We start from the raw sequence: 57,671 nt of genomic DNA, 5'->3' as shown, positions 1-57,671 counted from the left end.
GAAAATGCGGAGACGTAAGGAAGTTTTAAAACCGAAAATTAATGGGTAAATTAAAAAAATATTTTTCGAATAAGCAGGATTCTTTGTAAGATTGTCGAACTAAGTATTATAGCCGTAATGAAGGAGGAGTTTACATGCTAAAGTTTAACATTCGTGGCGAAAACATTGAGGTAACTCCAGCGATTCGCGAGTATGTAGAGACGAAAGTGGATAAAGTTGAACGCTATTTTAATGAGGACGTCAATGCAACAGCAAACGTTAACCTCAAAGTGTACAATGACAAACAAACGAAAGTAGAAGTAACGATTCCGATGAAAAATGTGACGCTTCGTGCTGAAGAACGTCATAACGATATGTACGCAGCTGTCGACTTAATTGTGGATAAGTTAGAGCGTCAAATCCGTAAGCATAAAACAAAAGTAAACCGTAAATTCCGTGAGCGTGAGGGTGCTGGTTTACACTTTGCGAATATTGTGCAACCTGGGGCAGAAGTGGAGCAGGAAGAAGAATACGCAATTGTTCGTACAAAGCAATTTGACCTAAAACCAATGGATCAAGAAGAGGCGATTCTTCAAATGAACATGCTTGGTCATGATTTCTACATTTACACAGATGCAGAATCAGACAGCACGAACATTGTGTACAAACGAAAAGATGGAAAATACGGCTTAATTGAAACAACTTAACGAAACACTAAGTCCTCGTGTAACGCGAGGGCTTTTTACTTATTTACGGCTGTCAGTTTGCACCACCTCATACCTAAATGCTAAAATGAAATGTGATACTAAACGGGAAGTGACAATTCATGCTAAACATCTTAAATAAAATGTTTGATTTCAATAAAAAAGAAGTAAAACGCTTAGAAAAGATTGCGGATCAGGTAGAGGCGTTAGCGGGTCAAATGGCTAGTCTTTCAGATGAGCAACTACAAGCGAAAACACCAGATTTTAAACAACGTTATGAAAATGGGGAATCGTTAGATGCGCTATTACCAGAAGCATTTGCGGTAGCGCGTGAAGCAGCGAAGCGTGTATTAGGCATGTTCCCATACCGTGTACAAGTCATGGGGGCTGCATCGTTACATGACGGCAATATCTCGGAAATGAAAACCGGGGAAGGGAAAACGTTAACGGCCACAATGGCCGTTTACTTAAATGCTTTAACAGGTAAAGGTGTCCATGTTGTGACAGTCAATGAATACTTAGCAACACGTGACGCAACAGAGATGGGCGAGCTATATAACTGGCTTGGTTTAACAGTTGGTTTGAACTTAAATAGTTTAGATAAAAATGCTAAACGCGACGCTTATGCAGCGGATATTACGTATTCAACGAACAACGAGCTCGGGTTTGATTATTTACGTGATAATATGGTGTTGTACAAGGAAGATAAAGTACAGCGCCCGCTTCACTATGCCGTAATTGATGAGGTCGACTCGATTTTAATCGATGAGGCACGTACGCCGTTAATCATTTCTGGACAGGCTGGCAAAATGGCGCAGCTGTATGTACAATCGAATGCATTTGTGCGTATGTTAAAAGCCGAAGAGGACTACAATTACGATGAATCTTCCAAAGGTGTAACATTAACGGAAGCAGGAATTGAGAAGGCAGAGCGTGCATTTGGCATCGATAATTTATTTGATTTATCACATGTTCGCTTGAATCATGCGATTAACCAGTCATTAAAAGCGCATGTATCTATGCATCGTGATGTCGATTACGTTGTGCAAGACGGCGAAGTAATCATCGTTGATGGCTTTACGGGGCGTTTAATGAAGGGGCGTCGCTATTCAGACGGTTTACACCAAGCAATCGAGGCAAAAGAAGCGTTAGATATCCAAAATGAATCGATGACAATGGCGACGATTACGTTCCAAAACTACTTCCGTATGTACGAAAAGCTTTCTGGCATGACTGGTACAGCGAAGACAGAGGAAGAGGAATTCCGCAATATTTATAACATGCAAGTCATCGTGATTCCAACGAATAAGCCGATTGCACGTGATGATAAGCCAGATTTAATTTATGCATCGATGCAAGGGAAATTTGAAGCAGTTGCGAAAGATATTGCAGAACGTCATCAAGCAGGGCAGCCAATCTTAGTCGGTACAGTCGCCATTGAAACGTCTGAAATTATTTCGAAATTACTAACGAAATATAAAATTCCACATAATGTATTAAATGCGAAAAACCATGAGCGTGAAGCGGAAATTATCGCCAATGCGGGGAACAAAGGGGCCGTAACGATTGCGACGAATATGGCCGGTCGTGGTACGGATATTAAACCAGGTGAAGGCGTACTAGAGGTTGGTGGCTTAGCTGTTATTGGTACAGAACGCCATGAATCTCGCCGTATCGACAATCAGTTGCGCGGTCGTTCAGGTCGTCAAGGGAACGTCGGTGTGACACAGTTTTACTTGTCTTTAGAAGATGATTTAATGCGCCGTTTCGGTTCTGACAATATGAAAAATATGATGACAAAGCTCGGGATGGATGATTCACAGCCAATTCAATCGAGAATGGTGTCAAAAGCAGTTGAATCCGCCCAAAAACGTGTAGAGGGTAACAACTTTGATGCGCGTAAACGTTTATTACAATACGATGATGTATTACGCCAGCAACGTGAAGTAATTTATAAAGAACGTGAAGAAGTGCTGGAAACAGATAACATGCGCGGCCTTGTGGAGAATATGATTCATGAGTCCATTGAAAATGCAGTGGCGATTCATACACAAGGTGAACAAAAAGAGTGGAACTTACAGGCGCTTGTCGATTACATTTCGGGGAACTTACTGGATGAAGGGGAGTTAACTGTCACTGATTTTGAAGGCTTAACAGCTGAGCAAATCGTGAATGTAATTAAAGAAGTTGTCACAGTTCGTTATAATGAGAAGGAAGAAGTATTAACGCCTGAACGGATGCGCGAGTTCGAAAAAGTCATTTTACTTCGTGCCATTGATACGAAATGGATTGACCATATCGATGCGATGGATCAACTGCGTCAAGGGATTCATTTACGTGCATACGGTCAAAATGATCCGCTGCGTGAATACCAGCAAGAAGGTTTTGCGATGTTCGAGGACATGGTTGCTTCCATTCGAGAAGATGTGACGAAGTATGCGATGAAAGCTGAAATTCGCAACAACTTACAACGCGAAGAAGTAGCGAAAGGGCAAGCGGTGAATCCGAAAGAAGAGGGCGCTGCAAAGCCGAAAAAAATGCCGGTTCGTAAAGCTGCAGAAATCGGCCGTAACGATTTATGTCCATGTGGTAGTGGCAAAAAGTATAAAAACTGTCACGGGGTAGCAGAATAAAAAAATTCTGTTGCTGTTTAAGGAGTTATATTTAAGTGGTTATGCTCGTTCGGCTGAATTATGCCTGTATAGAGTGAGATTTTGCTCGTTCAGCGTGAGTGTATACTAGAGCGTGCATGATACACTAAAACACCATCTCGACCAAAAAGCGGTCGAGATGTGTTTTTCTAATTTGTACTTGGAGGATTTTGAATGATGATTGAATTAGCAGAAGCAAGAAATATCCTTGAAACTACAGCTACTAAGTTAGCGGACTTCAGGGGGTCTCTTTGACTTAGAAAACAAAGAGGCACGTATTCAAGAATTGGATGAAATGATGTTAATGCCTGATTTCTGGAATGATCAGCAAGCAGCGCAAACGGTTATTAATGAAGCGAATGGCATTAAAGCCATCGTGAATGAATATAACGATTTATTATCAACGCAAGAAAATCTTGAAATGACGTTAGAGCTATTAAAAGAAGAGCCAGATGACGATTTACAAGCAGAACTAGGATCAGAATTAGACCAATTTGAAGTGAAAATGGCAGATTTCGAACTGCAAATGCTATTATCGGAGCCCTACGATAAAAATAATGCGATTTTAGAGCTTCACCCGGGTGCTGGAGGTACAGAGTCTCAAGACTGGGGTTCGATGCTACTGCGTATGTATACACGTTGGGCAGACAAGCGCGGCTTCAAAGTAGAAACACTGGATTATTTACCTGGTGATGAAGCGGGGATTAAATCGGTTACGTTGAAAATCTCTGGTCATAATGCTTATGGCTATTTAAAAGCAGAAAAAGGTGTACACCGTCTTGTACGGATTTCGCCGTTTGATTCATCCGGACGCCGCCATACATCGTTCGTATCATGTGACGTGATGCCAGAGTTTAACGATGAAATCGAAATCGAAGTTCGTACAGAAGATTTAAAAATTGATACGTATCGTGCGACAGGTGCTGGTGGTCAGCATATTAATACAACAGATTCAGCTGTTCGTATTACGCATACACCAACAGGGGTTGTTGTACAGTGTCAATCGGAGCGTTCACAAATTAAAAACCGTGAGCATGCAATGAAAATGTTAAAAGCGAAACTGTATCAATTAGAAATTGAAAAGCAAGAGCAACAATTAGCTGAAATTCGCGGTGAGCAAAAGGAAATCGGTTGGGGCTCGCAAATTCGTTCATATGTTTTCCATCCGTACTCCATGGTAAAAGATCACCGTACAAATGAAGAAACAGGGAATACTGGCGCTGTAATGGATGGTGATTTAGATGCCTTCATTAACGCATATCTTCGTTCGAGAATCGCTAAATAATCCATTAAGAATCGTCTAGTCACTTAAGGCTAGGCGTTTTTATTTTGTACTAGAACGTGCTTGGGTTTGATTTAAAATACATGGGCAACCATCTAAAAAATGCAAAGGCGTATGTACAGGGGGAATAATATGTATACGTCATGGTGGCAGTAATGGAATATCTTGTTCTGTATGTAAATGCTATAGTATGTATCGATATTCAAATATACGCCCTCGCAATGAAAAGCGAATATGTCAGGTTACATAGGTGGGTTAAAACGGTGCCAATCTTTATAAACAGCTTTAAATAACATCGCTGCCGTGACATATTGATTGTTGAAAGAGGAAATTAAGACTGGCAAATTGATATCGATCTTATCTTTAAAGGTCACTGTGACATGTGTTTTATGATTCATAATATTTGTGACCGCGTTATAGGCAATCCAAATATTATGCTCAGATCTAGGTGAATAGAGAGGAAACATGATGTACGGTTGGTAGCCGCTATCTACACCAATGACAATAGGGAGCTTATGTTTATTGTCTGCAAGGAGTTGTTTAGCTCTTTCGGTAGCTGTGCGATAGCTGCTGCCCATACTTTTGCAAGCGTTGTCTACGAGTTTAAGAGATTTTTTGGGTACATGAAAAATGCCTCTTTTTTCATAAACAAGTGTATGATTTTTTTGGCCGTGGCGAATAGATTGTAGTAGATACGTATCACGATTGATTGTGTAATCTGGTGTGAAGTCGTGTGGTCTAGTCAATTATACCCCTCCTTTGTTAGCATGGTTATTTACAATAATACTCATTCGTAAATAAAAAGCAATATAAAATTAGAAAATTCTGAAATTTAAATTTAATTATTCAGAAAATATTGCAAATTGGACCTTATTTTTTGTATAATAGCAAAAAGGGTATCGGGGTGATATCGATGGATAAATATTATTCGTATACAGATTTTTTACGAGCGGTCGGGCAATACCCAAAGGAAATGGAAAGTGAAAAGCTGTTGAACGACATTTATTTGGATTTATTTTTAGGCAGGTTACAGCGACTACAACGCATTGACCAGCTAAAGCAACTCATCGATATATCATTAGATGAACGAAATGAACAAGCATTCCAGCAATATTGTGAAGAATTACAATGTTTACAGGAAGAAATTAAAAAAGAATAGATAAAAATCGCTGCGGATATTTCGTAGCGATTTTTTTGTGCCTATTTAATGTGAATTGCTTTTCTAGTAATATTTAATAGAATATACGTTCGTTTATTTGTCGATTATTGTAATAGGGTATGTTAAAATATGTTTACGGATATAGAGAAAGGACGATAGACAATGAGGGAAACATTTGATATACAGTCCAGCTACCGACCGAGTGGCGATCAACCTACAGCGATTGCGGAACTCGTGAAGGGAGTAAAAGACGGCAAGCGCCATCAAACATTACTCGGTGCAACCGGAACAGGAAAAACATTTACAATTTCGAATGTGATTAAAGAAGTGAATAAGCCAACTCTTGTGATGGCGCATAATAAAACACTTGCAGGTCAATTATATAGCGAGTTTAAAGAGTTTTTCCCGAATAATGCGGTTGAATATTTTGTGAGCTATTACGATTACTATCAACCAGAAGCGTATGTGCCACAAACCGATACGTATATCGAGAAAGATTCGAGTGTGAATGACGAAATTGATAAACTGCGACATTCTGCTACATCAGCATTATTTGAGCGACGAGATGTCATTATTATCGCATCGGTATCTTGTATTTATGGTTTAGGGTCACCAGAAGAATACCGTGAGATGGTCGTATCGATTCGGACAGGGATGGAGATAGAGCGTAATCAATTGCTACGAAGGCTTGTCGATGTGCAATATGAGCGCAATGATGTCAATTTTACACGTGGAACATTTCGGGTGCGCGGGGATGTCGTTGAGATTTTCCCTGCCTCTCGTGATGAGCATTGTATTCGCGTTGAATTTTTCGGGGATGAAGTAGACCGTATTCGCGAGGTTGATGCCCTTACTGGTGAAGTGCTGGGTGAGCGTGAGCATGTAGCGATTTTCCCTGCTTCTCACTTCGTCACACGCGAGGAAAAAATGAAAAAAGCGATTGACAATATTGAAGTAGAGCTAGAGTGGCAGCTTGAAAAATTCCGCGCAGAAGACAAGTTATTAGAAGCACAGCGTCTCGAGCAACGGACTAATTACGATTTAGAAATGATGCGTGAAATGGGCTTTTGTTCGGGCATTGAAAACTATTCGCGCCATTTAACGTTGCGTGAAGCAGGCGCAACACCGTATACATTACTCGATTACTTCCCAGAAGATTTCTTACTCGTTATCGATGAAAGTCACGTCACATTACCACAAGTGCGCGGGATGTATAACGGAGACCAAGCGCGAAAGCAAGTGTTAGTCGACCACGGTTTCCGTTTGCCGTCTGCACTCGATAACCGTCCACTGAAGTTTGATGAGTTTTTGTCTAAAGTGTCGCAAGCGATTTATGTATCGGCTACACCTGGACCGTATGAGCTAGAGCATACACCTGAGATGGTAGAGCAAATTATTCGCCCGACTGGATTACTTGATCCAACGATTGACGTTCGCCCAATCGAAGGACAAATTGATGATTTAATTGATGAAATTCATGAACGGATTCGTCAAAATGAGCGCGTGTTAGTGACGACATTAACGAAAAAAATGTCCGAAGATTTAACGGATTATTTAAAAGAAATGGGCTTAAAAGTAGAATATTTGCACTCGGAAATTAAGACGCTCGAACGGATTGAAATTATTCGTGAATTGCGTAAAGGCACGTACGATGTCCTTATCGGTATTAACTTACTACGAGAGGGACTAGATATTCCGGAAGTATCGTTAGTCGCGATTTTAGATGCAGATAAGGAAGGTTTCTTGCGTTCGGAGCGTTCGTTAATTCAAACAATCGGTCGTGCCGCACGTAATGCGAATGGGCATGTCCTCATGTATGCAAATAATATGACAGATTCTATGAAAAAAGCGATTGATGAAACGAAGCGTCGTCGCTCGATGCAAGAAGCATACAATCAAGAACACGGCATTGTGCCGCAAACGATTATTAAGAAAATTCCTGATATTATTCGTGCGACACAAGCGGCGGAAGCGGAAGAAACGTATGTCACAAAAGTGACGAAAGGGAAGAAGCTGACGAAAGCAGAGTTAGACAAGCTCATTGCAACACTTGAAATCGAAATGAAAGATGCGGCAAAGGCGCTTGATTTCGAGCGTGCGGCAGAACTACGTGATACGATTTTTGAACTGAAAGCAGAAAGGTGACAAAACGTGAAAAATACCGAAATTGTTGTACAAGGTGCACGGGCACATAATTTAAAAAATATTAATGTAACGATTCCACGTGATCAACTTGTTGTATTAACAGGTTTATCGGGATCAGGTAAATCGTCACTCGCTTTCGATACGATTTATGCAGAAGGGCAGCGTCGCTACGTAGAAAGTTTATCGGCCTATGCACGGCAGTTCCTTGGACAAATGGATAAACCAGATGTGGACACAATTGAAGGATTATCACCCGCGATTTCCATTGATCAAAAAACAACGAGTCGTAACCCGCGTTCGACAGTAGGTACGGTAACGGAAATTTATGATTACTTACGTCTGCTATTTGCACGTGTGGGTAAGCCGGTTTGTCCCAATCATGGCATTGAAATTACGTCGCAAACAATTGAGCAAATGGTGGACCGTTTACTTGAATATCCAGAACGTACAAAAATGCAGCTCTTAGCACCGATTGTAGAAGGGAAAAAAGGGACGCATGTGAAGCTATTAGAAGATTTAAAAAAGCAAGGCTATGTACGTGTTCGCGTAAATGGTGAGTTACGAGATTTAGATGACAATATTGAACTCGATAAAAATAAAAAGCATACGATTGAAGTAGTCGTGGACCGGATTGTGATAAAAGAAGGAATTGCCACGCGGTTAAGTGATTCACTAGAAGCAGCTCTTCGTTTAGCAGAAGGGCGTGTATTAGTCGATGTGATGGAGCAGGAGGAGCTATTATTTAGCGAGCATCATGCCTGTCCACATTGTGGCTTCTCGATTGGAGAATTAGAGCCGCGCATGTTCTCGTTTAACAGTCCGTTTGGGGCATGTACATCCTGTGACGGGCTCGGCATGAAAATGGAGGTTGATCCGGATTTAGTCATTCCAGATTGGGACCGTACACTACTTGAGCATGCCATTGCCCCGTGGGAACCGACAAGTTCGCAGTATTATCCGCAGTTACTAAAGGCGGTATGTGCACATTATCAAATCCCTATGGATGTGCCTGTAAAAGAGCTACCTAAAGAGCAATTAAACAAAATTTTAAACGGCTCTGGTAAAGACAAAATCGAATTTACGTATACGAATGATTATGGGCGTACCCATTCACAAATGGTTGAATTTGAAGGGGTATTAAAAAATATTGAACGCCGCTTTAAAGAGACAACATCTGATTATGTACGGGAGCAGATGGAAAAGTATATGGCAGAGCAGGCTTGCCCGAGCTGTAAAGGCTATCGTTTAAAGCCAGAGTCCCTTGCTGTTAAAGTGGGTGACAAGCACATTGCGGAAGTAACGCAATATGCCATTCAAGAAGCACAATACTTTTTCGAGTCGCTAGTATTATCAGAAAAAGATCGGCAAATTGCGCGTTTAATTTTACGTGAAATTAATGAACGGTTAGGCTTCCTAATGAATGTAGGGCTTGATTATTTAACATTAAGTCGTGCAGCAGGAACGCTTTCTGGCGGGGAAGCGCAGCGGATTCGCCTTGCCACGCAAATTGGCTCTCGTTTAACAGGGGTGCTCTATATTTTGGACGAGCCGTCCATTGGTCTCCATCAGCGTGATAATGATCGTCTCATTTCAACGCTTCAAAATATGCGTGATTTGGGCAATACATTGATTGTTGTCGAGCATGATGAAGATACGATGATGGCAGCTGATTATTTAATCGATGTAGGTCCTGGTGCAGGGGTACATGGTGGCACCATTGTGGCACAAGGCACACCGCAAGAGGTCATGAATAATGATGCATCAATAACAGGGCAATATTTAAGCGGGAAAAAGTTTATTCCACTACCGATTGAACGTCGCCCATTAGACGGCCGTAAGCTCACGATTAAAGGCGCATCTGAAAACAATTTGAAAAAAGTACATGTGGATGTGCCACTTGGATTGTTTGTTGCGGTAACAGGTGTATCGGGCTCTGGGAAGTCCACATTGATTAATGAAATTTTATATAAGTCGCTGGCACAAAAATTAAATCGTGCAAAAGTGAAACCCGGTGCACATAAAGAAGTGAAAGGGATCGAACAGCTTGAAAAAGTCATCGATATTGACCAATCACCAATCGGTCGTACACCACGTTCCAATCCGGCAACGTATACAGGTGTGTTTGATGATATTCGGGATGTCTTTGCAGCAACGAATGAAGCGAAGGTGCGGGGCTATAAAAAAGGGCGGTTCTCCTTTAATGTCAAAGGGGGACGCTGTGAAGCTTGTCGTGGTGACGGGATTATTAAAATTGAAATGCACTTTTTACCGGATGTGTATGTACCATGTGAAGTATGTCACGGGAAGCGTTATAATCGTGAAACACTCGAAGTACGATACAAAGAAAAAAATATTGCCGATGTACTCGATATGACGATTGAAGATGCAGTCGTCTTCTTTGAAAATATCCCGAAAATCCATCGTAAATTGCAAACAATTGTGGATGTCGGGCTTGGTTATATGAAGCTTGGTCAGCCGGCAACGACTTTATCGGGCGGTGAGGCGCAACGTGTGAAGTTAGCATCAGAATTGCATCGTCGTTCCACAGGGAAGTCATTTTATATTTTAGATGAGCCAACAACAGGTCTCCATGCCGAGGATATTGCTCGCCTCTTAAAAGTATTGCAGCGCCTTGTGGACAATGGGGAGACGGTGCTTGTTATTGAGCATAATTTAGATGTTATTAAAACAGCGGATTATATTATCGACCTTGGTCCTGAGGGTGGCGATAAAGGTGGAACGATTGTCGCTATCGGTACACCAGAAGAAATTTGTGAAGTCGAAGCAAGCTATACAGGCCGCTATTTAAAGCCGATTTTACAGCGTGATCGCCAGCGAATGGCGGCTATCATTGAACAAGCGAAAGTAAAATAAGTAGCGCTAAGTAAAGTGAATGAGCAATCCACTTCTATTTTAGCTAATAATTAATTAGAGTCCGAATGAAACTTTTTATCCTCCCGCATCGTATAATGATGTAAATGACGAAAGGGAGGATTTTTTTGATGGATGAACGTAAACGGATTTTAAAATTAGTGGAAGACGGAACGATTTCAGCAGATGAGGCTATTCAATTGCTTGAGGCATTATCAAAACAAAAAGACTCCACGCCATCTTCATCACCTTCTACATATGTAGAGCCGATGCAAGAAAAAAATGAATGGCAGCAATCAACATTTGAACAAGAAAAGAAACGTAAAACGACAGGCTTTGAAGATTTATTTAGTAAATTAGGTAACAAAGATTTAAATAAAAAGATGGACGAGCTCATGCATGAGTTACGCCATGATTTATCGGAGTTTAGCGGCCGTATGATGACGCTCATGAATACGACGCTGTCAAAAGTAAAGGACTTGGATGTTGAATTCCCGTTCGGTGAAAAGATGGAATTTGATAAAACGTACGCCTTTAATGCAGAAGAAGTAAGAGGCTTCGAAATTGATATTCCGAACGGTCGTGTAACGATTGAAAAAGGGACAGCATCAACGATTCAAATTGAAGCACATGTCAAAACATCCAAAAATGGGACAGAGCAAGAAGCAATGGATCGTTTTACAGATCGTTTTGTGGAATTAAAAGACGGCAAAATTGAAGTGACAACACAGGCAAAAATGGCACATGTGGCACTGCGTGTAGTACTTCCGGAGAAGCATTATGATGTGCTCATTGTTCGTTTACTAAACGGTGGGATTACATTAAACGATATTGATGCCAAAATTGTGAAAGCAAAAACGTACAACGGTAATGTCATCGTAGAGCATGCAACATTTGAGCATGCAGATTTACAATCAGCGAATGGGGCGATTGAAGCGCGTCACGTTGCAGGGCAAGACTTAGAAGCGGAAACAGCGAATGGCCGTGTGTACATTGATGGCGATGTGAAAGAAGTAGAGGCAGAATCTGTTAATGGTCATGTAGTAGTGACAACAACTTCTACCAACGCACATAAAGTGAAAGCACGAACAGTGGCGGGCTCTGTAGAAATATATGTACCCAAAAATGTGTCACTAGCTGGGCAAGTTACTTCGAATTTTGGTCGAACAGACGTAGGATTAGCCGATGTGACAACGCGTGTCGAAGAAGACCAATTTTTACTCAAAACATTACATTTCGATAAAATCATTACCGATGCACCATTACTCAAATTAGTTGGTGAGTCACGTACAGGTTCCATTATCGTTCGTTACACAACACAGGGTGAATAATTTGGGGGGCAAGTCGCTTAGGCGGCTTGCTTTTTTCGTTGTGTTGTTTTGAACGAGCAAAGATATTTTACGAATTCACGAAGTTTTCAAAACTATTACAAGAAATTTACATTGAAAGAAGGGGTTATGCTATTTTTATCGAATGTAAGAGGATAGAGTGTCGTATTTTATCGTATTAGAATGAAATAAAACTGTAATAAAATTAGCTATTCAAAATGCTATAATGATAGAGAAAACAAATTTCGATTTAGTAATTATTAGGTGGTTTCGTTAAATGATCCAAATGAAGAATGTTGTAAAAAAGTACCCGAATGGTGTCGTTGCAACAAACGGCATTTCTATAAATATTAGCCAAGGTGAATTTGTCTATGTAGTTGGTCCGAGTGGTGCCGGGAAATCAACTTTTATTAAGTTAATGTATCGAGAAGAAAAGCCAACAGCGGGCGAAGTCATTGTAGCTGGGATTAATTTAACGACATTAAAAAATGCACGTGTACCACATTTACGTCGTCAATTAGGTGTTGTGTTTCAAGATTTTAAGCTTTTACCACGTCTAAGTGTGTATGAAAATGTCGCATTTGCGATGGAAGTAATTGAAGAACATCCAAAGGTGATTCGACAGCGTGTCATGGAAGTGTTAGACCTAGTTGGTTTAAAACATAAGGTGCGCATGTTACCGAGCGAGCTTTCGGGCGGTGAACAACAGCGTGTATCGATTGCGCGCTCCATTGTTAATAAGCCGAAAGTGTTAATCGCAGACGAACCGACTGGAAATCTAGACCCTGAAACGTCGTGGGAAATAATGGATATATTTGAAGAAATTAATCGCCAAGGCACAACAATTGTCATGGCGACACATAACCGTGAAATCGTGAACACAATGCGCAAGCGTGTCATTGCGATTGAGGGCGGGTTAATTGTGCGTGATGAATACGGAGGTGACTACGGCTATGAAGGGTAGAACGTTACGTCGTCATTTTCGTGAAAGCTTTAAATCATTAGGTCGTAATAGTTGGATGACCATTGCGTCAGTTAGTGCAGTCACGGTCACTTTACTGCTCGTTGGTGTGTTTGCCATTATTATGATGAATTTAAATAAAGTCGCAACGGATTTAGAAAATGATGTGGAAATTCGTGTGTTAATCGACATTATGAATGATGAAGAACAAAAGAAGACAGCTGAGGCAGAGCTGATGGCGCAAATTAAAAACTTGCCAGATGTAGCTGAGGTCGTCTATTCACCAAAGGAACAAGAGTTATCAGACTTAATTAAAGATTTTGGTGAGGAACTAAGTTTATTTGAGCAAAATAACCCATTGCACAATGTATTGTATGTAAAGGCGGTGGACCCGCAGCAAACAGCAAATGTCGCTGCGCAAATTGAAAAGTTGGATCATACATATGAGGTATTGTACGGTGAAGGAAAAGTAGAGAAGTTATTTGGCTTTTTAAATATCAGCCGAAATATCGGATTAGTATTAATTTTAGGTTTATTGTTTACGGCAATGTTCTTAATTTCCAATACGATTCGCATTACGATTATTGCGCGTAAAGACGAAATTGAGATTATGAAATTAGTAGGGGCTACCAATTCATTTGTACGTATTCCGTTTGTATTTGAAGGTATGTGGATTGGTCTACTCGGTTCCGTTATCCCAATGGTTGTCGTTTCAATCCTATATTACAACTTATACCATACACTTGCCCCACGTATTCAAGGGAATCTATTAGAGCTCCTTGAAGTGACACCACTTTTATATCAAGTAAATGCATTGCTGATGGGCATTGGTTTACTCATTGGGATTTGGGGAAGCTTTATGTCTGTTCGTAAATTTTTAAAAATTTAGGCCTATGAGAAAGGGGTATTCCCAATTGAAGAATGGAAGTAAAAAGCCTTGGAAATGGCTAGCTGTTTTCATGGCGCTACTATTAATCGTACAAGTCCCTGCTGCATATGCGACATCGCTTTCCGATTTAAAGCAGGAACAGAAAAAATTACAACAAGAAAAAGATGCATTAAATAGTTCCATTAACGAAAAAAGTACAGAAATTAAAACGAACCAAACAAAGCAAGAACAATTATTAGAACAAATTCAAACATTAAATGCGGAAATTAATAAAACAAATAAATCGATTGAACAAGTTGTTGCCGACATTAATCAAGCGAATCAAGAAATTGCAGAATTAGAGAAAGACATTGCAGAATTGCAACGAAAAATTGATGAGCGTAATGCATTATTAGAAGAGCGTGCGCGTGCGATTCAAGTAGGTGGTACAGTGAGCTATTTAGACGTACTATTAGGCGCGAATAGTTTCGTAGATTTCATTGATCGTTTTTCAGCGGTGAGTACGCTAATCGATGCGGATCGTCAAATTATGCGCGATCAAAAAAATGACCAAGAAGCGTTAGAAGAGCAAAAAGTAGCGCTCGAAAATAAGAAAAAGCAACTTGAAGAAAATCAAGCAAAATTAGAATCATTAAAAGCTTCGTTAAATTCTCAAAAAGCAGAGAAAAATAAATTGGTCGATGCGCTGGAAGCAGAACAAGCCAAATTGAAAAATGAAAAGGCATTATTAGAAGAAGAGTATTCTGAGGCATTAGAATTAAGTAAAGACGTTGAAGCGCAAATTCGAAAAGAACAAGCCCGTTTAGCGGAAATTGCGCGCCAACAAGAGGCGAATAAAAACAATGGTGGCGGTGTGTCAGGCAATACACCAGCTGTATCAGCAGGTACTTGGACAACACCAACGACTGGTCGCTTAACATCACCGTTTGGCTGGCGTAATATTGGCTATGGTAACGAGTTCCATTACGGAGTAGATATTGCGAATTCAACAGGTACACCAATTGTTGCAGCCGCTGATGGTGTTGTGTCGTACGCATCGAAATTATCTAGTTATGGTAATGTCATTATGATTACACACTCGATTGATGGCCAAATTTGGACAACGGTGTATGCCCATTTAAATAGCTTTAGTGTAAGTGTTGGCGATTCGGTTTCAAAAGGACAAGTTATCGCTGGCATGGGTAGTACGGGACGTTCGACAGGGCCACATCTACACTTTGAAATGCATACAGGTACATGGGCTGGGGCACGTAAAAACGCTGTTAACCCATTACGCTATATTTCACTGTAATATAGGACCTTTGCGACGAGGATGGTGGCATGTGGATGCGACCACCGCAGGAGCAATATTTCTTAATGGATCATTATTAAGGAGTGAAGGGGGTGTTCTGAAAGTTTCTACTTTCTGGACACCTTCTTTTTTTGCTATGCTAGAAAAGAATTTATAAGGAAATCATCTATTGATATTCGATATAGTGGAGGCAAACGATGAAGAAAAATATAGGGTTAGCTGTCGTGTTAGTCTTAATAGTCATTGCAATTAGTACGTTTATAAAGCAACAAACGGATAAAAATCACAAGATTGCACAAGTGGGCTATGAGGTCAATTTAACACAAGAGGAAGGTTTGCAAAAAGGGCAAATTGCACCAAATTTTACGCTTCAAACATTAACGGGAGAATCGGTGACACTGAGTGATTTAAAAGGAAAAAAAGTCATTTTAAACTTTTGGGCATCTTGGTGTCCGCCGTGTCGTGCAGAAATGCCGCATTTACAAGAATACTACGAAAAAGATGCAGAAGCAGATAATACGATCATTATTGCAGCGAATACGACATACAATGATCAAGGCGCAGACAATGTTCAAAAATTTGTCAATAGCTATGACATCACATTTCCCGTTTTGTTAATGCCAGAAGATAATATTATTAAATTATATGAGGTGCTCACAATCCCCTCGACGCTCATGATTGATACAGACGGACGTATTCAATATTATATTCAAGGGCCACTGGATGAAGAGGCGATTCGGGCGTATATTGCAAAATTAGATTAAACTGACGAATTTCGGCTTTTTGTGTATGTTCTTATCAATCTCTTCATATTTTAAGAGTAGAGGTGAGAAGGATACGAAAAAGTCGACTTTTTTTCTTTTTAGCATTTATTGTGCTGGCTGCTGTCATTTATACATTCGTTCGACAGCAGGTTGTAACAGTGGAAGGTGCTAGTGACTTAGACGTTGTGGAGGAATTGTACACGCTTATTGAAGAGCAGTCCGTGTATGATTTGGACAGCGGAACGATTGTAGAAGGCGCATTACGTGGGATGGCTTCTGCAATTAAAGACCCGTACAGTTCGTATTATTCGAAAGAGGAGGCAGCGATTCAGAAAGCGTCACTTGCTGGTGAAAAAGTCGGAATAGGCGTTGAAATTGCTGAGAAAAACGGAAAGTTTATCGTTATATCACCCGTTAAGTCGTCTCCAGCTGAGAAAGCAGGCATACGACCATATGATGAAATTGTACAAATTAACGATGTGCGGTTAGATGGTAAAACGATTGGGGAAGTAATCAAACTGATGCAAGGAAAAGCAGGAGAAGAAGTAACACTTGTCTTATATCGCCCTAGTATCGAACGTCATATTAAAGTAGCTGTTGAACGAGCAAAAATGGAAAATGATACAGTCGATGCAAAAGTGGTGACAGTAGAGAATGTGCCCATCGGCTATGTAACGATTAGTTTATTTGCAGAGAACACGCTTGAACAATGGTTGCAAGAGGTGTCAAAGCTAATCGAACAAGATGTCCAAGCACTTATTGTAGATGTGCGTGATAATCCAGGTGGCTATTTACATAGTGTGGCGGGCATTATTAGCACAATTGGAGAAGAAGGAAAAGTATTTGCATATATGCAAGATGGAAAAGGGAAGCTAGAGCCTTTAAAAACGGTTAAGCTGGATGAGATTGAAGGCTTAAAGAAGGAAATTCGTAAATTACCGATTGTCATTTTGCAAAATGAAGGTTCTGCATCTGCAAGTGAAGTATTTAGTGCAGCGATGCAAAGTTGGGGGAAAGGGACGCTTGTCGGTGGGAAAAGCTTCGGGAAAGGCACAGTCCAAGAGACGTGGGATTTAGCAAATGGTGGTTCCGTCAAGCTTTCTACAAATAAATGGCTAACACCGAAGGAAACATGGATTAACGGAAAAGGAATAAAGCCCGATGTCGAGGTAGATCAGCATCCTTTATATATGATTGAATTTATACCCGTGCGTGGGAGCTTTGAAGTGGGCGATTTTTCAGAAGAAGTAGCGTACGCGCAAAAAGTATTGCATGCATTTGGCTTCCAAATTGTGCGGCAAGATGGATATTTTGATGAAACCACTCGGGAAGCAGTTGTAGCATTCCGTGAAAAATATGATTTACATGACGGCGATAAATTAGATGAATTATTTTTCGAAAAAATGCAAGAGCAAGTAGCTCTCTATAAGAGCAAAGCAGAAAACGATTTACAACTACAGATGGCGGTTAGCTATGTCATGCATAAGCTAGGTCATTAAATTTCTATACGCAATAAACGATGCATTTGATACAATGACAGTAATGATAGAAATGGTAGGTGGAGTTATGCACATAGACATTTTATTAGAAATACTTCGAGCCATCGGACGATTTTTCATCAACCCAATCGTGTATATGACAATTTTCTTAACAATTTTTTTAGGCTATCGGCGTGTAAAAAAAGAGCGGAAATCATTTAATATACGTATTTTAAGCGGTTGGTCAGAATTGAAAAATAGCATACTTGCTAGTTTGCTTGTATCGTTTATTGTCTCTATAGTGATTATCGCAGTCGGCTTAACGATGACACCGCAATTTTTACTGATTTTAATGGCTGTTACGATGATTGGATTAGTACTCTACACTTTTCACTTATTATCACCGATTGTATTATTTGCGCTCAGTGCAGTAGCGTTAGTGATACTTGGGGTAATAGGTAAGGCATATACAATTGTAGGAGTAGAAATTTCTGGCGTCATTTGGCAAGATGGGACGATTGTGCCGATTTGTATTGTAGCTGGATTATTAGTCATTGCAGAAGGGGTCCTAATCCGAAGATACGGTGCGAGTTTAGCATCGCCTATACTAGAAAAAACGAAACGTGGTTTACAGGCAGTTTCCTATTTCTCAAAACAAGTATGGGTTCTGCCGCTCTTTGTGTTAATTCCTGGGGAAGTTATTCCTTCATACATCCCATATTGGCCACAGTTTACAATTGGTGAGCAAGCATTCGGACTCATGTTATTTCCATTTGTGATCGGGTTCCAGCAACTGACACGTAAAACATTGCCTGTTTATTTTTATCCAAAGCTAGCGAAATCAATCATTTGGCTAGGGAGCATAGTTGTACTCGGCGGCATCGGTGCTTACTTTGTACCAGAAGTGGCGTTTGTTGTGCTTATGCTAGGTGCGCTAATGCGTTTGTTCATTGCGCTACGCTACAAATTACAAGATCGTGATGATGTGTATGCGGTAGCACCTAGTCCAATAGGGGCAACTATTGCGGCGGTTTTACCGAACTCACCTGCTGAGAAAATGGGGTTATTAACTGGTGAAGTAATCAAAAAAGTAAACGGTCGCGAAGTACAAACAGAACGTGAATTGTATGAGGCGCTTCAAGTAAATGCCGCTCATTGTAAACTGGAAGTGCTTGACCATAAAAAAGAGCTTCGCTTAACACAACACGTCGTCCATAGTGATGACCACTATCGAATCGGGTTACTGTTAGCGAGGTAAGCAGAAAGCATCTCTTTATGAGGAGAGGTGCTTTTTTCTGTTTGAATAGTTGTAAGTAGTCAAAATGGGCGTGTATGCGAGCAAAACAACCCCGTATCCGATCAAAACGCAATCGTATCCAGTCAAAATGATAACCGAAACAAAAAACGGCGCGAGAATACGCACCGTTTCGAGTCGTTAAACAAATTGTTTTTTCGTACGCCAACCATTATAAATGATCTCTACTAGTATCGCAGAAGCAAGGGCCGAGACAATGATGGCCCAACCTGTTGAAAGCCATTCTGTCCAATAAAACATACAATTTAAACTAGCTGCAATCAGAGCAAGCATCAATACTTTTCGATTACCACGCATGGATGGTACCAGAAGCCCGATAAACATCGCATATAGGGCGACTGACATCGCGGCTTGTAAAAACATCGGTAAGTTTGCCCCGATCAAATGCCCAACAGCAGTAAAGACAACCCAGCTACTATAAGCAGCTAAATTGACACCAAAGCCAAATGCCATAGGAAGACGTTCTTCCTTTCGCGTAGCGAGAACAGAAAAGGTTTCATCTGTTACCCAAAAAGCGAAAAGTCCCTTCATCCATTTTGGGGCATGCACCATTTTTTCATTGAGCGCGGCAGACATTAAAAAGTGGCGGATATTGACGATCAACGTATTGAGTACGATAACAAGCGGGTCTACCCCTTTAGAAATCAATGTTAAGCTAATATACTGAGAAGCACCTGCATACACAAATATGCTCATGGCAGTTGCTTCTAAAATAGAAAGTCCGGTCGTTTTTGCGAGTAAGCCAAATGTTAAGGCAACAGGAAAATACCCGATAGCAATAGGCATACCAGCTTTTAGACCGGAGAAAAAATGAAGGTCTTTCAATGAATCCATCTCCTTAGATTACACTAGTACTAAACTGTAAATGGCTAATGCTGCGATCGCACCGAGTACGACAAAAATCACATTAGCTCCTGCATAAGCAATGCCAAATGCGGCAACAGCTCCTAATATCCCGAAGAAATAATCGCCTTCTTGGATATAAAAAATAGCTGGAAATATGAGTGCGCCTAAAATGGCAAAAGGAATATTTCGTAAAATGCCAGATAAAAAGGGCGGCAACTCAATCCCCTGTAAAAAGGTTAACGGAATGGCCCTTGGTATATATGTAACAAGTGTCATACCTAAAATCATCCACCAATATGAAATCCCCATGTATTACTCCCCCTTTAGTTGCTTTTTCTTGTTGAAAAGGTTACAAATGAATACAAAAAAGAAACGTGCGAAAACGAAGTGCTGTTATTGTGAATAAAATATAGCGCCTCTGTGCAATGATATTAACAGTGAAACCAAATGTTATGAAAAGGCGTTCTTGTTAATGAATTACACAAGGCGATTTTGTTGTTCGTTTACTAACAAACGATAGAAAAAAGATATTTCAACTATTAACAATGCTTTTGCACGTATTATAATAATATTTAGAAATTTAAGATAGTACAAGAGGGAATTAGATTTGAGGTGGTTTGCATGTTCGATTGGCTGACAATTGAAAACATAGAAGAAGTAGAAAAGTATTATCGAACATTGGGACCGCTTGTCGGAGTGTTGTTACCATTTATTGAATCATTTTTACCGTTTTTACCGCTCGTTGTCATTGTTGTAGCAAATGCCAATGCATTCGGTTTATTTTTTGGATTTATTTTATCATGGCTTGGGACAGTGCTAGGGTCATATGTCGTATTTTTAATTGTTCGGAAATTCGGTAGACATCCGAAGCTACATTTCTTTACGCAAAGTAAACGTGTACAGAAATTGATTACATGGGTCGATATGAACGGATTGAGTCCGCTTTTTGTCCTGTTATGCTTCCCATTTACTCCATCTGTTTTAGTGAATATCGTAGCGGGGCTGTCAAATATTCGGAAGCATTTTTATTTAGTAGCGGTTATATTAGGGAAAATGGTGATGATTTTTGTTATGAGCTTTGTGGGACATGATCTTACCGCGTTAATCCGCAGTCCAATCAAACTAGTGCTAGCAGTTGTGGTCATTTTCCTTTTATGGCTGTTTGGTAAAGCAGTGGAAGTTCGGTTAAATAAAAGAGTAGAAAGAGATTTACGAAATGCAGAGAGGAAAGAGCACGGCGGTGAAGTGTAACCGCCGTGTTTATTTTGGGGAGAAATGGCAAGTAAATTTAAAAACATCGCAGGACTGTTCCATTGTGTGCGAGGTTTTTGTAAGGAAGATAAGAAAGTATAAGTTTTTCTAGTATGAACTTTTTTAATCCACACACGAACATGCATTCTAAGGTACAATAGAAGCAACTATATTTAAGGGGGGATTGCCTTGTCATTACGCATCATTTCGGGGCGTGCAGGTGTAGGAAAAACAACTGCTATCCATCAAGAAATTATTGATGATTTAAAACAGCATCCGTTAGGGCATCCGATTTTTATCATCGTACCAGATCAGATGTCTTTTACAACGGAGCATGATTTAACAAATAAATACGATGTGCGTGGGATTATGCGTGCGCAAGTATTAACATTTAAGCGACTAGCTTGGTTTATTTTGCAGGAGACAGGCGGGATTGCGAAGGAACGGATTGATAGTTTCGGTTATCGCATGTTATTACGCCGTATTTTAGAGGAGCACAAAGAAGAGTTTCAGTTATTCCGACAAGCAGCAGGGAAGCGAGGGTTTACTCAGGAAGTCGAAATGCTACTTCGAGAGTTTAGCCAATACGATATTACGAGTGAATCGATCGTGCTGCTCATTGCGGAATTAGAGCAAGTGAAAGCCTCGCATACATTGATTGCGAAACTGAAAGACTTTCACATTATTTTACGCGAATTAGAAGAACAGATTGGCGATAGTTATGTAGATGGGGAAGGGTTTTATCCTATTTTAGTGGAGCAACTTCAACATTCATCAAAAATAAAAGAAGCGCATATTTACATTGATGGCTTTGTTATGTTTACAAAACGTGAATTGGCGATTGTTCAACAGCTGCTTGCATTAGCAAAGCGTGTCACAATTGTACTGCCATTTGATGATGTAACTGCGGCGACACAACCGGAAGCATTATTCCATCGTGCTGCGTTTTCGTATGACAAATTGATTCAAGAAGCGATGCAACTAGGGGTTGAGGTAGAACCACGTGTGCATTTAGAACATCCATTTCGTTTTACAAATGACGATTTACTGCATATTGAAAAACAGTTTCATGCACCTGTTCCTGTACAAAAACAGGCAACGGGCTACGTGCAAATTATGGAAGGGGCCAATCGCCGCGCGGAGGTGCAAGGGATTGCTCGGGAAATACTTCGCCTCGTGCACGAGGAAGGGATTCGTTATCGTGATATAGGGATTATGTATCGACAAGCGGATGTGTATGATCCGATTATTCAGACGACATTTGCACAGTACGGCATTCCATTTTTCTCGAATGAAAAGCGACCGATGCTCCATCATCCGTTAATTGAGCTTACTCGTTCTGCCCTTGAAGTGATTCAATCGAATTGGCAATATGAACCGATTTTCCGCGGGGTAAAGACTGATTTATTTTTCCCGTTAAATAGCCATATGGATACGATGCGAGAGCATGTAGATCAACTAGAGAATTTTGTTATTGCAAAAGGGATTCAACACAATCGTTGGAAAGAAGATAAGTTCTGGGTGTACAAGCGTTTCCGAACATTAGAAAAATTAGGGACGGTACAAACGTCAGCAGAGGCAGAGATGGAGCAGTTACTTCATCATGCCCGTGATATGATTCGCACCCCACTGCTTGTATTAGAGAAAAAAATAAAAGCGGCCGAAAATGGCTTAGAGCTGGCAAAAGCCATTTATGAATTGATCGATGACTTACAAGTATATGAAAAGCTCCAAGCATTAAAAGAGCAGGAATTAGAAGAGGCTGTATTTGAGTTCGCCAGTGAACATGACCAAGTATGGAACGGTTGGGTCAATGTGTTAGATCAATTTACGCTCATGTTTGGTGATCAACAAATTGCGCTAGAAGATGCGATGCAAGTGTTAGAAGAAGGATTCGATGCGTTAGAGTTTTCAAATATTCCGCCGAGTCTGGATGAAGTAACGGTGGCCACTGTGGAGTTCTCCCGTTTTGATAATATGAACGTCGTATTTGTTATTGGTGTGAATGATGGTGTGTATCCAATGCGTATCGATAAAGAAGGGTTGATTAGTGATGCTGAGCGTGAATACTTTGATGCAATTGACTATGAGCTAGCACCGAACTCTCGCAGTAAATTGCTACAGGAGGCATTTTTAATGTATCGTGCCATGTCTTCACCGACGAATCGACTGTATCTCACATTCCCAAGTGCAGATGAGGAAAGCAAGGGGTTATTGCCATCGCTGTATATTAACCGATTACACAAACTGTTTGAGGTGGATGGTAAGCGGACATTGCCGCATGCGCGTATTTATATTGATCCCATTGAAGAGTTAGAGAAAGAACAGGTTTTGCATTATTTACGCCATCCAAGTCCTGCGGTTGCATACTTAACAATGCAATTAAAACATGCGGAAGTGAACGGGGAATTGGCAGAAGAGTGGGTTGCGCTCCAGGCATTTTATGAGCGTCATCCGACATGGCAGGAAGTATTTTACGATGTCACGAAGCCGCTTTATAAGAAAAATGTGGCGGAAACATTAGTAGATGAAAATACAGCGGCTCTGTACGGGGAGGAATTATCAGCGAGTGTTTCACGTATTGAGCAATTTTTCCGTTGTCCATTTGCTCATTTTACATCGTACGGTCTTCGCTTAGAAGAACGAAATGAATATAAGCTGGAAACCTTTGCAATGGGGGATTTATTCCATGAAGCGCTTCGAATGATTTTAACGAGTCAGGATGAGCCTCCAAAAACATATAGCGAATGTTTACAACAAGCACGTGCGACGGTAGAGCCTTTAGTAGGGGTGTTTTCCTATAGTATTTTAGAAAGTAGTTCGCGTTATATATACATTAAAGAAAAGTTGATTCGTGTTGTGGCGCGTACATTATTTGCCTTAACAGAGCATGCAAAGGTGTCTAAGTTTAAGCCAATTGTACATGAAAAGCCTTTTGGAAAGCGGGATGATAAAGGGGTACAAGAGGAAGAACAAGCATTACCAGCGCTTGAAATTGAACTAGACAACCGACGCAAAATGATTTTACGTGGTCAAATCGACCGGATTGATGCGTATGAAGAAAAAGACGCGGTGTATTTACGCGTTGTCGATTATAAATCATCAAGCCGCGATATTGATTTAAATGAGGTATATCACGGGCTTTCTTTACAATTATTAACGTATTTAGATGTCGCATTAAAAAATGCCTCGTTGTTATTACCAAAAGCAGAGAAAGAGATTATTGTCGCCCCGGCCGGTATGTTATATGTCCATGTGCATGATCCGCTGATTCGTTTAGAGGAAGTGGTGGATGAGCAAATTCGTGAATTAAGCCGTCTGGAAAAGTATCGGATGAACGGACTTGTCACGAGTGATATCGATATTTTAGAGGCGATGGATAGCGACTTGCCGGAAATAAAAAAATCAAATGTTATCCCGGTTTCATTAACATCCAAAGGACTAGGAGCGCACTCAAAAGTCGTCGATGACACAGCGATGCCAGCGTTGCAGCAGTTTGTTATTGAAAAACATAAGGAAGCGGGCAATGAAATCTTTGCTGGGAAGACATCGATTTCCCCATTCCGCTTAAAGAAAAAAGCGGCCTGTGACTATTGTAGTTATAAAGCCGTTTGCCAGTTTGACCCGAGCGATGGTACGCAGGCTTATGAAGATTTGAGCGCGCAAAAGCCAAATCAGATTATTGAAAAAATAAAGAAGGAGTGTGGATTACATGATTCCAACGAAGCCGAGTGAAGCGATGTGGACGGATGAGCAGTGGAAAGCAATATACGCTGAAGGTCAAGATATATTAGTCGCAGCAGCTGCCGGTTCAGGGAAAACAGCGGTGTTAATTGAGCGTCTTATTCAAAAAGTACTTGCCCCAGTAGAGAAACGAATTGATGTAGATCAATTGCTCGTTGTTACATTTACAAACGCTTCCGCAGCTGAAATGCGAAATCGAATGGCAGAAGCACTGGAAAAGGCGATTGCTAACGATCCGCATAATCAGTTTTTACGCCGTCAATTAAGCTTGATCGGTAAAGCACAAATTTCAACACTTCACTCATTCTGTTTAGCCATTTGTCGCCAGTATGCTTATATGATTGACCTTGATCCTGGGTTTCGTATTGCCAGTCAGGATGAGGTAGCGTTACTTCGTGATGACGTATTAGCGCAAGTGTTAGAACGTGCTTACGGAGAAAAAGAAGAAACGTTAACGCAAGAAGAAGTATACCGGTTAGTGGATAGCTTTACGTCTGACCGAAGCGATCAGCAAATTGAAAAACTCATTGAGCAATTGTATGAAATGTCACGTGTACAGCCTGATCAGTATGCATGGCTTCGTACATTGCCAGATGCGTATCATTTAGCAGAAGATGTAACGGTAGATGATTTACCGTTTGTACGAGAACTAAAAAAATCAATTGAGCATACACTCATTGCTGCACATAAAAGTTTGCAAGAGATGCAAAAGTTTGCGACTCCTGCATTTGGCTTAACCGCGTATGCAACGGTGGCAACGGAAGAAGAAGCGTTTGTACGCGTAGCGCTAGAGAAAATGCAATACGGAACATGGCAAGACCTTTACGACCATATGCAAAAAGCCAATTGGGTGCGTATGCCGACGGTGAAAAAAGCGGATAATGCCGACGAATATGCCAAAAAGGTAGCAAAAGATAACCGTGATCGTGCCAAAGACTTAGTTAAAACGATAAAGGAGACATTCTTTGTTCGCAGTCCTGAACATTTAGTCAAAGAAATTTGTGATATGAAACCGATTATCGAAACGCTCGTGGCCTTAACGATTGCTTATAGTGAAGCGTTTAAACAGGCAAAGCTCGAGCGTGGGTTAGTCGACTTCTCCGATTTAGAGCATTATGCGCTCGAAATTTTAACGGAAAAACAGGAAGATGGGCTGACGGCTTCTGCAGTAGCACTTGATTTCCAAGCCCGTTTTAAAGAGGTGCTTGTCGATGAGTACCAGGACGTCAACATGCTACAGGAAACGATTTTACAGCTGGTCAAATCGGGCGGGGAATCGGATGGGAACCTATTTATGGTAGGCGATGTAAAGCAATCGATCTACGCCTTCCGTCTAGCAGAACCGCGTCTATTCCTGCGTAAATATAAAGAGTTCATGCCAAATCCGAATGGGACAGGAATGAAGATTGACTTAAATGCTAACTTCCGAAGCCGTCAAGAAGTATTAAATAGTACGAACTATGTATTTTCGCAAGTGATGGATGAGAAGGTCGGCGAAATTAATTACGATGATAAGGCGGCGTTAAAATTCAGCGCAAGCTATACGCCTGAAAATGTGCCAGTAGAACTAGTCATTTTAGATGAATCGAATACGAATGATACCTCTTATCAAGAGGATGCAACAGAAGAAGAGCAAGAAATAGAAGAGATTGGTCGTGCACAGCAAGAAGCGCGTTATATTATTAAGCGCATTCAGCATATGATTGATTCGGAGTATCCCGTGTATAATCCGAAAACGAAAGAGTCACGCCCGATTCGTTATAGCGATATTGTCATTTTGATGCGCTCGATGAAATGGTCGGCGGATTTAGCAGAGGAATTTAAAGCAGCAGGGATCCCGTTATATGCAGAATCTGCAAAAGGTTATTTTGATGCACTCGAAGTAATGATCATGCTGAATTTATTAAAGGTCATCGATAATCCGTATCAAGATATTCCGTTAGCATCTGTGCTCCGTGCGCCATTTATTGGGCTAAATGAAAATGAATTAGCAGAAATTCGTTTAGCTAAACGCAACGTACCGTATTATGAAGCGTTAAAAAACTATTTAGCTGACGGAGCACAGTCCATGCGTGTGGAGACCCGAAAGAAGCTAGAGCAATTTATGCACCAGCTAAGCGATTGGCGTAGTGCGGCTCGTCGGGGGGCGCTTGCAGATTTAATTTGGGATATTTATTTAAAGACACATTACTACGAAATGGTCGGTGCGATGGCAAATGGGAAGCAACGTCAAGCAAATTTACGTGCGTTACATGACCGTGCCCTTGCCTATGAAAAGACATCGTTCCGCGGGCTGTTTCGTTTCCTTCGTTTTATTGACCGCATGAAATCGCGTGGAGATGATTTAGGCATTGCCAAATCGATTGGTGAAGCGGATGACGTGGTCCGTTTAGTGACGATTCACTCATCGAAAGGGCTGGAGTTCCCAGTTGTTTTTGTCGCAGGGATGTCAAGTAAGTTCAATATGCAAGATTTTAACGGCTCGTATTTGTTCGACCAAGACTTTGGAATGGCCGTAAAAGCGATTGATCCTGAGCACCGCATTGTCTATACATCGCTTCCTTACTTAGCGATGAAAGAGAAGAAAATTGCGAAAATGAAGGCAGAGGAAATGCGTATTCTGTATGTGGCAATGACCCGTGCAAAAGAAAAGCTTATCATGGTCGGCTCTGTGAAAGATTGGGAGAAGACGAAAGAAAAGTGGGAAGCATTGCAGGAGTTGCCGAGCGATGCCATTTTACCAGACTATCTTCGTGCAGGGGCAAGCAATTATTTAGACTGGGTAGGTCCTGCGGTAGCGCGTCACAATGACTTCTTAACGTTATCGATTACAGAAGATGTGCCACAAGCAGAGATGCTCACAGATGCTTTATGGCAAGTGACGGTACTTTCAAATGATAAGTTCCGTGCGAAAAAAGAAGGGGAAGAAGTAGTAGTACAAGAAACAGAAAAGCGAGAGCCAGATGAAATGCTTGTGGAGCTACTAACGAAACGCTTTACAGCTGAATACCCATATCAACAGGCAACGATGAAGAAGTCTAAAACATCTGTATCGGAAATAAAACGTTATGAGGCACTGCAACAGCAAGAAGACGATCAACCAACGCCCCACTTGTTGAAACGTTCTACGACGATGTTAGCGAGACGTCCTCTATTTATGCAGGAAAAGAAAATGTCCAATGCAGAAATCGGTACAGTTGTCCATGCCGTCATGCAGCATGTACCACAACAAGGATTTACGAGTATAGAAGAAGCGAATGCATTTTTACAACAATTAGTGGACCGGGCGATACTACGTGAACAGGAAGCGGCTGTCATGGAGATGGAAGATGTGATGCAATTCTTTGCTTCGTCGATTGGCGAACGCTTTAAACAGGCGACAGCAATGCTACGTGAAGTACCGTTTACATTAAGCCGTGTTGATCAGGATGGTGATGCGCAAATTGTCCAAGGGGTGATTGACTGCCTATTCCGTGATATAGAAGGGCGTTGGGTGTTACTGGATTATAAGACAGATAAAATTCGCCCGCCTTTTGATGTGGAGCCGAAATTAACAGAAGAGATGAGCAATCGCTATCGTGTACAATTATCAATTTATGCAGAAGCGATTGACGTCATTAAGCATATCCAAGTAGATGAGCAAGTGTTGTATTTATATGATATTGGGGAATGTATAAGTATGTAAGTTTTACAGCGTGCTACGATCGTGGCACGCTTTTTCATGGATAACGGGAAAGTATAAGGGTCCGCATAAGAAAGATAGTAATGCACACTATTTGGTGTAAGTGTTGTTTTTCTAATAATAAATTATGTGCCAATTAAACCTTTGTTTTTATTTCTAACATTTATGTGAAGTGAACCTAGTCTCTACGTTTTACGTTTAATCTATTGTAAGATAAAGGATAGTAAAGGAGGTTTTCGATTGAATTTTCAACCAACACAACTAAATGAACGTGTCACCACTATTGATATGATCCGAGGCTTTAGTTTATTAGGAATATTGCTCGTCAATATTTTTGGGTTTTATTTACCGCAACCTTACATTATGCTACAGGATTGGTTTACCGAAGCAATTGATATTATGTGGCATCAGGCGTTAGATATTTATGTGCAAAGTAGCTTTTATCCATTATTTTCGATGTTGTTCGGATATGGTTTAGCAATGCAGTATATGAAGGCACAGCGCGTTGGTACAAACTTTTATAAATTTGCCCCGAAGCGTCTACTCATTTTATTTGTTATAGGGATGCTGCATGCTTTACTTTTATGGTGGGGTGACATCATCGCGATGTATGCTTTTTGTGGATTGTTTGTCATTGCACTTATGCGCAAAAACAGCGGGGTGCTACTAATAATTGCACTCATTTTACAGCTGCTTATGCACAGCCTTTATATATTGCTATTTAGTATGCAAGGCATATTGAATGCAGAAATGACCGAGACAGCAGTCGATATCCAAAAGGTACAAAATGCCATTACCGCTTATGCGACAGGTGGATACATAGATGCGTTTATGCAACGGTTACAGGATTTATCTATGCAGATGAGCTTTTTCATGTGGTTTAGTTCATTATTTATGATTTTACCGTTTATGCTCATGGGGGCCGCTGCAGCGAAATGGCGATTAATCGAACGCGCAAAAGAATTAAAAGGCTTATGGATTACGCTGGCGATCGTGGCAACAGCAGTTGGTTTATTTATTAAAAGTGCACCAACGACATTTTCATATACGTATTTACTGTATTATGTAAAAGTTTATGTAGGTGGACCGATTCTTTCGGTAGGGTATATCGCTATTTTCGTCGTGCTATGTTTCGTTCCAGCTATCGTCAAGGTATTATCACCGCTTGCTAAAATCGGGCGCATGTCGATGACGATGTATATTTTACAATCTGTCATTTGTACGACGATCTTTTATAATTACGGCTTTGGTCTTTACGGGAAAATTGATGTGCCAACAGCTGTGTACATTGCGTTAGGTATTTTTGTTGTACAAGTCATTGTAGCGGAGCTATGGCTATCGAAGTTTAAGCAAGGTCCACTTGAAGCAGCGGTGAAGAAATTAACTTATAGAAAAATGTATTCAGAAAAGTGAGGAAATTTTTAAAGGTTTGATGTATGATGTAGAAAAAAGAAGGAGCGCTTTAACACTATGAAACTATTATCGTTTAAGCTAGACGGAAAAGTAAAATTCGGACCAAAAGTAAAAAAAGAAGAAGCCGTATGGGACGTTTTAAAAATTCAGGAGGAGTTAAATGTTCTCCCATCATTCCCGTCTACGATTATTGACGGTATTTCACTAGGTTTCGACTTTGTAGAAAAGATGCGTAAATTAGTAGAAGCAGCTAAACAAAGCGATGAAGTCGAAGCATTTAAGTATACATTTACAGAAATTGAGTGGCTTGCCCCAATTCCGCGTACACCGAAAAATATTTTGTGTGTCGGAAAAAATTACAATGAGCACGCAGTGGAGATGGGCGCAGACAAAGCACCTGAAAATATTATGATTTTTACGAAATCACCAACAGCGATTGCAGCAGATGGTATGACATTACCAATTCATGCAGATAAGACAGATTCACTCGATTATGAAGGGGAATTAGCAATCGTCATCGGGAAGCGTGGTCAAAATATCCCGAAAGCGATGGCGTATGATTACGTTTTTGGTTATACAATTGGTAATGATCTGTCAGCACGGGATGTTCAATACCGTCACGGTCAGTTCTTCTTAGGGAAAAGTTTAGATGGTACATGCCCACTTGGCCCATATCTTGTATCAAAAGATGAGATTCCAAATCCACAAAACCTTTCGATCGTAACGAAGGTGAACGGGGCATTACGTCAAAATGGTTCAACGAAGGATATGATGTTCTCTGTAGTGGATATTATTTCGATTGTCTCGCAGTATGTCACGCTTGAGCCAGGCGATGTGATTTTAACAGGTACTCCAGTAGGTGTAGGAAAAGGTATGAATCCACCGCAATATTTAAAAGCGGGCGATGAAGTGAAAGTATCCATCGAAGGAATCGGTACGTTAGTAAATCGTTTTGAATAGTTTAGGAGAGAGTCGCTGAAGGGCGGCTCTTTTTTATGGGATAATTTGCGTGGCAAGAGATTTTGCTTGGAGCGGTTTGCTTTTTGCCTGTTTGTGATGTTGTTTTGCTCGTATACATAAATCTTTTGCTCGGATAGATTATTCTTTTGCCCGTATATAATAACGTTTTGCTCATATAGGGACTTCTCTAACTATAGACCTTTTTTTGACACAAATTTCAGCTTACTATATACGTGTCAAAATCGTATTCATTGAATCACATAATCTCACATGGTAGGATATAGCATGTAAAGAAAAGTATGAGGTGGGGACAAGAATGGAATTTTTAACAAGTACAACACACTTACATATTACAACTTGGGTAATAGGATTAATTTTATTTTTCCTAGCAGCTGCAGGTGTTGTAAAATCTAAGGGTGTACACATGGCATTGCGCCTATTTTACGTTTTAATTATTATTTCCGGGGGAGCACTTTACTACGAGTGGGCAATTAACTTCCGTACAGATGAAACAGGCATGGACTATGATATGAAGTTCATGTTTGGTATTTTATTAATCGGTATGATGGAAATGATTTTAGTTCGCCAAAAGAAAAACAAATCAACAACAATCTTCTGGGGACTATTCGTATTATTCCTATTATTGACATTATTCTACGGATTAAAATTACCAATTAACTTTGATCTATTCTAATGAAACGAACGGCTCTGAGAGGATTCTCTCAGGGCTTTTTCTAATGTGGGATTTTTCAGGGTAATTCTTTTAGCAAACATAATAACTTGTGCTATTTTTGATGTGCGCGGAGGTTTTCTAAGTTGTCACTGATTTGACGCATATTGAACTGTTTATTTAGCAAAACTTTATCCATAGGGGCTGAAATTTTGGTAAAATGACGATGGATTGGTTTGAGGGAGAGGATTAATTTGAAATGTAAAAAATGGATTAGTACAGCTGCCGCGAGTATGTTATTGGCAACTAGCTTATTTGCAACCCCTATGCAAGCTGAGGAAACTCGTACCATTGCAGACGAAAGTATATATGATGTGCTAGTAGACCGCTACTTCAACGGTTCTGGCAAAAATGATGAACAGGTAAATACACAAGATCCAACGCAATTTGCGGGTGGAGACTTTATTGGTTTAGTAAGCCGAGGCGATCAGATTATCAAGCTTGACTATACGATTGTATCGATTGGGTCAATTTTTGCGACAGAAAAATACGACGGCTCTATGCCAATCAGTTATACTGCGTTAGAACCTCATTTTGGTACAGCAGAAGAGTTAACAACAGCGGTTGACTATTTCAATGACAACAACATAAAAGTGATGGTGGATTTCCCATTATCGAATGTCAGTGCCAATCATGAATGGACAAACAATACTGATTGGGTGACTTCCACAGCAAATGGGCAGGCGCAATTCGATTTAGCAAATCCAGATGTGCAAGCGGCTTTAAAGGCGGCGCTTGTTGAATTTGTGTCGGCTTATGATTTTGGTGGTGTACGCCTAACAAACATAGACGGTGCGAGTGAAGCGTTTTTAAATGAGCTAATTGCAGCAGTGAAAGCAGTAAATGACACAATCTATGTGATTGCAAATGGTGAGAGCACTGCGAATTTTGATGCTGATTTCCATGAAGATACACATAGTTTATTCAAAGAAGCGTATAAAGATGTGGATTTAATAGCTGAACATGTCACAAAATATGCAACAAGTGGCGATAAACCATCACAGCTATTTATCGATTCGATTTGGACAAATCGTTTTACATATGATGTGATGGAAGGTGGTAATAAGTATCCACCAAACCGCCTACCATTAGCATTGACGGCCACTTTATTAATGCCAGGTGTAGCCGTTACACAGTACGGAACTGAAATTGGTATGAACGGTGAGGTAGGTCCAGAATCACATCAATATTATAATTTTAAAACAGATGAAGAATTAGTGGACGTGATTGCTAATCTTCAATCATTGCGTAATCAATCATGGACTTTACGTAATGGTGAATTTAACATCTTAAAAAACGAAGATGGATTTTTAGCATTTGAGCGCAAATCAGATGAGGAACATTGGATTATTGTCATTAACAATACGAGTGTAACGAATCGGGTAAACTTATCAGCGGATGTAATTGGTGAAGATAAAGAACTGCGCGGCATGTTTGAAAGTGATATTATCCGTGTGAATAAGAACGGTGATTATCCGATTATTTTGGACCGTGAAATGTTTGAAATGTATCAGGTGATTGACAAAACAGGCATTAATATATCCTATATGATCGCATTGGCTGGCGTGTGGATTTTATTTACAGCCTTTATCATTATTATTGTAAAACGTGGACGTAAGCGCCAAGAGTCATAAAAATAAAAACGATTTCGGACCATTATGCCGAAATCGTTTTTTTTGTTTCCTTGTATGCCTAAACATATTGCAAATTTATCAGGTGTGTTGATTATACAAATAATGGTATATTATGAGCGTGCTTTTTAGTGAAATGATTAATAAAAAGGCGCTTGCTCGTTGATTGGAGCGGAGGCGACTTGACTCCTGCAGGAACAGCACGAGCTGAATAATCCATTTATTTCGGCATGAGCCGAAATAAATTAGTTGAAGCCGTGCCTGCGGAAAGCGAGTCAGCCGTAGCGGAAATCAACGTATTCCAATGTTCTCTTTAGCAATAAGAGGTAAATCAACACGCGTGCAAATTTATGAATCTATTAAAAAAGATAGAAAATCACACTAGCATGAATATTACAATTGAATTTAAAAGGGTTTATGGTATAGGCGTTGTCTAATAAGTAGACGTCACACCTTTAAATTTAGAAAACTTTGTTAATACATTTATTATGAAGGACATACATAGTATTAACTAAAATTGTTATGTCTAGAAGTTGAATAGTCATTCATTTAAGAGAGTGAAGGTAAAAAAATATACAAAATCATTTGATTTTATACACCAAAATGTATATTTTATACTTTTTTTAGAATATTAATTTCCTGTATAGATAAAAATTTTTTCTGAAAGAATATCTATATTTCTCTTGTATTTGCTATTGAGTTAGAGTTTTAAAGCATTTTTTTGTAAAAATGTCCACTTAAAAAGATAGGAAATTCAAACCTGTATGTTATTTCAAAATAATTATAATTGTATATATTGACGAAGCCTATTTTAAAAATGTATAATTCAAAACAATATAAATAATGTTTAAGATTACGAAATATTCGAGAAGTGAAGTGGAATTCGAATGGTTTTTATAGATAGAATTTTCTGTATGTTCTAATCTATAAATGTTTTTTGAAAGGAGTAACAATTTGAAAACGTCAGAGGAACTTTTAAAGATTAACGATTTGCATACAGGCTTCCGAATTGGCGATACGTATTTTAATGCCGTAGATGGTGTTTCCCTTACATTACGTAAAAATGAGATTTTAGCCATTGTAGGAGAATCAGGTTGCGGAAAAAGTACGTTGGCGACATCAATTATTGGCTTGCATGATCATTATAAAACACGTGTTCAAGGTGAAATACTGTTCAAAAATAAAAATTTAGCGCGTATGACAGAAGAAGAGTTCAATGAAGTGCGTGGTCTAGATATTGGTATGATATTTCAAGACCCGCTTTCAGCTTTAAACCCATTAATGCGTATTGGAGAGCAAATTGAAGAAGGCTTGATTTATCATACGAAGTTAACAAAGGAACAACGTCGCGCACGTGTACTTGAGCTTTTAGGTCAAGTAGGTATCCCCAGTCCTCCACGTGTTACTAGACAGTTCCCACACCAATTATCGGGCGGAATGCGTCAACGTGTGATTATTGCTATTGCTATTAGTTGTAAGCCACAAATTATTATTGCGGACGAGCCGACAACAGCACTCGATGTAACGATTCAAGCGCAAATTTTAGATTTACTCATTGAACTGCAACAGGAAACGGAAGCAGGGATTATTTTAATTACACATGACTTAGGTGTTGTCGCTGAAGTAGCGGATCGCGTAGCTGTGATGTATGCAGGGCAGATTATTGAATTAGCACCAGTCGAAGAGCTATTTGCAAACCCGAAACACCCATATACGCGCTCACTATTTAACTCGATTCCACAAATGAATCGTCAAGATGAAAAGTTAAATGTCATTGAAGGGATTGTGCCTTCGTTAATGAAACTACCACGCACAGGCTGCCGATTTGCTCCACGTATTTCGTGGATTCCACAGTCAGCACACGAGGATCACCCACAGTTACATGAGATTTCAGCAGAACATTTCGTTAGATGCTCATGTTATAAACACTTTTACTTTAAAGGCGAAGAAGGAGGACGAACATCATGAGTTTTATGCAAATAAATGATTTAAAAGTCCATTACCCCATTCGCGGCGGATTTTTTAATAGAGTAGTGGATCATGTTTATGCTGTGGATGGCGTAACGATGGAATTTGAACGGGGCAAAGCATATGGTTTAGTTGGAGAATCTGGCTGTGGCAAATCGACAACGGGGAAATCGATTATTGGGTTAGAGAAGATTACATCAGGGTCTATTATGTATGAAGGTGAAAATGTTACCAATCGTCGCCGTGATCGAAATTCAGCTTATAACCGTGATATTCAAATGATTTTCCAAGATTCCACGTCAGCGATGAATCCACGTAAACGTGTGCAAGACATTTTAGCGGAGCCCATTCGTAACTTTTTAAGTTTAACACCACAGGAAGAGTCAAAAAAAATTAGTGAGTTATTGGCTATTGTCGGGATGCCTGAAGATGCAAAATTAAAATACCCCCATGAGTTTTCAGGTGGTCAAAAGCAGCGTCTTGGAATTGCTCGTGCGATGGCGACAAATCCTAAACTAATCATTGCAGATGAACCCGTATCAGCACTTGACTTATCTGTACAGGCACAAGTGTTAAACTTTATGAAGGATATTCAACATGAATATGGTTTAAGTTATTTATTCATTTCACATGACCTTGGGGTCGTAAAGCACATGTGTGATTATATTAACATTATGTATAAAGGTCGCTTTGTGGAAACAGGTACGAAGCATGAAATTTATAATAATCCACAACATATTTATACGAAGCGATTACTATCTGCCATTCCGGATATTACACCGACTGGGCGTGAAGAACGTAAACGTGAGCGTATCGAAGTTGAGCGCCATTATCAGAAGGAACATGCAAAGTATTTTGATGACAATGGCCGAGTATTTGATTTAGTACCTATTTCAGCTACACATTTTGTAGCGGCTACATCTTCAACTGCACAAGTGAAGGGGGGAATCTAATATGTGGAAAACGATAGTGCGACGTTTTTTAATTATGATTCCGCAATTGTTTGTTTTAAGTTTAATTATTTTTGTTATGGCGCAGTTTATGCCAGGTGATCCATTCACTGGAGCAATTACACCAGAAACGGACCCTGGTCGTATTGAAGAATTACGTGAACAAGCCGGTTTAAATGACCCGTGGTATCAGCAATACGCTCGTTGGATTGGCAATGCATTCCAAGGTGATTTCGGGGATAGTTATACGTATAAAATTGAAGTGTCCACTTTAATTGGTGAACGTGCAATTAACACGTTTTGGTTGTCGTTACTAGGCGCTATTTTTTTATATGCGATTGCTGTACCGCTGGGGGTATTAACTGGTCGTTATAACGATTCATTATTTGATCGTAGTGTTATTTTATATAGCTTTATTAGTTTTGCAATTCCAACGTTCGTATTAGCATTAATTTTCTTATATATTTTCGGCTACCAATTAGGCTGGTTCCCGACAAGTGGCTCAGTTGATGTAACTAAGGAGCCAGGAACATTTGGTTATACGATGAGTAAAATTTATCATATGTTACTACCTGCTATTACGTATGCGGTTTTAGGGACAACGGCTATTATTCAATATTTACGAACAGAAGTTGTTGATGCGAAAACGATGGACTATGTACGTACAGCGCGTAGTAAAGGGATTCCAATGCGTAAAGTATATACACGTCACATCTTTCGTAACTCGTTATTACCAGTTGCAGCATTCTTTGGTTTTACAATTACAGGTTTATTAGGTGGATCGATTTTCATCGAAACCATTTTTGGCTTCCCGGGTATGGGACAACTGTTTATTTCATCAATTGCATCTCGTGACTACAGTGTCATTACGGCACTTGTTATGTTATATGGCTTCTTAGCGTTATTAGGTAGTCTATTATCCGATATTATTATGAGTATTGTTGACCCACGAATTAGGATTGAATAGACCATACTAATACTGTTAAGGAGAGGTGAAAAACAAGTGGCTAAACAAAATAATACTAAAGTAGTTAGTGCTCCTCCTACAGGTATGCAAGTCGTATGGAGAGAGTTTAAAAAAGATAAAGTAGCGTTATTTTCGCTCATTAGTTTAATGATTGCAATCGTTGGTATTTTCATTTGGGCGACATTTTTTATCGACCAAGATTCAGTTATGCGTATTTCTTTACGCGATAAATTCGCAGAGCCAGGAGCTAAGTACTTATTAGGTGCTGATGCTGGTGGTCGTGATATTTTAGGTCAACTCATTGTTGGTGCACGTAACTCCATCATGATTGCCATTGCCATTACGATGATTACAGGGATTTTTGGTATTTTAATAGGTTTAGCATGCGGTTACTTTGGGGGCTGGATTGATAATATGTTCATGCGTATTATTGACTTCTTCATTACGGTTCCATCAACAATGATTATTATCGTATTTATCACTATCGTACCAAAATTAACAGTTACATCTTTTATCCTCATTATGAGTATATTTATGTGGACCGGAACAGCCCGTCTTGTGCGTTCCAAAGCACTTTCTGAAAGCAGGCGTGATTATATTAATGCATCAAAAACGCTTGGTACCAATGACTTCATAATTATTTTGAAGGAACTGATGCCAAACTTAAGTTCGATTTTAATCGTCGAGCTAACATTAAACTTTGCTGGAAATGTTGGAATTGAAACTGGTTTATCGTATCTTGGATTCGGTTTACCACCATCTACACCATCTCTAGGAACACTTGTAAGTTATGCCAATAACCCGCTTGTGTTATCACAATATTGGTGGGTATGGCTACCGGCTGCGCTAACCATTTTATTATTAATGTTAGGCATTAACTATGTAGGTCAAGCATTACGTCGTGCAGCCGATGCAAAACAACGATTAGGTTAATCATACAAACATAAGGACATGCAGTTTAGTCCTTATGCTTGGGGTTAATTAATTGAAAAGTAGTTATTTTCAATAAGTGTAATAAATAAACTGGTTTATATTTACATACTACCATAATTACCACATAAAGGTAAGTGTGTTGGGTATAAAAAAAGCTGGGTATATGAATATTTTTTTCCAGCGTAATAAAAGGGAGGAAAACAATATGAAGAAAAATTGGTCACTTCTAGCGATGTTACTGGCAGTCCTTTTCGTATTAGCTGCATGTAGTAACAAAGATAATGGTACAAATGATATTGAAAATACTGCTGAAGAGTTAGCGTTCCCGTCATCCATTGAAAACGAAGGTGAAGCAATCAAAGGTGGAACATTAATGGTTGCGATGCAAAAAGATGAGCCATTCCAAGGGATTTTCTCTTACTCACTTTATAAAGATGCATATGATGATTACTTAATGTATTTTGCTTCGAACAAAATTTTCGAAACTGATGATGACTTTTTAATCACTGACAAAGGGATTGCAAGCTATAAAATCACTTCTCAAGAAGAAGGGAATAATGTCGTAACAATCAAAATTCGTGAAGGCATAAAGTGGTCTGACGGTGAACCGCTTAAAATCGAAGACTTAATTTTACCTTACTATATTATCGGTCATAAAGATTACACGGGCGTACGTTATAATGGGGATTTCCAAAATATCGTGGGTGCTGAAGACTACCACGCTGGTAAAGCTGAAACCATTTCAGGTGTAGTAAAAGTAGATGAAACAACATTAGAATTACACTTAAAAGATATTACACCTGGTTTAGCATCAGTTGGTGACGGTCTTTTATACTATGCAGAGCCTAGCCATATTTTAGGTGATGTTCCGGTAGCTAATTTAATTGGAAACGATGCTATTCGTAAAAATCCTGTAACGCTTGGTGCATTTGTAGTGGACAAAGTAGTTGCGGGTGAATCTGTCCAATATAAAGCAAATGAACACTACTGGAAAGGTAAGCCCAAATTAGATGGCGTTATTGTAAAAGTAGTACCATCTACTTCTATCGCGAAAGCATTAGAGGCGGGGGAATATGATGTAGCTTTAGCATTTGGCTCTTCTAAATACCCTGAGGTAGAAGGGTTAACAAATATTGATATGTTAGCACGTCCTGAGCTTTACTATTCTTACTTAGGGTTCAAACTTGGTAAATACGATTATGAAAACAGCAAAGTTATTACAGATCTTGAAGGTTCGAAAATGGGTGATGTAAACTTACGTAAAGCGATGGCATATGCACTAAACATAGAAGAAGTAACGGAAGCATTCTATGAAGGATTACGTAGCCGCGCGAACGCCATCGTGCCACCTGTATTCTCTTCATTCCACCCAAGTGATTTAGAGGGATACAACTACGATCCTGAAAAAGCACAAGCATTATTAGATGAAGCTGGTTACAAAGACGTTGATGGGGATGGAATCCGTGAAGATAAAAACGGTCAACCATTTGAAATCAAATTGGCGACAATGTCTGGTGACGATGTGGCAGAACAAATTTCTGCATACTGGTTACAAAACTGGGAAGAGGTTGGGTTAAAGGTAGTATACACAACTGGTCGTACAATCGAGTTCAACTCATTCTATGAAAAAGTACAAGCAGACGATCCAGAAATCGACATCTTCATGGGGGCATGGGGGGTAGCTTCAAACCCATCTCCATCAGGTGTATATGGGGATGTAGCACAATATAACTTCTCTCGTTACACGACTGAAGAATTACAAACAACTTTAGATAACATTGACTCAGCGAAATCATTTGATGCAGACTACCGTGCAGAGCAATTTGCGAAATTCGAAGAAATTATTTTCGAAGATGCTCCTATAATACCAATGATGTATCGTTTAGAGCTTACGCCAGTGAATAAACGTGTAAAAAACTGGAACGTTGACTTTGCGGACGCAACGATTACAAACTTACAAGATGTTGAGTTAACGGCTGACAAGCCAATTAAATAATAAGCATCAGTAAACGAACAATCCCTTCCTTGCTTTAGGCGAGGAAGGGATTACTTTATGTTAAATGTAAACGGTCGGCAAGGAATTTACCAATGCCATCTTCGTTATTGCTCAGTGTAATTTCATTTGCAATGGATTTGAGTTCATCAATGCCATTGCTCATAGCAACACCAATTCCTGCATAATCAATCATTTCTAAATCATTATCTTCATCACCAAATGCGATAATACGGTCACGAGGAATTTCTAAATCGTGTGCTACTTTTGAGATACCGACTGCTTTATTTAATCCTTTACGAACGATTTCAATAATTGGGAATGGTGCCCCCCATTTGCGATGCTCGATTAGCTCTGCATGCACATCTTGCAGGTGCTTGCGAATAAGCGGGACATTATGTTCATCTGCTTGGATTAATAAGCTTGTTGGATCTTCTGTTAAGTTAAACTTTAAGTTGCCCGTTGTGACGCGTGGATTCCCCGTATTAAAAATATTTAATAGCGTATCATTTTCATTATGCAAGTAGACATCGTCGATGACTTCGGCAATTAAATTTTGATAATGAAATTTATGCACGGAATCTACTACATCATGTACAACGCTCATGGCGATAGGGGAGTGCATCTCGCCCCATGACCTATTGAGTGGATGATGTGTAAAAGCACCGTTAAAGTTGACGATTGGTGTTGTTAAATTTAACTCACTATAATAGAGCTGGCTTGCACGGAATGGACGACCTGTCGCAATCATCACTTGATGTCCGGCTTCTCTTGCCTTTGCCAGTATTTGTTTTGTATATGGTGAAATGGTTTGGGTATCCGTTAACAATGTCCCGTCTAAATCTAATACAATTAAATGTTGTTTCATGTAGGAAAACTCCTTTCTACGTTCGTTCAATTTTATCGTCTTTTCTTTTCCCTCGTCAAAATATTGTACCCATTTTGACTACAATTTTGATACCCTTGTCATATAAAGTTCGTTGAGGAGTGAATTTATTGTTTGTGCAAAGAGAAGTGTGGAACAATATCCCGCTATTACATGTATATAATGAAGAAATAAAACAGGATGCGCCTGTTATACTTTTTTTGCATGGTTTTATGAGTGCGAAAGAGCATAATCTGCATTATGCATATCATTTAGTAGAGAAAGGTATTCGCGTCATATTGCCCGATGCACCTTTGCACGGAGAGCGCGCTGAAAATGTATCTGAAGTACAAATGAATGCTGCTTTTTGGCGAATTGTTCTAAACTATGTGAAGGAAGTACAAGAAATTTACGAGGCGCTACAAGCGTATGGTTTTAATGGCAAAATCGGTGTGATCGGTACATCAATGGGCGGCATTACGACAACAGGCTGCTTAAAAAAATATGACTGGATTGATGCAGCAGGTGTGTTGATGGGGGCTGTTAGTTATACCGAAATGGCGCAGTTCCAAATAAAACAACTAGAGGAGCAAGGAATAGATGTGCCAATGACGGCAGCGCAACAACAGGCTATGTTAGAAGCGTTACAGGAGTATAATGTGACAACGAATCGTGCTATTTTTGAGCGTATTCCGGTTGTTTTTTGGCACGGTCAAAAGGATTCGGTTGTCCCGTTTCAAATGACGTATCCATTTTATGAGACACTTGTGGAGCAAGGAAGAGCACAAAAGGTTCGGTACATAGTAGACGAAAAAGCAGGGCATGCTGTATCTCGAGCAGGTGTATTAGCTGTAACAGAATGGCTAGCACAACATTTGGCATAAATCGCAACTTTTGATATGATTACAATACACTCTAATGTGAAAGGAAGATACAAGCAATGGCAATCGATCAAGATATGAAAGATAGCATGTTAGGTGCTTTAGAAAATGTAATCGACCCTGAGTTAGGAATTGATATTGTCAACTTAGGTTTAGTATATGATGTAGATTTAAGTGAAGAAGGCGTAGCTATTGTAACGATGACACTGACATCAATGGGCTGTCCATTAGGTCCAGTTATTGTTGACCAAGTAAAAACGGCTTTAAGTGAGTTACCAGAAGTAAAAGAAACAGAAGTAAATATCGTATGGCAACCAGCCTGGTCTAAAGATATGATGTCGCGTTACGCGAAGATGGCTTTAGGCGTTCGTTAAAACTCAAAAATCCACTATGGTGGAATTCAGACAATAGACAAAGTCGATTTTTTCGACTTTGTCTATTGTTTTTTATTTTCGTTTTAGAGAAGGAGACAAAAAGGGTTGTATTGTCGGATTCCGCCCCATGATTAGAAGGTTTGGTTATCTTGTTAGTCAAATTTACAAATGATTTACAAGTTTTTTATATGATATTTACCATGTACACTTGGCACCAAGTTAAGCTAGAAATGATAGTGGTACATAGCGATAGGTGAAAGTACAGAAGTAATCAATCGAGTTTTAAAAGCAGCGGTGAACATGCTTTCTATTGCAAACCTTGGATGAAACAATGCAAGAGGAGTTGTAAAAAAATTATCATCACTCTGAGTATAGAAATTTCTATTTTAGATGGACTTGTCGCGGATACATTACGTTACCGTATCCGAGCAAAAGCCCGCGGTCAAAAAGCTATGATATCCGAGCAAAACATCGCTGCATTCGGTCAAAATTAAATTAGCAAAGAAAGAGGCATGAAAAAGTGAAGAAATTACACCAAGTCAAAAGTGAAATAATGCTTTCAGATGAGCCATCCGTACATGAAACAGCTCAAGTAGCCAATAGTACGGCAGGTGTATATACGTCGGTTGGCGCATTCAATGAAATCGTGGAGTCGTATATTGGGGATTATACATATACGATGGAAAATGTCACGATTAATTATACAGAAATCGGTAAATTTTGTTCCATTGCATCACATGTTTGTATCAATCCTGTAAATCATCCAATGGATCGAGTCACACAACATCATATGACATATCGACGCGTGTCGTATGATTTTGCCAAAACGGATGATCAAGAAGTTTTCCAATGGCGCCGTTCTCATCGAGTGAAAATTGGTCATGATGTTTGGATTGGCCATGGTGCTATTATTATGAAAGATGTCACAATCGGAGATGGAGCAGTGATTGCTTCAGGTGCGGTTGTAACAAAAGACGTTGAACCGTATACCATTGTAGGTGGTGTTCCAGCTAAAAAGATTAAAGATCGTTTTCCAAAAGAGATTGCTGAGAAACTTCAGCAAATTGCCTGGTGGGATTGGTCAAGAGAACAGTTAGAAGAACGCTTTGAGGAATTGAATAACTTACACCGATTTTTAGAGACATACGCTCAATAATTATCAGTACTCATTTTTGATATAAACTTGCAATAGACAAAGTCAATTTTTTCGACTTTGTCTATTGTTTTTTATTGTTACTTTATAAATCATAATGAGTAAATACCTAAACATATATTCTCATTTGAGTAACCGTTGCTTTCCGCTCCGGCACTCGCTTTCCACGGGCGAGATCAAGCCTCCTCGTCGCTCAACCTTCGCTCCTGCGGGGTCTTGATTGTCTCGCTTTTCCCGTAGGAGTCTCGTGCCTCCGCTACAAGCAACTAGTGTTTCATAAAAAATCGGTTGCTTAAAAATAATGAAAGATTCACATTCATTACAGTAGAGACTGTGCAATTATACTTGCACATACAAAGAAATTGATTTCTTTTAGAGAAGAGAACTGTTTTTCTAGTATATCGAGAAGTATTCACTTTTTGCCGTAGCGCGCCATAGCCACAGGAGCCTACACAGGAGATCCAAACAGGCCCCGCCTGTTTTAGCTCCTGTGTAGGCTGTGGCAAAGCGCGGAGGCTACGATACCACTTTAGCTTAATATCTTTTATTACCCTAATGGTATTTTTAGAATGTATTTTTGCTCATTACGAGTTTATCACTCAGTGTTAGTAAACATAGTTTAATCTCAGTGTATAATGTTTAATAAAATTGATTTGTCGACACTCTGAAAGTCCTGTTAGTCAATACGACAAATGTTTAACGGACAGTTTTCACACGCGATGCTATCTTTTAAAAACTGTAAATCATGTATCGTAATATAGCTTTTATTCAACGTGATGATGTTCTGGTTTTTTAAATCATTGAGCATACGGTTAATCATTTCGCGGCTTGTTGCACAAAGGTTCGCAATTTCTGTATTGGTTAACGGGAAGTTAATCAATACGTCGTTGTTCGAACGGAATTCACCGTACGTATTGGCGAGTCTGATGAGTGTTGAGAACAGTGCGCCTTTTTTTCCGTTTAGCATTAAATCACGTAGACGACTTTGATGTTTTAAATTTTCAACTTGTAGCCATTTTAAATACTCCATCAATAGAGGTGGGTTTTCAGATAGTAAAAATTCAAAAGTATCTGTGTGAAGTGCAAGTAAATGCGTTGTTTCAAGTGCTTTTGCAGTTGTTGCGTGATAACGTGTTTTGCAAAATATCGAATTTTCACCGATGATAGCATCTGTCCCACAAATGCGAATGGTCAGTTCCTTGCCGCTTTCGGTTTCTTTACTGATTTGGATTGCGCCACTGCGCACGAAAAAGATATTTTCAGCCCGTTCATCTTCACGGAAAATATAATTTCCTTTATCCACTTTAATAGCCAAACCGTGCATTTCAAATAAATCATAGATTTTCATCGGCATACTGTTTAGAGCAACGATAACAATCACATCCTTTTCTTAAGATAACAACTTAAGATTTCACCAATAGTTCAACCAAATTTCACTTAGATTTCACTATATATAAAATGATAACATATGTTAATTGGGAATAAGAGTAAATTTTTTGTGAAGGATTATTTTGCTTTTTATAGAAAATCGTTTTATAATCAAATTAGTCAAAAATGGTCAAACTTTTTTGGAGGGATGAACATGCAATTTACACAAACACAAGATAATCGTCCACCGCTAGAGCAGTTTGGACGTAATTTAATTGAGGAAGTAAAGAACGGGAAGATGGATCCTGTGATTGGTCGTGATGAAGAAATCCGCAATGTTATTCGTATTTTGACACGGAAAACGAAAAATAACCCTGTGTTAATCGGTGAACCAGGTGTTGGGAAAACAGCCATTGTAGAAGGGTTAGCGCAACGTATCGTGAGAAAAGATGTACCAGAAGGATTAAAAGATTGCTTATTATATGAGCTGGATATGAGCGCTTTAATTGCTGGTGCCAGTTACCGAGGTCAGTTTGAGGAACGTTTAAAAGGTGTGCTGAAGCAAGTAAAAGAATCGGAAGGGCGTATTATTTTATTTATCGATGAAATTCACACGATTGTAGGCGCAGGGAAAACAGACGGTGCAATGGATGCGGGGAATATGTTAAAGCCGATGCTTGCACGTGGTGAATTACACTGTATCGGTGCAACAACACTGGATGAGTATCGTATGTATATTGAGAAAGATCCAGCGCTTGAGCGTCGATTCCAACAAGTGATGGTGCGAGAGCCTTCTATAGAAGATACGGTGTCGATTTTACGTGGGCTAAAAGAGCGTTTTGAGCTGCACCATGGCGTCCGCATTCATGACCGTGCGATTATTGCAGCAGCTGAACTATCTAATCGTTATATTACAGAACGTTTCTTACCAGATAAAGCGATTGACTTAATCGATGAGGCTTGTGCGATGATTCGGACAGAAATTGATTCTATGCCGCAAGAGTTAGACATGGTGACACGCCGCTTAATGCAGTTAGAAATTGAAGAGCAAGCCCTTCGCAAAGAAAAGGATGAAGCGAGTAAAAAGCGCTTAGCCACTTTGCAAGAGGAAATTGTGAAATTGCGTACTTCTACTGAACATATGCGTCAGCAGTGGGAGCTTGAGAAAAACGGTCTGCAAACGATTCAGAAAAAGCGTGAGCAACTCGATAAATATCGCCGTGATTCGGAAGATGCCCAAACACGCGGTGATTATAATAAAGCAGCAGAATTACAATACAGCAAAATTCCTTCACTAGAAAAGGAAATTGCCACGCTTGAGACAGAGCTTGTGACAACAGCCGATAAACGGATTTTACGCGAAGAAGTAACAGCCGAAGAAATCGCATCCATTGTTTCACGTTGGACAGGAATTCCGGTCACAAAACTAGTAGAGGGAGAGCGTGAGAAGCTACTTCGCTTAAAAGAAACGTTACATGAGCGAGTTGTCGGTCAAGATAATGCCGTGACATTAGTAACTGAAGCAGTATGGCGTGCACGTTCAGGCATTAAAGACCCTACAAAACCGATTGGCTCCTTCTTATTTTTAGGACCAACAGGTGTCGGGAAAACAGAATTAGCAAAAGCGCTTGCTGCCCAACTATTTGACTCAGAGGATCATTTCATCCGTATTGATATGAGTGAGTATATGGAGAAGCATAGTGTATCGCGTCTTGTTGGGGCACCTCCTGGTTATATTGGCTATGAAGAAGGTGGGCAATTAACGGAGGCCGTTCGACGTAATCCGTATTCGGTTGTGCTACTGGATGAAATTGAAAAAGCGCATCCTGATGTAGCGAATATTTTACTGCAAATTTTAGATGATGGCCGCATTACAGATTCGCAAGGTTGCAATGTGAATTTCTCTAATACGGTGGTCATTATGACATCAAATATTGGGTCACAGCATTTGTTAAATGCAACGGAAGAAGGTGCGGAAGATTTAATTATGATGGCGCTTCGCCAGCATTTTAAGCCGGAACTTTTAAACCGAGTCGATGATATTATTACATTCCATGCACTGTCAAATGAGCATTTTGGTGCGATTGTTCGTAAGTATGTATCACAGCTAGAGAAACGTGTAGCTGAGCAAGAGATTAAGCTTGTCGTCGAGGAGGCAGTTATTGCGTTTGTAGTAGCGCATGGTGCCGACCCGCAGTTTGGTGCACGTCCATTAAAACGTTTTGTGCAACGTCATTTAGAAACAGCGGTCGCCAAAGAGTTATTGCGCGGAGAAGTGACACCAGGGGATACACTCTATTTAATAGTAGAAAATGATGAAATTGTCGTGAAGTTTTAATGGTTTTCGCCTCCTTTGGGTATGTTATAGACAAAGGAGGTTTTTTTATGGATAAAAAAGAAATGAGAAATTTGCCAAAGCGTGACAAATTCGATAATCCTGATATGGTGAATACAGAGAAGCCTAGTTTGTTTGATATGCATGAAGATATGAAGACGGTAGATGCTATTCCTATAGAGGAATTGAATGATCGCTTGAAAGCTGAAAAAGACATCATTCCTACAACAACAACGGCTGATGCGGAACGACAACTATAAGGAAACAGGTGGCGATTCACCTGTTTTTATTATGTAAAAATAAATAATAAGTGTAAAATATAAATGGGATTCAGTTAACAATGGCAAAATGGATGTATATGCGGTCAACAAACTAAGTACTGTATCTTGAACATAAAAAAACGCCCCTACACGGAGCGCTTCCTAATTAATGATGTTCAGCGTGTTCTGGGCTACCTGGAAGAATAGCTGCAACAATAAACACGATTACTGCAAATGCTACAGAAACGATTACACCAGTCATGAAATCGAATGGTACGTTTAATACTGAACTTACTACGTAGTTTAACATAGAAATTAGTAGGAATGACCATACAAACGTCATAATATATTGCATCAAATTCACCTCATAAACATTATTCTATATATTTATTTAGTTTTATACCTCAACTATCATAACACAGGTTGTGAAAAAAGAAAAACAAACTTTTAAAAACATTTCTTGAACGATAAGAAAGTATAAATTTTTTCTAGTTTAAAGCTTGTCTAGGCATTCGCGCCAAAATTTATTTTGCGACGAAAGCGTAAGCGGCAGGAGCACGCTGCTCGAGGTCGCTTCACCAATCACTACGCGTGGCAAGCACGCTAGGTGATTGCTTCCAGCGCTTGTCGCAGCTAAGCGGGCGCGAATACACTTTTCTTGAACATTGTGAAAAATTTTCCGTTGTATAATGTTTTTTTATGAGCTATAATTATGACCAACTACTAAACGTTAGTGTAAAAGGGGGATATTTTATGGGTGTAGGTATTATTGGATTGGGGAAATATGTCCCTGAAAAGGTACTGACAAATCATGATCTGGAAAGTGTGTTAGACACGACAGATGAATGGATTCGTTCTAGAACGGGGATTGAACAAAGACATATTGCAGCAGATGATGAAAATACTTCACATATGGCGATTAAGGCAACACAAAAAGCGATTGAAAATGCAGGGATTAAGCCGGAACAAATTGGCTTAATTGTAGTGGCAACGGTCTCGCCAGATCAAGCCTTTCCAAGTGTGGCATGTCAATTAACAGAGCATTTCGGAATACAATGCGCAGCGATGGATATTGCAGCGGCATGTTCAGGGTTTATTTATGGGCTTGTAACAGCACAGCAATTCCTTGAAAATAACAGTTATGAATATATATTAGTAGTAGGTGTTGAAAAGCTATCGAAAGTAACGGACTGGAATGACCGTAATACTGCTATTTTATTTGGGGATGGAGCGTGTGCTGCTGTTCTATCAAAAGTATCGGAAGGACGCGGTATTCTGGCATCTGAATTAGGTGCAGACGGTTCAGGTGGCAAGCATTTATATATAAATGAAGAAAATCATATTGGCATGAATGGGCGTGAAGTGTTTAAATTTGCAGTACGCCAAATGGGCGAATCGGCTGTTCAAGTATTGGAAAAGGCTGGTTTACAGAAAGAAGATTGCGATTTCTTAATACCACACCAAGCGAATATTCGTATTATGGAAGCAGCTCGTGAACGACTGAATTTACCTGAAGAGAAAATGTCAAAAACGGTGCATAAGTACGGGAACACATCAGCAGCTTCGATCGGGTTATCATTAGTAGAAGAGCTTGAACAAGGTAAAATAAAAGATGATGATATAGTTGTCCTTGTCGGTTTTGGCGGTGGCTTAACATGGGGCGCTGTCACAATTCGATGGGGTAAATAAGAGGGGGATTATGTATGACAAAGCGTAGAGTAGTAGTAACAGGAATTGGAGCTGTCACGCCACTTGGCAATACAGTTGAAGATACATGGGCTGCAGCAAAAGCAGGAAAATCAGGTGTTGGTCCACTAACACGCGTTGATGCAGAAAAATTCTCAGCTAAAGTGGCTGCGCAAGTAAACGATTTTGATATTGAGCAGTTTGTAGAACGTAAAGAAGCGCGAAAAATGGATCGCTTTACACAGTATGCCATTGCAGCATCACTCATGGCACATAAAGATTCAGCATTAGAAATTAACGAATCGAATGCTGCACGTGTTGGTGTATGGATTGGATCTGGTATTGGCGGAATGGAAACGTATGAACAGCAGTTTTTAACATTCCAAGAACGTGGAGCAAGACGTGTCAGCCCGTTCTTCATTCCGATGATGATTCCAGATATGGCTTCAGGGCAAGTATCGATTTATCTTGGGGCAAAAGGACCTAACTCATGTTCGGTAACAGCTTGTGCATCAGGGACAAACTCGATTGGGGATGCGTTTAAAGTAATTGAGCGCGGTGATGCAGATGTTATGTTTACAGGTGGAGCAGAGGCGCCAATCGTGAATATGGCCATTGCCGGCTTTACAGCGAATACGGCGTTAACAACGAATGCAGACCCAGCAACAGCATCACGTCCATTCGATAAAAACCGTGACGGCTTTGTGATCGGTGAAGGTTCGGGTATGCTTGTTTTAGAAGAATTAGAGCATGCAAAAGCACGTGGAGCAAAAATTTATGCGGAAGTACTTGGTTACGGTGCGACAGGAGATGCACACCATATTACAGCACCAGCACCAGAAGGTGAAGGTGCGGCGCGTGCAATGCATATGGCCTTATCGACTGCTGGGATAAATCCAGAGCAAGTGGATTATATTAATGCACACGGTACAAGTACACCGTACAATGATTTATTTGAAACATTAGCGGTAAAATCGGTGTTTGGTGAGCATGCTTATAAATTAGCGATGAGCTCAACAAAGTCAATGACAGGACATTTACTTGGAGCCGCTGGTGGTATCGAAGCCATCTTTACAGTATTAGCGTTAAAAGAAGGCATTTTACCACCGACAATTAATCTACAAGAGCAAGATCCAGAGTGTGACTTAGATTACGTACCGAATGAGGCGCGTCAAGTAAACATCGAGTATGCGATGAGCAATTCATTAGGATTTGGTGGACATAACGCAAGTCTTTTATTCAAAAAATATGAATAAATTAGTACCAGTGGTGTATCTTTACATCACTGGTTTTTTCATTGAAGAAAAAGCCACCTCTAAGAAAGAGATGACTTTTTTGATAGAAAGGATGTTTAGTTGTTTCGCTTTGTCCTTTTTTTATTAAGTTACGGTTTGTGTGTAGCGTCTATTACACAATGTATTTTGTATTTAAATTACCGGACGCTCGGTTATTCATGGCATGCCGTGATAAAATTTTTACTGCAAACAGTGGAGTTATATATTGCACTTGGTTCGCTTATTGTGATGTTTGCAGTCATTTACGATCTCGGTATATCGCGTTCTTCCTAAAGGAATTATTTTCGTTTACGGCCAAGCCCCATTGCATTTTCCATCTTTTTTAGTGTTTTATGGGCGATGGCATTTGCTTTAGCGGCACCTTCATCTAAAATAGCATCTAGCTCAGGTGAGTCGATGAGTGCGTAATAACGCTCTTGAATCGGTGTTAAGTGCTCAATGACAGCAGCAGCAACACCCGCTTTAAAATCACCGTACCCTTTACCTTCGTATTTCTTTTCTAAATCCGCAATCGATACACCTGATAAAGCAGATTCAATTGTTAACAAATTCGATACACCTGGTTTGTTTTCAATATCGTATTTGACAATGCCGTCAGAGTCTGTAACCGCAGACTTAATTTTCTTCTCGATTTCTTTTGGTGTGTCAAGAAGACGGATTGTTGCTTTTGTATTTGTGTCAGACTTGCTCATTTTTTTTGTTGGTTCTTGTAAGGACTTAATGCGTGCGCCTTCTTTTGGTAATTGGATGTCTGGGATCGTTAAAACATCGTTGTAGCGCTTGTTAAAACGTTCAGCAAGATCGCGTGTAAGCTCGATATGCTGCTTTTGGTCATCTCCAACCGGTACAATATTTGTATTGTATAAAAGAATATCTGCCGCCATTAACGGTGGATATGTTAAAAGAGCTGCTGATACAGATTCTTTGCCATGTGACTTATCTTTAAATTGTGTCATACGTTCTAATTCACCGATTGATGCCACGCACTGTAAAATCCAACCAGCTTGCGCATGTGCTGGTACTTCAGATTGAATAAATAAAATTGATTTTTTCGGATCAATCCCAACGGCAATATACATCGCGGCTAAACTACGAATATTTTTACGTAGCTCTAAACGATCTTGTGGTACCGTAATGGCGTGTTGGTCTACGATGCAATAAATGGCTTGGCCCTCGTCTTGTAAAGCGGGAAATTGCTTAATTGCACCAATGTAATTGCCTAATGTAATAGTTCCTGTTGGCTGTACACCAGAGAAAATAGTTGTCATAAAAAAATCCTCCTTTAAATCTTTGAAAACTAAAAAAACATCATGCGCCCATTGAGAAATTCTCAGGGACGAATGATGTTTGAATCCGCGGTACCACCCAGCTTGCTCTAGTTTTGAGCCACTCTGCTTCGTAACGTGAAGGAGACGAGCCAGGATACTTAAAGTTCACCAAGCTAACTCGGAAGTCCATTCCATTTGCATCCGCATCTGCTCACACCGACCGCAGACTCTCTTTAGCGTAACATCAAATGTACTACTCTTCGTCATCGTTTTTTATTTTCTAATTCATTCTTGAAATTATATTATATTGTACTGCAAAAAATCAAATTTTTTTAGCATATACCAAGAAAAGAAAGGACATACTATACGAGAAAAGCGCAACCATTTTTACTATTTATTCGTCAAATGAAATGAAATGAATAGATGAATTCTCAGTTAATATTTAACCGTTGAGAATGGAGTGTTTGTTGTTTTTTCAAAATAAATGCTTTTGAACTAGAAGGTGTAGGAAAAAAGATAATTAATTATAGCATAAATGAGTAATTTCGAGAATTAATGGGTTGATAAAAGTGTCGCTTTTTGATGGGAAGCTATATCCAAATGATAAATATTGTTGTATAATGTAGACAAGGTTTTACATTAAACTAATTCTAAAGTAAGAAGTTGTTATAGATTGAATTTAAGATGGAGGGAAGTGGACGAATGTTAGTGACATTATTTACATCTCCTAGTTGTACCTCATGCCGAAAAGCAAAAGCGTGGCTTGAAGAGCATGATATTCCTTATACAGAGCGTAACATTTTTTCCGAGCCGTTAACGATTAGTGAAATTAAGAAAATTTTACGCATGACAGAAGATGGGACAGAAGAAATTATTTCAACTCGTTCAAAGGTTTTTCAAAAGTTAAATGTAGATGTAGAAACATTAACTTTACAACATTTATATGAGTTGATCCAAGAGCACCCAGGACTATTACGCCGTCCGATTATTTTAGATGAAAAGCGTTTGCAAGTAGGGTACAATGAAGATGAAATCCGTCGCTTTTTACCACGTAAAGTACGTGCGTATCAATTACAAGAAGCGCAGCGCATGGTGAACTAAATAAAATAGTGAAGATGTTGCAACAATTTCATAATGTGTAGCATCTTTTTTCTTTTTACTCGTAATGGGCAAAATTGCATCCTAAAAATACCTTTTAAATAGTGAAAGATATATCATAGCCTCCGCGCTTTGCCACAGCCTACACAGGAGCTAAAACAGGCGGGGCCTGTTTGGATCTCCTGTTCCTGCTCCTGACGCTACGCTTTCGTCGCAAAGAAAATCTTGGCTCCTGTGGCGATGGCGCGCTACGGCAAAAGTAAATACTTCTCGATATGCTAGACAAACATTTATCTTCTCTAAAAGAAATCATTTTCTTTATTTGCAAGTATAATTGCCTAGCCTCTACCGTAATGAATGAGCATCTTTCTTTATTTTTAGCAACCAATTATTGTATTGAACACTAGTTGCTTGTAGCGGAGGCACGAGACTCCTACGGGAAAAGCGAGACAATCAAGACCCCGCAGGAGCGAAGGATGAGCGACGAGGAGGCTTGATCTCGCCCGTGGAAAGCGAGTGCCGAAGCGGAAAGCAACGGTTACTTAAATGGTAATATTTGTTTCAGAATTTGCTCATTGTGAGTTTTTATTAAAATCATAAAATTAGCCTTGATTTCATAGATACAGTACAATACAATTTCAATATTCAAATTATTTGGTTTGGATAGTGTTTTTTCCTTTTCATTTTATGTGCCAACATCATACAATAGAGTTATAGAGTTCGAGCCGCTTCTCGATACTTTATAGAACGTTTGGAGTGTTCATATGTTGGAAGAAGCATGTATGATTTTTGGTGATTTAACCAAATAGTAAGTAACAGCGGTTTACATGTATTTCAACGGAATGACTGTGAAGGGAGTTGAAGTCTTATGGACATTGAACGCATTAATGAAAATACACTAAAGTTATTTATTACGTATAGTGATATTGAAGACCGTGGCTATAGTCGCGAGGAAATTTGGTATAATCGCTCAAAAGGCGAGGAGTTATTTTGGGATGTAATTGGTGAAGTAAATACAGATGACTACTTTGACTTAGATGGGCCAATTTGGATTCATATTAATGCATCTGAGCAAGGGCTTGAAGTAATTGTAACACGGGCGAATTTACATTCTGATCAAGAGGCGAATGCCCTTATGGATGACTTTGAGGAAAACCGTGAAGTAGCTGAACAATTGCGTGAAATGGAAAATGTCATTTTTGAATCATTTGAAAATGATTCAGATGAAGATATGACGATTACGAATGCAAGATTTACGTTTAAAGATATAGATGAACTTGTACCACTAGCAAAGCGTATCGTGTCGTTTGGATTAACATCTTCACTTTACCAATTTGAAGGGCGCTATTATTTACATGTTGATTTCACGAACTTACCTGAACAACGTGAACGCAAAAATATGTTAGCGCTTATTAAAGAATACTTGAGACCATCACGATTAACAAGTTATCGTTTAGAAGAGTATGGCGATGTGATTATGGAGCAAAACTGCTTTGAAACAGTAATTGAATATTTCGCATAAATTTATAATCCGTGCTGATAAAAGGCGCGGATTTTTTTATATTCTACCCAAATTTTTATTTTGGTTGTTTTTGTATATTTTGATTGAATATCGTGTTTTTATTTCTTACAATGTGGGAAAGGAGGTTTAAGTTATGCTTGTCGCCATAGACAATCAAGGAGACTACTTGATATTGACGAAAAGCTTAACGGAAGCAGCCTTACAACAATTGCGTCAAAAACCGTTATACTGTCCACATTGTAAAGAACGTCTTATTTTAAAAGCGGGTGCAATTAAAATTCCGCATTTTGCACACACCGCAAATCGTACCTGTGAATCACTGTTTGCCGAAGGGGAATCCGAGCTGCATTTGCTCGGTAAACAGCAATTATTTATGCATTTTCAGCAACTCGGATATGATGTTCAATTAGAAAGTTATTTGCCGCATTTACAACAAAGACCTGATTTACTCATTACAAGAAAAAAGCGATATGCACTGGAATTTCAGTGTAGCCGTATCCCAGAACATTTACTTCACCAACGCACAGAGGGGTATAAAAAGAATGCTATTGTGCCCATATGGTTATTAAAAACACCTGCTTTTCCAATGTTACAAGTAGGTCGTATACTCAAAGCGTCATTCAATTTGTTTTATCAACAATTTATAACTGATAACTATGTCATCACCTATGATCCACAGTCCCAACAGTTTTTTTACTTCAGTGACCTTCTTTACTTACAAGGAAATTTATTTTTATCTCAAGTATTAACATTGCCACTAACCTCACAAGTATTTCCGTTTTATGAGCCAAAATTGCTAACTGAAAAAGGGTTTTTATCGTTATTTGAAGAGTATACTAGGTACCGAAAGCAATTTTTACATGGTCGACTTTTTTACAGTCAGGCCGGTGTAAATGATTTATTTTTACGTGCGGTATACGAATGCAGGTTGCAGCGCGTTGGACTACCACCTTTTATTGGCGTACCCGTTCGGCACGCTAGAGGGATTTCTTTATTTTCAGCTGAATGGCAAATGTTATTCTTTTACTTTATGAGCTGTAATAATTTAACGATAGGGAGCGTAAACGACAGTACAAAGCATTATTTTTTATCATGGGCTAAATTACCAACCACTCAGCAGTCTTTTTTAGCTGTAGATGATTATGTGAAAATATTACGTGCTTTGTCGATTAACGATATTAGCGCAACGTGTACAACGGAACAATTAATGCGTGTACTGTATAGCCAATTAATTGCAATATGCTGAAAATATTGAGAAAATAAGGTGAGAATTTCGAAAATCGGAATATGTGGAGGGAAAATGAGATGGCAAAAGACGTTTTATTGCGCGAGCAAGTACCAGAAGAGTTAACATGGGATTTAACGCCTATTTTTGCGTCAGATGCAGAATGGGAAGCACAGTTCAAAGAAATTGAAGCGCTGGAAGAGCAGGCAAAAAAGTATCAAGGAAAAGCGACAGCAGATGCGGAAAGCTTATATAAGGCATTGCAGTTTGGCGATCAAATGTATGAACGCTTTAGTAAGCTATATGTATACAGCCATCTAAAGCATGACCAAGATACGACAAATAGCCAATATCAAGCAATGGATAGCCGCGTTAGCTCATTAGGGGCAAAATTAAGTGCGGCATGGTCATTTTTAACACCTGAGATTTTATCATTGGATGAAGAAACCATCAATCGATATGTAGAAAGCTATAAACCGCTGCAGCTATATGCACAATCGTTAAAAGAGCTTAACTTAGGTCGACCACATATTTTATCGGCGACAGAGGAGCAATTACTAGCGCAAATGTCAGAAGTGACAGGAGCTTCTGGCGATACATTTAGCAAACTGAACAATGCTGATTTAGAATTCCCAAAAATTAAAAATGAAGATGGAGAAGAAGTACGTATTACGCATGGTTCGTATATTTCATTTTTAGAAAGTACAAATCGCCAAGTACGTGAAGATGCATTTAAAGCTGTATACGAAACATATGGGAAGTTTCGTAATACATTTGCGTCGACGCTTGCAGGGAATGTGAAAGCGCATAATGTAAGAGCGCGTATTCGTAAATATGATTCAGCTCGTCATGCAGCGATGAGTAATAACTTTATTCCTGAAAAAGTGTACGACCAATTGATTGCCACAATCCATGAGTATTTACCATTACTACATCGTTACGTAGCACTCCGTAAAGAAGTGTTAGGGGTAGATGAGTTACATATGTATGACTTATTTACGCCGCTTGTAAAAGAAGTAAAAATGGACATGCCGTACGAAAAAGCAAAGAAACTAATGGTTGAAAGTTTTGCACCACTAGGTGAAGAATATCAAACGATTGTACAACAAGGACTGGATAGTCGCTGGGTTGATGTGATGGAAAACAAAGGGAAGCGTAGTGGGGCCTATTCTTCTGGCACATATGGTACAAACCCTTACGTATTAATGAACTGGCAAAACAACGTAAATAATTTATTTACATTAGCACATGAATTCGGTCATAGTATGCACAGCTACTATACACGTAAAAATCAGCCGTATCCATATGCAAGCTATTCTATTTTTGTAGCAGAAGTGGCTTCTACATGTAATGAAGAATTATTATTCGATTATTTATTAAAAACAATCGATGATCCACAGCAAAAGATTTACTTATTAAATCATTGGTTAGATAGCTTCCGCGGTACCGTATTCCGTCAAACGATGTTTGCTGAATTTGAGCATCTAATTCATGAAATGGATGCAAAGGGTGAAGCTTTAACAGCTGATAAGCTAACGGAAGTGTATTACGATTTAAATGTGAAATATTTTGGTGAAGCGATGACAGTCGATGAGGAAATCGGCTTAGAATGGGCGCGTATTCCTCACTTCTATTACAATTATTATGTGTATCAATATGCAACAGGGCAAAGTGCCGCAACAGCACTTAGCAAGAACATTCTTGAAGAAGGAAAGCCTGCTGTTGAGCGCTACATTAACAACTTCTTAAAAGCAGGTTGCTCAGACTTCCCAATTGACGTGTTAAAAGCGGCAGGGGTAGATATGGAAAGTCCGGCACCAATTGCCGAAGCTTGTAAAGTATTTGAAGAAAAATTAACTGAGCTTGAAAAGTTACTTTTAAATAAATAAAGTGAAGGACCACTAGAACTCGTTCTGGTGGTTTTTTGCTGCTTTGTAGAATATTTTTCTAAGTATAGTGATATTTTTCTTGAATAATAGTTTGTTCATTCACAAACTATTGTGATACTTCAGAGTAGATTATTGAAAAGTGTTGGTATTACTTGAATATGCAAACGCTTTCTATTTGACGAATTTGTGAAACTATTGCGCAGTTATTGCGGATATTATTATTGTGTGATAAAGTAATAGACGTGAAATAAATCACATAACAAACATACACCCCTTTGTTTGAACGTGAACATTTCTCCCATCCCCTTTGTGAAAAGAGGTGTCCTATCTGTCGAGGATAGGGCACCTCTTTTATTATGGTACCAGGTACTACGGTGGTACGTACCAGGTACCAAGCTGGCACTACGCTCGCACCATAAAAAATCCAGCTAGCATAGCTAGCTGGATTCAGATTGTCGACAAAAGGCCTTCAGAATGGTCTCATTCTGAAGGCCTTTTGTATTTTTAATATTTTTAGGGGTATTTTATAGTCTTATTTTAAGTAAAAGTACTCTTCGAGTATTCTAA

At 39.5% G+C, this 57,671-nt stretch carries 45 protein-coding genes and 1 other annotated feature (1 of these 46 running past the window's edge); of the genes, 38 read left to right on the top strand and 7 right to left on the bottom strand.

The window, feature by feature from the left end; genetic code table 11:
* The 4 genes from AAGS61_RS18970 to prfB form a co-directional block, all read left to right on the top strand.
* Positions 1-49, top strand: partial view of a PilZ domain-containing protein gene (locus tag AAGS61_RS18970; protein WP_391375638.1) — the 3' end only. The gene continues 341 nt to the left of window position 1, outside the view; 49 of the gene's 390 nt are visible here — the last part of the coding sequence; its start codon lies beyond the left edge, outside the window; it ends in the stop codon at positions 47-49.
* A gap of 85 nt (positions 50-134) precedes the next feature.
* Positions 135-686: a ribosome hibernation-promoting factor, HPF/YfiA family gene (gene hpf / locus AAGS61_RS18965; RefSeq protein ID WP_391375636.1), complete on the top strand. Its 552-nt coding sequence runs from the start codon at positions 135-137 to the stop codon at positions 684-686.
* Positions 687-805: 119 nt separating this feature from the next.
* A complete protein-coding gene (gene secA / locus AAGS61_RS18960; RefSeq protein WP_391375633.1) occupies positions 806-3,316 on the top strand; it encodes a preprotein translocase subunit SecA in 2,511 nt (836 codons plus the stop codon).
* Positions 3,317-3,514: 198 nt separating this feature from the next.
* Positions 3,515-4,619, top strand: a protein-coding gene (prfB, locus tag AAGS61_RS18955) for a peptide chain release factor 2 (RefSeq protein ID WP_391375708.1) whose coding sequence is annotated in 2 segments (ribosomal slippage) — positions 3,515-3,586 and positions 3,588-4,619 — 1,104 coding nt in all. Because the reading frame shifts where the segments join, the coding sequence is not laid out codon by codon here.
* Positions 4,620-4,858: 239 nt separating this feature from the next.
* Here the strand turns inward: prfB and AAGS61_RS18950 are convergent.
* On the bottom strand, positions 4,859-5,362 hold the full coding sequence (locus AAGS61_RS18950) for a competence protein ComK (protein ID WP_391375630.1): 504 nt from the start codon (positions 5,360-5,362) through the stop codon (positions 4,859-4,861).
* A 167-nt stretch (positions 5,363-5,529) separates the two neighbouring features.
* Between AAGS61_RS18950 and AAGS61_RS18945 the strand changes: the two genes are divergently transcribed.
* From AAGS61_RS18945 to AAGS61_RS18900, 10 genes are all read left to right on the top strand, one after another.
* Positions 5,530-5,775: an IDEAL domain-containing protein gene (locus tag AAGS61_RS18945; RefSeq protein ID WP_391375627.1), complete on the top strand. Its 246-nt coding sequence runs from the start codon at positions 5,530-5,532 to the stop codon at positions 5,773-5,775.
* Between the two features lie 162 nt (positions 5,776-5,937).
* On the top strand, positions 5,938-7,920 hold the full coding sequence (gene uvrB, locus AAGS61_RS18940; protein WP_391375624.1) for an excinuclease ABC subunit UvrB: 1,983 nt from the start codon (positions 5,938-5,940) through the stop codon (positions 7,918-7,920).
* A 6-nt stretch (positions 7,921-7,926) separates the two neighbouring features.
* Entirely contained in the window at positions 7,927-10,794 is a 2,868-nt protein-coding gene (gene uvrA / locus AAGS61_RS18935; RefSeq protein WP_391375621.1) for an excinuclease ABC subunit UvrA, read from the top strand.
* A 128-nt stretch (positions 10,795-10,922) separates the two neighbouring features.
* Positions 10,923-12,122 (top strand): DUF4097 family beta strand repeat-containing protein, encoded by a 1,200-nt coding sequence (locus AAGS61_RS18930; RefSeq protein WP_391375618.1) that lies wholly within the window; start codon positions 10,923-10,925, stop codon positions 12,120-12,122.
* Between the two features lie 274 nt (positions 12,123-12,396).
* Positions 12,397-13,083 carry a cell division ATP-binding protein FtsE gene (ftsE, locus tag AAGS61_RS18925; RefSeq protein WP_391375615.1) on the top strand — a complete coding sequence of 229 codons (687 nt, stop codon included), beginning with the start codon at positions 12,397-12,399 and terminating at the stop codon, positions 13,081-13,083.
* Positions 13,073-13,969: a permease-like cell division protein FtsX gene (ftsX, locus tag AAGS61_RS18920; protein WP_391375612.1), complete on the top strand. Its 897-nt coding sequence runs from the start codon at positions 13,073-13,075 to the stop codon at positions 13,967-13,969. Before ftsE ends, ftsX begins: the two co-directional genes overlap by 11 nt.
* 25 nt (positions 13,970-13,994) lie before the next feature.
* Positions 13,995-15,260, top strand: a complete 1,266-nt coding sequence (locus tag AAGS61_RS18915) for a murein hydrolase activator EnvC family protein (RefSeq protein WP_391375609.1) — start codon at positions 13,995-13,997, stop codon at positions 15,258-15,260.
* Positions 15,261-15,457: 197 nt separating this feature from the next.
* A complete protein-coding gene (locus AAGS61_RS18910; RefSeq protein ID WP_391375606.1) occupies positions 15,458-16,024 on the top strand; it encodes a TlpA family protein disulfide reductase in 567 nt (188 codons plus the stop codon).
* Positions 16,025-16,086: 62 nt separating this feature from the next.
* On the top strand, positions 16,087-17,523 hold the full coding sequence (locus AAGS61_RS18905) for a S41 family peptidase (RefSeq protein ID WP_391375603.1): 1,437 nt from the start codon (positions 16,087-16,089) through the stop codon (positions 17,521-17,523).
* A 67-nt stretch (positions 17,524-17,590) separates the two neighbouring features.
* Positions 17,591-18,760: a PDZ domain-containing protein gene (locus AAGS61_RS18900; protein WP_391375601.1), complete on the top strand. Its 1,170-nt coding sequence runs from the start codon at positions 17,591-17,593 to the stop codon at positions 18,758-18,760.
* Positions 18,761-18,937: 177 nt separating this feature from the next.
* Here the strand turns inward: AAGS61_RS18900 and AAGS61_RS18895 are convergent, their stop codons facing one another.
* On the bottom strand, positions 18,938-19,603 hold the full coding sequence (locus AAGS61_RS18895) for an AzlC family ABC transporter permease (RefSeq protein ID WP_391375705.1): 666 nt from the start codon (positions 19,601-19,603) through the stop codon (positions 18,938-18,940).
* 57 nt (positions 19,604-19,660) lie between these two features.
* Positions 19,661-19,972, bottom strand: coding sequence for an AzlD domain-containing protein (locus AAGS61_RS18890; RefSeq protein WP_391375599.1), 312 nt, complete (start codon positions 19,970-19,972; stop codon positions 19,661-19,663).
* A gap of 312 nt (positions 19,973-20,284) precedes the next feature.
* Here AAGS61_RS18890 and AAGS61_RS18885 point away from each other — a divergent pair, with 312 nt between their 5' ends.
* The 12 genes from AAGS61_RS18885 to AAGS61_RS18830 all read left to right on the top strand — a co-directional run bounded on the left by AAGS61_RS18885 (position 20,285) and on the right by AAGS61_RS18830 (position 39,888).
* On the top strand, positions 20,285-20,914 hold the full coding sequence (locus AAGS61_RS18885) for a TVP38/TMEM64 family protein (RefSeq protein ID WP_391375596.1): 630 nt from the start codon (positions 20,285-20,287) through the stop codon (positions 20,912-20,914).
* 189 nt (positions 20,915-21,103) lie between these two features.
* Positions 21,104-24,649, top strand: a complete 3,546-nt coding sequence (gene addB / locus AAGS61_RS18880; protein WP_391375593.1) for a helicase-exonuclease AddAB subunit AddB — start codon at positions 21,104-21,106, stop codon at positions 24,647-24,649.
* The gene (gene addA / locus AAGS61_RS18875; RefSeq protein ID WP_391375591.1) at positions 24,618-28,343 is read left to right on the top strand and encodes a helicase-exonuclease AddAB subunit AddA; all 3,726 of its coding nucleotides are present in this window, start codon (positions 24,618-24,620) and stop codon (positions 28,341-28,343) included. Before addB ends, addA begins: the two co-directional genes overlap by 32 nt.
* Before the next feature lie 237 nt (positions 28,344-28,580).
* Positions 28,581-29,753, top strand: coding sequence for a DUF418 domain-containing protein (locus AAGS61_RS18870; RefSeq protein WP_391375589.1), 1,173 nt, complete (start codon positions 28,581-28,583; stop codon positions 29,751-29,753).
* 57 nt (positions 29,754-29,810) lie between these two features.
* Entirely contained in the window at positions 29,811-30,713 is a 903-nt protein-coding gene (locus AAGS61_RS18865) for a fumarylacetoacetate hydrolase family protein (protein ID WP_391375586.1), read from the top strand.
* Between the two features lie 316 nt (positions 30,714-31,029).
* Positions 31,030-31,407, top strand: a complete 378-nt coding sequence (locus AAGS61_RS18860; protein WP_391375583.1) for a DUF1516 family protein — start codon at positions 31,030-31,032, stop codon at positions 31,405-31,407.
* A 230-nt stretch (positions 31,408-31,637) separates the two neighbouring features.
* Positions 31,638-33,077 (top strand): alpha-amylase family glycosyl hydrolase, encoded by a 1,440-nt coding sequence (locus AAGS61_RS18855; protein WP_391375581.1) that lies wholly within the window; start codon positions 31,638-31,640, stop codon positions 33,075-33,077.
* A 951-nt stretch (positions 33,078-34,028) separates the two neighbouring features.
* Positions 34,029-35,042 carry an ABC transporter ATP-binding protein gene (locus AAGS61_RS18850; protein ID WP_391375578.1) on the top strand — a complete coding sequence of 338 codons (1,014 nt, stop codon included), beginning with the start codon at positions 34,029-34,031 and terminating at the stop codon, positions 35,040-35,042.
* Positions 35,039-35,995, top strand: coding sequence for an ATP-binding cassette domain-containing protein (locus tag AAGS61_RS18845; protein WP_391375575.1), 957 nt, complete (start codon positions 35,039-35,041; stop codon positions 35,993-35,995). Before AAGS61_RS18850 ends, AAGS61_RS18845 begins: the two co-directional genes overlap by 4 nt.
* Position 35,996: 1 nt before the next feature.
* On the top strand, positions 35,997-36,959 hold the full coding sequence (gene opp4B / locus AAGS61_RS18840) for an oligopeptide ABC transporter permease (RefSeq protein WP_391375572.1): 963 nt from the start codon (positions 35,997-35,999) through the stop codon (positions 36,957-36,959).
* Between the two features lie 12 nt (positions 36,960-36,971).
* Complete coding sequence (locus tag AAGS61_RS18835) at positions 36,972-37,892, top strand: ABC transporter permease (protein ID WP_391375703.1); 921 nt, start codon at positions 36,972-36,974, stop codon at positions 37,890-37,892.
* A 205-nt stretch (positions 37,893-38,097) separates the two neighbouring features.
* A complete protein-coding gene (locus tag AAGS61_RS18830; protein ID WP_391375569.1) occupies positions 38,098-39,888 on the top strand; it encodes an oligopeptide ABC transporter substrate-binding protein in 1,791 nt (596 codons plus the stop codon).
* A 55-nt stretch (positions 39,889-39,943) separates the two neighbouring features.
* On the opposite strand, the gene AAGS61_RS18825 is transcribed toward AAGS61_RS18830, so the two are convergent.
* The gene (locus tag AAGS61_RS18825; RefSeq protein WP_391375566.1) at positions 39,944-40,753 is read right to left on the bottom strand and encodes a Cof-type HAD-IIB family hydrolase; all 810 of its coding nucleotides are present in this window, start codon (positions 40,751-40,753) and stop codon (positions 39,944-39,946) included.
* A gap of 134 nt (positions 40,754-40,887) precedes the next feature.
* On the opposite strand from AAGS61_RS18825, the gene AAGS61_RS18820 reads away from it, so the two are divergent.
* The 3 genes from AAGS61_RS18820 to AAGS61_RS18810 all read left to right on the top strand — a co-directional run bounded on the left by AAGS61_RS18820 (position 40,888) and on the right by AAGS61_RS18810 (position 43,161).
* A complete protein-coding gene (locus AAGS61_RS18820; protein WP_391375700.1) occupies positions 40,888-41,634 on the top strand; it encodes an alpha/beta fold hydrolase in 747 nt (248 codons plus the stop codon).
* 62 nt (positions 41,635-41,696) lie between these two features.
* Positions 41,697-42,005, top strand: a complete 309-nt coding sequence (locus AAGS61_RS18815; RefSeq protein WP_391375697.1) for a metal-sulfur cluster assembly factor — start codon at positions 41,697-41,699, stop codon at positions 42,003-42,005.
* Between the two features lie 520 nt (positions 42,006-42,525).
* Positions 42,526-43,161, top strand: coding sequence for a DapH/DapD/GlmU-related protein (locus tag AAGS61_RS18810; protein ID WP_391375563.1), 636 nt, complete (start codon positions 42,526-42,528; stop codon positions 43,159-43,161).
* Between the two features lie 673 nt (positions 43,162-43,834).
* Here AAGS61_RS18810 and AAGS61_RS18805 read toward each other — a convergent pair.
* Entirely contained in the window at positions 43,835-44,539 is a 705-nt protein-coding gene (locus AAGS61_RS18805; RefSeq protein ID WP_391375560.1) for a Crp/Fnr family transcriptional regulator, read from the bottom strand.
* 201 nt (positions 44,540-44,740) lie between these two features.
* Between AAGS61_RS18805 and AAGS61_RS18800 the strand changes: the two genes are divergently transcribed.
* Complete coding sequence (locus AAGS61_RS18800; protein WP_391375557.1) at positions 44,741-46,864, top strand: ATP-dependent Clp protease ATP-binding subunit; 2,124 nt, start codon at positions 44,741-44,743, stop codon at positions 46,862-46,864.
* Between the two features lie 47 nt (positions 46,865-46,911).
* Positions 46,912-47,121, top strand: a complete 210-nt coding sequence (locus AAGS61_RS18795) for a hypothetical protein (RefSeq protein ID WP_391375555.1) — start codon at positions 46,912-46,914, stop codon at positions 47,119-47,121.
* A gap of 166 nt (positions 47,122-47,287) precedes the next feature.
* Here the strand turns inward: AAGS61_RS18795 and AAGS61_RS18790 are convergent, their stop codons facing one another.
* Positions 47,288-47,476, bottom strand: coding sequence for a YjzD family protein (locus AAGS61_RS18790; RefSeq protein WP_391375552.1), 189 nt, complete (start codon positions 47,474-47,476; stop codon positions 47,288-47,290).
* Positions 47,477-47,874: 398 nt separating this feature from the next.
* Between AAGS61_RS18790 and AAGS61_RS18785 the strand changes: the two genes are divergently transcribed.
* The 3 genes from AAGS61_RS18785 (at position 47,875) to AAGS61_RS18775 (ending at position 50,375) form a co-directional block, all read left to right on the top strand.
* A complete protein-coding gene (locus AAGS61_RS18785; protein WP_391375549.1) occupies positions 47,875-48,810 on the top strand; it encodes a beta-ketoacyl-ACP synthase III in 936 nt (311 codons plus the stop codon).
* A 14-nt stretch (positions 48,811-48,824) separates the two neighbouring features.
* Positions 48,825-50,063 carry a beta-ketoacyl-ACP synthase II gene (gene fabF / locus AAGS61_RS18780; protein ID WP_391375546.1) on the top strand — a complete coding sequence of 413 codons (1,239 nt, stop codon included), beginning with the start codon at positions 48,825-48,827 and terminating at the stop codon, positions 50,061-50,063.
* Positions 50,064-50,162: 99 nt separating this feature from the next.
* Positions 50,163-50,375, top strand: coding sequence for a hypothetical protein (locus AAGS61_RS18775; protein WP_391375544.1), 213 nt, complete (start codon positions 50,163-50,165; stop codon positions 50,373-50,375).
* A 5-nt stretch (positions 50,376-50,380) separates the two neighbouring features.
* Here AAGS61_RS18775 and trpS read toward each other — a convergent pair whose 3' ends face one another.
* Positions 50,381-51,370: a tryptophan--tRNA ligase gene (gene trpS / locus AAGS61_RS18770; RefSeq protein WP_391375541.1), complete on the bottom strand. Its 990-nt coding sequence runs from the start codon at positions 51,368-51,370 to the stop codon at positions 50,381-50,383.
* Between the two features lie 61 nt (positions 51,371-51,431).
* Positions 51,432-51,646: a binding site (T-box leader), on the bottom strand.
* A 426-nt stretch (positions 51,647-52,072) separates the two neighbouring features.
* Here trpS and spxA point away from each other — a divergent pair.
* The 4 genes from spxA to pepF all read left to right on the top strand — a co-directional run bounded on the left by spxA (position 52,073) and on the right by pepF (position 57,104).
* The gene (gene spxA / locus AAGS61_RS18765; protein ID WP_391375538.1) at positions 52,073-52,471 is read left to right on the top strand and encodes a transcriptional regulator SpxA; all 399 of its coding nucleotides are present in this window, start codon (positions 52,073-52,075) and stop codon (positions 52,469-52,471) included.
* Positions 52,472-53,336: 865 nt separating this feature from the next.
* Positions 53,337-53,990, top strand: a complete 654-nt coding sequence (gene mecA, locus AAGS61_RS18760) for an adaptor protein MecA (protein ID WP_391375535.1) — start codon at positions 53,337-53,339, stop codon at positions 53,988-53,990.
* 133 nt (positions 53,991-54,123) lie between these two features.
* The gene (locus tag AAGS61_RS18755) at positions 54,124-55,236 is read left to right on the top strand and encodes a competence protein CoiA (RefSeq protein WP_391375532.1); all 1,113 of its coding nucleotides are present in this window, start codon (positions 54,124-54,126) and stop codon (positions 55,234-55,236) included.
* A 59-nt stretch (positions 55,237-55,295) separates the two neighbouring features.
* A complete protein-coding gene (pepF, locus tag AAGS61_RS18750; RefSeq protein WP_391375529.1) occupies positions 55,296-57,104 on the top strand; it encodes an oligoendopeptidase F in 1,809 nt (602 codons plus the stop codon).
* Positions 57,105-57,671 lie beyond the last annotated feature (567 nt).

The sequence above is a fragment of the Lysinibacillus sp. KU-BSD001 genome, from assembly GCF_042920265.1.
Taxonomy (GTDB): Bacteria; Bacillota; Bacilli; order Bacillales_A; family Planococcaceae; genus Lysinibacillus_B.
This window is presented reverse-complemented; position numbering and strand designations above follow the sequence as displayed.

Coding starts and splice junctions, on each gene's coding strand:
- hpf (WP_391375636.1), top strand. CDS start 135: ATGCTAAAGTTTAACATTCGTGGCGAAAACATTGAGGTAACTCCAGCG.
- secA (WP_391375633.1), top strand. CDS start 806: ATGCTAAACATCTTAAATAAAATGTTTGATTTCAATAAAAAAGAAGTA.
- AAGS61_RS18945 (WP_391375627.1), top strand. CDS start 5,530: ATGGATAAATATTATTCGTATACAGATTTTTTACGAGCGGTCGGGCAA.
- uvrB (WP_391375624.1), top strand. CDS start 5,938: ATGAGGGAAACATTTGATATACAGTCCAGCTACCGACCGAGTGGCGAT.
- AAGS61_RS18930 (WP_391375618.1), top strand. CDS start 10,923: ATGGATGAACGTAAACGGATTTTAAAATTAGTGGAAGACGGAACGATT.
- ftsE (WP_391375615.1), top strand. CDS start 12,397: ATGATCCAAATGAAGAATGTTGTAAAAAAGTACCCGAATGGTGTCGTT.
- ftsX (WP_391375612.1), top strand. CDS start 13,073: ATGAAGGGTAGAACGTTACGTCGTCATTTTCGTGAAAGCTTTAAATCA.
- AAGS61_RS18910 (WP_391375606.1), top strand. CDS start 15,458: ATGAAGAAAAATATAGGGTTAGCTGTCGTGTTAGTCTTAATAGTCATT.
- AAGS61_RS18900 (WP_391375601.1), top strand. CDS start 17,591: ATGCACATAGACATTTTATTAGAAATACTTCGAGCCATCGGACGATTT.
- AAGS61_RS18895 (WP_391375705.1), bottom strand. CDS start 19,603: ATGCCTATTGCTATCGGGTATTTTCCTGTTGCCTTAACATTTGGCTTA.
- AAGS61_RS18890 (WP_391375599.1), bottom strand. CDS start 19,972: ATGGGGATTTCATATTGGTGGATGATTTTAGGTATGACACTTGTTACA.
- AAGS61_RS18885 (WP_391375596.1), top strand. CDS start 20,285: ATGTTCGATTGGCTGACAATTGAAAACATAGAAGAAGTAGAAAAGTAT.
- AAGS61_RS18865 (WP_391375586.1), top strand. CDS start 29,811: ATGAAACTATTATCGTTTAAGCTAGACGGAAAAGTAAAATTCGGACCA.
- AAGS61_RS18860 (WP_391375583.1), top strand. CDS start 31,030: ATGGAATTTTTAACAAGTACAACACACTTACATATTACAACTTGGGTA.
- AAGS61_RS18845 (WP_391375575.1), top strand. CDS start 35,039: ATGAGTTTTATGCAAATAAATGATTTAAAAGTCCATTACCCCATTCGC.
- opp4B (WP_391375572.1), top strand. CDS start 35,997: ATGTGGAAAACGATAGTGCGACGTTTTTTAATTATGATTCCGCAATTG.
- AAGS61_RS18830 (WP_391375569.1), top strand. CDS start 38,098: ATGAAGAAAAATTGGTCACTTCTAGCGATGTTACTGGCAGTCCTTTTC.
- AAGS61_RS18825 (WP_391375566.1), bottom strand. CDS start 40,753: ATGAAACAACATTTAATTGTATTAGATTTAGACGGGACATTGTTAACG.
- AAGS61_RS18800 (WP_391375557.1), top strand. CDS start 44,741: ATGCAATTTACACAAACACAAGATAATCGTCCACCGCTAGAGCAGTTT.
- AAGS61_RS18795 (WP_391375555.1), top strand. CDS start 46,912: ATGGATAAAAAAGAAATGAGAAATTTGCCAAAGCGTGACAAATTCGAT.
- AAGS61_RS18790 (WP_391375552.1), bottom strand. CDS start 47,476: ATGCAATATATTATGACGTTTGTATGGTCATTCCTACTAATTTCTATG.
- AAGS61_RS18785 (WP_391375549.1), top strand. CDS start 47,875: ATGGGTGTAGGTATTATTGGATTGGGGAAATATGTCCCTGAAAAGGTA.
- fabF (WP_391375546.1), top strand. CDS start 48,825: ATGACAAAGCGTAGAGTAGTAGTAACAGGAATTGGAGCTGTCACGCCA.
- trpS (WP_391375541.1), bottom strand. CDS start 51,370: ATGACAACTATTTTCTCTGGTGTACAGCCAACAGGAACTATTACATTA.
- spxA (WP_391375538.1), top strand. CDS start 52,073: ATGTTAGTGACATTATTTACATCTCCTAGTTGTACCTCATGCCGAAAA.
- mecA (WP_391375535.1), top strand. CDS start 53,337: ATGGACATTGAACGCATTAATGAAAATACACTAAAGTTATTTATTACG.
- AAGS61_RS18755 (WP_391375532.1), top strand. CDS start 54,124: ATGCTTGTCGCCATAGACAATCAAGGAGACTACTTGATATTGACGAAA.
- pepF (WP_391375529.1), top strand. CDS start 55,296: ATGGCAAAAGACGTTTTATTGCGCGAGCAAGTACCAGAAGAGTTAACA.